The organism is Polaromonas eurypsychrophila (genome assembly GCF_014641715.1).
GTDB classification, from domain to species: Bacteria; Pseudomonadota; Gammaproteobacteria; order Burkholderiales; family Burkholderiaceae_C; genus Polaromonas; species Polaromonas eurypsychrophila.
This window is the reverse complement of the sequence record NZ_BMIG01000011.1, coordinates 1-57201: the sequence shown is the minus strand read 5'-3', so window position 1 is coordinate 57201 and position 57201 is coordinate 1. Positions and strand designations below refer to the sequence as shown.

Below are 57201 nucleotides of genomic sequence, written 5' to 3'. Positions count from 1 at the left end.
GGGCACCGACTGGCCGCACCCCAACCTGAAGGACCACATGCCTGACGACGGCCTGCTGGTGGACTTCATCCCGCACATTGCAAGGACTGCCGAACTGCAACGCAAGCTGCTGGTGGACAACCCCACCAGGCTGTACTGGAACTGAGCCCACTACAAAAGCAGGAGACAAACCATGAACGTGTATGCCCCCCATCTTCGACTGACATGCGCCTCCGTGGCAACGGCCGCGCTGCTCTCTGCCTGCAGCACCACGGGCCCGGCGTTCGCACCGGTGAGCCTGGGGACAGACCCTGCCGCGGCCTGCGCGCGCCTGGGCACCCCCATTCCTGCCAGCCTTATTGGCCTGCCCAGCGGTGCGGCCAGCATTGACTCGACCCGCCTGACGCAGCCGGTGGCCTTGAGCGTGGCCGATCGCGGTCCCACGCCGGCGGCGCGCATCACGCCAGCCACCCCTGCGCATTGCCAGGTGCTGGGCCGCATTGCCCCGCTTGATCCAAAGGCTCCGCCCATCCTGTTTCAGGTCAATCTGCCGCTGCAGTGGAACGGCCGTAGCGTGCAGTACGGTGGTGGCGGTTTCAATGGGACTTTGATCAACGCCCTGGGGCTGATTCCCGCCGCGCGCTTTGACCAACCCACGCCGCTTGCGCAAGGCTTCGTGACCTATGGCACCGACTCCGGCCACCAGAATGCGCCGGGCGTGCCGCCGCAGGCTTTTGCGGCGAATGACGAGGCGCTGGTCAACTTCGCCCATGCTTCCTACAAAAAGGTGCGTGACGTGGCTGTGGCCCTGATGCAGCAGGCCTATGGCCGCAGCCCGGCGAAGCTGTATTTTGTCGGGAGCTCAGAGGGTGGGCGTGAAGGCCTGACCATGGCCCAGCGTTATCCAAATGATTTCGACGGCATCTTCAGCCGCGTACCGGTGATCAACTGGACGGCGCTGCAGTTCGCTGGCACCCGCAACGGCCTGGCGACGATGGACGGGGGCTGGATGCGGCCTGCGCAGGTGCAGCTTGTCCATGACGCCGTGCTGGCTTCGTGCGACGCGGCAGACGGCCTGGCCGACGGTGTTGTTTCCGACTTTGCGGGCTGCCGCACGCGCTTCGACGTGATGAAGCTGCGCTGCGCCGCCGGCCAGGGCGGTGATGTCTGCTTGAGCGACGCCCAAGTGCGCGCTGTGCAGACATTGCATTCGCCCTACCGCATGCCGTTTGCGTTGACCAATGGCGTGACGGAATATCCCGGCTGGGGTGTTTCGGGCGAGGCAACACCCGCTTTCGGCCCCACCGGTGGCTGGAATGCCTGGTGGCTGGGCACAAGCGCACCGGCGCAACCGCCGCAGCCTACCAACGGTATCGCATGGTTTTATGGCAGCGGCGCGGTCCAGCATTTTTACGCCCGTGATCCCGCCTTCGACGTGCGCAACTTCAAGCCCGAGAACTTCGCCGCGCGGATAGGCCAGGTCTCTGCATTGATGGACGCCACCGACCCCGACCTGACCGCTTTCAGCGCGCGCGGCGGGAAACTGATGCTGCTGGAGAACATGGCCGACTATGCACAGAGCCCTTACGTTGGCATCCGTTATTACGAATCTGTGGTGGCACGGATGGGGCAGGGCAGCGTGGACCGCTTCTTCAAGCTCTACACTGCACCGGGTGTGGACCACGTGGGCAGCGGTGCACCGGCCAATGCGGACATCCTGCCTGCGCTGGTCGCCTGGGTCGAGCGCGGCCAGGCGCCGGCCGGGCTGCAACTGTTTGAGCAGCCGGTGGTGCCACCGTTCGCGGCCGCCCGCTCCCGTCCGCTGTGTGAATGGCCGCTGTGGCCGCGCTACCGCGCTGGCGATGCGGCCCAGGCCGCAAGTTTTGAATGCATCAAATGACAGGAGGCAACCATGCCGCTCGATAAACCTTACCTTGATGTTCCGGGTACCACCATTTTTGATGCCGAGCAATCGCGCCTGGGTTATCACCTGAACCAGTTCTGCATGTCGCTGATGAAGGCTGCCAACCGCGAGCGTTTCAAGGCCGATGAACGCGCCTACCTTGACGAATGGGCGATGACCGAAGAGCAGAAACAGGCGGTGCTGGCGCGTGACCTGAACCGATGCATCAAGGCCGGCGGCAACATCTACTTCCTGGCCAAAATAGGCGCCACCGACGGCAAGAGCTTCCAGCAGATGGCAGGCAGCATGACCGGCATGACCGAAGAGGAATACCGCGACATGATGATAGGCGGAGGCCGCTCTGCCGAGGGCAACCGCGTGCTCGGCGAGGACGGCACAGCGCAGGCCCACCGCCAGCCACAGGGCCGAGCCGGCCAGAAAACCACTTCCTGATGACCATGGCAAAAATTACCGCATCCGTCTACACCTCCCACGTGCCTGCCATTGGCGCGGCGCTTGACCTCGGCAAAAGCGGCGAGCCCTACTGGCAGCCCGTGTTCAAGGGTTACGAATTCTCGAAACACTGGATGGCGGAGAACAAGCCTGACGTGATTTTCCTGGTCTACAACGACCATGCCACGGCCTTCAGCCTTGACATGATTCCGACCTTTGCGATTGGCTGCGCCGATTCCTTCACACCGGCCGATGAAGGCTGGGGCCCGCGTCCTGTGCCTGTGGTGCAGGGGCACCCGGAACTGGCGGCGCATATTGCGCAGTCGGTGATCCAGCAGGACTTTGACCTGACCATCGTCAACAAGATGGACGTGGACCACGGCCTGACCGTGCCGCTGTCGCTGATGTGCGGCCAGCCACAGGCCTGGCCTTGTCCGGTGATTCCGTTTGCCGTCAATGTGGTGCAATACCCGGTGCCCTCGGGTCGGCGCTGTTTCGAACTCGGCAAGGCCATCCGCAAGGCGATTGAAAGTTTTGACAAACCCCTGAATGTCCAGATCTGGGGCACGGGCGGCATGAGCCACCAGCTGCAGGGTCCGCGCGCCGGCCTGATCAACAAGGAATTCGACAACGCCTTCCTGGACCAGCTGATTGACGACCCCGAGGGCCTTGCGTCCAAGCCGCACATCGACTATGTGCGCGAGGCCGGTTCGGAGGGCATCGAACTTGTGATGTGGCTGATCGCCCGCGGCGCCATGGCCGATGTGGCCGGTGGACCCGTGCCCACGGTGGCACACCGTTTTTACCATGTGCCCGCCAGCAATACCGCGGTGGGTCATTTGATTCTGGAGAACAAGTAATGCCCCCACGTTCATATCCATTCACTGCCCCACTAGGGGGCGTTCGCCTCCTTGAGGCGGCTCAGCGGAGTCTCCAATGACCAAAACCATTAAAGTCGCGCTCGCCGGCGCCGGTGCCTTCGGCATCAAACACCTGGACGGCATCAAGAACATAGCTGGCGTTGAAGTCGTCTCGCTGATCAGCCGCGACCTGGACAAGACCAAAGAAATTGCCGCCAAGTACGGCATCGCCCATGTCAGCACCGATCTGGCCGACAGCCTGGCGCTCAAGGAAGTCGATGCCGTCATTTTGTGCACGCCGACGCAGATGCACGCGGAGCAGTCGATTGCCTGCATGAAGGCCGGTAAACATGTGCAGGTCGAAATTCCACTGGCCGATACCCTCAAGGGCGCGCAGGAGGTGGTGGCGCTGCAGAAGCAGACCGGGCTGGTCGCCATGTGTGGCCACACCCGCCGCTTCAATCCCAGTCACCAGTATGTGCACAAGGAAATCGAGGCCGGCCGCTTCAACATACAGCAGATGGACGTGCAGACCTATTTCTTCCGCCGCAGCAACATGAACGCACTGGGCCAGCCGCGCAGCTGGACCGATCACCTGCTGTGGCACCACGCGGCGCACACGGTCGATTTGTTTGCCTACCAATGCGGCAGCCCCATCGTGAAGGCCAACGCCATCCAGGGGCCGATTCACCCGGCGTTGGGCATTGCGATGGACATGAGCATCCAGCTCAAGGCGGCCAATGGCGCGATCTGCACGCTGTCGTTGAGCTTCAACAACGACGGACCGCTCGGAACCTTTTTCCGCTACATCGGCGACACGGCCACTTATCTGGCCCGTTATGACGATCTGTTCAATGGGAAAGAGGAAAAGATCGACGTGAGCAAGGTGGATGTGTCGATGAACGGCATCGAGCTGCAGGACCGCGAATTTTTTGCCGCCATCCGCGAAGAGCGTGAACCGAACAGCAGCGTCGCCCAGGTGTTGGCTTGCTACGAAGTGCTGCACGAGCTGGAGCAGCAACTGGCCTGAGCGCGGTCTTGATGGCCTGCTATCAAAGCCGGTCGGCTTCGGCGCGCAACGCGTCGCCGTGCTGGTCCAGCGCTGGCGCGGCCATCGGTGTCGGCCCCGGTGTCCGGCCAAATTTCCATGCTCGGGTGAAACCGCGGTAGCGGCCCGCGACGGGGTGCTCATAGGTCTGGATCATGTCCTCTTCCAGTGCCTGGGGAAAATCAAACATGTCCTCGACGGAGCGCGCCGCGGCGCAGGGCACCTCTTCCCCAAACAGCGCCTCCCACTCCAGCGCGCTGTGTAGCGCCAGCGCAACGTGCAGGAGCGGCACAATTTCTGCATGATGCTGGGCGCGCTTGCGAACCGTGTCGTAACGCTCGTCCAGCAATTCTGGCAGGCCCGTCCTCTCGCACAGTGCCCGCCAGAAATGCGGCGTGTTGGCCGAAATGTACAAATAGCCTTCCTGGGTAGGATGGATGCCGGTGATTCCACCTGAGCGCATGTCCCGGCCAACTTCACGCGGCTCGCTGTCCGCCCACACCAGACGGGCAGACTGCATGGCGAGCGCCGAACGCAAAAGCGAGACACCGACATATTGGCCTTCGCCACTTTTCTCGCGCTCGTACAGAGCCGAAGAAACGCCGCCAGAGACAAGCGCAGCTGCGTAGTAGTCAACGACCGAGCCGTACAGGATTTCGGGCGGCTCGCCGCGTTTACCCTGGAGCGTGCACATGCCCGTCATCGTTTGCAGCACCTGGTCGTAGCCGGCCTTGTCTTTCAGCGGCCCTGTATCGCCATAACCGGTAACTGCGCAATAGACGAGGCGCGGATTGATGTCCTTGAGCTGCTCATAGGCGATCCCCAGGCGAGCCGGTACATTGGGCCGGAAGTTATGTACCAGCACGTCCGCGCTCCGCACCAGCGCCAGCAGGCGATCGTGGTCGCGCGCATCCTTGAGGTCCAGCACCACACCGAGTTTGCCCCGGTTGACTCCCAGGAAAGCGCGGCTCTCAGATTCCAGGGTGGAGGGGTATTTGCGCAGATTGTCTCCGGCCGGCGGCTCGACCTTGATGACCTCGGCGCCCTGGTCGGCTAGCAAAGAGCAACCATAAGGCCCAGCGATGTAAGCGCTGAGGTCGAGGACGCGTACGCCCGCAAGCGGGCCGCTTCTGTTCCCAGTCAAGCTCATGATTGATGGCTTCTGGCGTGTGAAATCAGTCTGCGACGATGTTTTGTTGCCGGGCCAGTTTTTTCCAGCGCTCAACGTCGCTAGCCACCACACTGGCGAACTGTGCCGGAGTGATGGGCCTGGCTTCGGCACCTTCACGCAGGAACTGCGCCTTGACTTCTGGCTTGGCCAGAATCTGATTGATTGCGGCGTTGAGCTTGCTGATCACGGGTGTTGGCGTGCCGGCAGGCGCGAGAAGGCCCCACCACAGCGAGAACTCGTAGCCCGGCACGGCCGTTGAAAAGGGCACCAGGTCGGGCGCGATGGCGCTCGGCGTGGCGCTGGTGATACCAATGGCGCGTACCTTGCCTGCGCGCACCATCGGCAACAGGCTGGGTCCGCTCGCCATCAGGACCTGGGTTTGTCCCCCGGCCAGGTCTGTGACGGCCGGGCCCATGCCGCGATAGGGAATGTGTGTGATGAACAGATTGCCAGCCTGGGCCTTGAGCAACTCGGTGCCGAACTGGTTGACGCTGCCCGTGCCCGAGGAGGCATAGTTGTAGGCGCCCGGCTTGGCGCGGATCGCGGCAATCAATTCCTTGGGAGATTTGGCGGCGAACTCATTGTTCACCGCGACGATGAAGGGACCTTCCGCAAACATCGCCACCGCTGCCAGCCCCTTGACAGGGTCGAACGGCATTTTTGGCTGGATCGCCGCGTTGGTCGTCATGCTGGAAGACACGGCGACCAGCGTATAACCGTCTGCCGTCGCGCGCACGACCGCTGCGGTTCCGGTCGTGCCGCTGGCACCGGGACGGTTGTCCACGATCACCGGCTGCTTCAGCGCATCACCCAATTCCCGGGCGATGACGCGCGCAAACACATCGTTCGAGCCGCCGGGTGGGTAAGGTACGACGATGGTGATGGGTTTGCTCGGATACGCGTCCTGCGCCTGAGCCACAGCGCCCGCAAAGGCGACCAGGGCCAAGGCGACCAAGGCGGCGAGGGAAGGGCGGCGCAGGGCGCGCCGTGTCAATGCTTGCATGATTGTCTCCTGGTGGTTGTTGTGATCATCCTGTGGGCAGCAGGCCCATGCGGCGCGCGCTCTCGACGACAGCTTCTGCACGGCGGACAAATGGCGCATCGACCATCCTGCCTTCGACCATGTAGGCGCCCATGCCGCGGGTGTGTGCATCGGCTGCGGCCTGCATCACCTTCAGCGCATGGGCAATCTGGGCATCACTCGGCCGGAAAGCCTGGTTGGCCAAGGCGATCTGGCTGGGGTGAATGCAACTTTTTCCCGAGAATCCTAAGCGCCGGGCGAGTTGCGCCTCGGCGAGATAAGCCTCGGGATTGCTGACGTCAGCGAATGCGCCATCGAAAGCGTCCACGCCTGCCTCGGCCGCCGCCATGCGGACTGCGAACAGCACCTGCCCAACGCAAGCCATGTCGCAACGGTCTATGCCCAGCGGTTCGAACAGGTCTCCCAGTCCGACCTGTAATCCCATCACCCGCGGATCGGCCGCGGCAAGGTCTGCAGCCTCGCGCAGTGCACGCGGGGCCTCGATATTGAGCAGCAACCGCACCGGGATGGACACACCGTTTGCACGTTCGGCGCGCGCAATGGCGGCCACCGCAGCACGGACCGCATCGACGCTCTCAGGCTTGGGCAGGTTCAGCACGTCCAGGCCGGGTTGAACCACGGCGGTCACGTCGGCGTCGAAGTGCGGCGTATCCATGGCATTCACACGCACGATCACCAGTTTGCGATCTGCTCCCGGGATGCGGGAGCGCAACCACTTTGTCACCGTTGCCCGTGCCTCGGACTTGCGGGTTTCCACCACCGCGTCTTCCAGGTCGATTGAAATGCCATCGGCGTCGCTGGCCAGGGCTTTGGCGAACAGTTCCGGCCTGGAACCCGGCACAAAGAGTTTGCTTCTCATGCCGGGAAGTCTCCGGGTTTTGGGCCTTCCGGTAAACCCGCAGCCGCTTGTTTAAAAAGATAGAAAATCTATTCTTTCAACTTCGCAACCATCTATGGAAACAGCATTCCTGCAGACCTTCGTGCTGGCCGCCGAGACCGGCTCGATGGCCGAAGCAGCACGTCGCCTGGGGCTGACGCCCGCAGCGGTCGCCTTGCAAGTACGCACTCTCGAACGTGATCTGGGCGTGCCCTTGATGGTTCGCTCGGGTCGCACCGTCTTGCCGACGCCTGCCGGTCACCGGCTGCTGGTGCGCGCCGGTGAACTGCTGCGCGACTTTGGCACGCTGCGCGCCGTGGTGCTGGAAGACGTTGTCGCCGGTGAGTTGCGACTTGGCACCATCAACACCGCATTGCATACGGTGCTTCCCGGCATCCTGGGCCGACTTGCCCGCGCGCACCCCGATGTGACCGTGTTCATTCAGTCTGGCCTCTCGCAACAGGTGGTCGAAGCCGTGCGCCGCGACGAGCTGGACGCGGCCGTCTGCCTGCACCCGGAGTTTGCCCTGGACAAGGCCACGGCCTGGGAATTGCTGCGCGATGAGCAGATGGTGGTGCTGGCGCCACCCGAATTTGCCGACCAGGATGCACTCCAGCTGTTGCGCACTCAACCGCTGCTGCGTTATGACCGCAGTCTGGGATTTGGCAAGCGCGCCGACGCTTACCTGCGTGATCACGGTATTGTTCCTCGCGAAAGGTTCGAGCTGAGCTCGCTGCTGGCGATCTCAATGATGGTGAGCGAGGGCTTGGGCGTTTCTCTGGTGCCTGACATTGCCTCACCGCTCACTCGGGGCCTGGACATTGCCCGGATCCAGCTGCCGGATCCTGTCACGCCTCGCCAGTTCGGCGTGTTGTGGCGGCGCGGTACCGCCCGAGCCCGCCTGGTGACGGCGTTTCTTGAGCAGGCGCGCGTGTCGGGCCCGGTCTGAAGCACCGCGGCGAATGCACAGTGCGGACGACGCAAGCCATGCAAACCACGCAAGTGCGACAGCTTCCGGTTTGGCTTAAGCTCACGCCATGCAACAACGAACCATCGCATCTTTCACTGTCTCGGCCATCGGCCTGGGCTGCATGAACCTGAGCCACGCCTACGGCACGCCGCCCTCTGCGGAGCAGAGCGAACGTGTGTTGCTGGCCGCGCTGGACGCCGGCGTCACGCTGTTTGACACAGCGGCGCTGTATGGCTTTGGCGCCAACGAAACCCTGGTCGGCAAGGTGCTGTCCAAACACCGCAGCAGCTTCACGCTGGCCAGCAAGGGCGGCATGTCGGGTGTGCATTTTGATGACGGTGTCAAACGTGTCATCGACGGCCGGCCCGAGGCCATCCGGAAAAATTGCGAAGACAGCCTGCAGCGCCTGCAGACCGACGTGATCGACCTGTATTACCTGCACCGCTGGGACAAGAAGGTGCCGATCGAAGACAGCGTAGGTGCCATGGCCGAGCTGGTGCGCGTGGGCAAAGTGCGGGCAATCGGCCTGTCCGAGGTCTCGGCCACAACGCTGCGCAAGGCTCACGCCGTGCACCCGATTGCCGCCGTGCAGACCGAATATTCGCTGTGGACGCGCAATCCGGAGATCGCGGTGCTGGAGGCTTGCCGTGAGTTGGGCGCGGCCTTTGTGGCCTTCAGCCCGGTGGCGCGCGGTTTTTTGTGCGATGCGCTGCACGATGTCGGCACGCTCGTGCCCAAGGATATTCGCGCTGCGATGCCGCGTTTTTCGCCCGACAACTACGCGGCCAACCTGAAGTTGCTCCCACCTTACAAGGCGCTGGCCGAAGAGGCCGGCTGCACGCCGGCCCAGCTAGCGCTGGCCTGGTTGCTGCACAAGGCGCCGCATATCATCCCGATTCCGGGCACAAGCAGCGTGGCGCATCTGCAGGAGGACCTGGCTGCGATGGATGTACGGCTGGACGCCGGCCTGCTGACCAGACTCGATGCACTGATCAGTCAGGGCACCGTGACCGGCCCGCGTTACAGCGCGCAGAGTGCCAGCGAAGTGGATACTGAGGAGTTTGGCGTCAGTGTTTGATCCTGATCGCTAAAAAAGGGCAGTCGTCGTACTGATGGCAAATCGCGCGTGACCAAGTATCAGGTGCAGATGTTGTCTTGCCTCAGTGCCAAAGCGCCACTGTTTACACTCCTGCGTCTTCCCGGTTAAAGGCAGAACTGAGCGCCATCACATGATCACCGTCCTGGTGGTAACATCATGTAACTACATTTGGGAGAGACTATGAAAACCTTGATTTTTGGGTCCTTGCTTGCGCTAAGTAGCCTGCCAGTACTTGCTCAATCCAATGTCGGTGATTTGCTGGATAAAGGCGCAAGAAAGCTCACGAAGGCGGACTACACCGCGATGGTTCCACTTCGCATCAAGTATGTCTGGCCAATCGGTGGAGGAGAGGGCGATCTTTTGTTTCAAGCCGACGGCACGCTGTCTGGCTCGGAGTATCACTATGGCAGTCGCAGCGAAAGCCCCGCCACGGGGGTCTGGTCGGCCGACGAGGATGGCAAGTGGTGTTCGAAGAAACACATGCCGGTCTGGAATTCACGTACCGACATGTGCTACTACACCTATCAGGTCGGTGAAGAGTTTTACGGCGCATTAAAGGATGAACGCAGCGCCCGGTTCTTCAAAATTAAATCCGTTACAAAGCAGCCATAACCTGCTTTCGTTCGATCGGGCGGCGGCCCCAAACTGACGTCCATCGAAAAAGGCCGGTGCCCGTGAAACGGGGACCGGCCTTTTTGATTTTCCGCGCCTACAGCGTGTCGATAAAGCTGCGCAGCTTGTCCGAACGTGAAGGGTGCTTGAGCTTGCGCAGCGCCTTGGCTTCGATCTGGCGGATGCGTTCACGCGTCACGTCGAACTGCTTGCCGACTTCTTCCAGCGTGTGGTCGGTGCTCATCTCGATGCCGAAACGCATGCGCAGCACCTTGGCTTCGCGCGGTGTCAGGCTGTCGAGGATGTCTTTGACCACATCGCGCAGGCCGGCTTGCATCGCGGCTTCCAGCGGTGCGGTGTTGGCGCTGTCCTCGATGAAGTCGCCAAGGTGCGAATCATCGTCGTCGCCGATCGGTGTTTCCATCGAGATCGGCTCTTTGGCGATCTTCATGATCTTGCGGATCTTGTCTTCCGGAATCTCCATCTTGGCGGCCAGGATGCTGGCGTCCGGCTCGAAGCCGAACTCCTGCAGATGCTGGCGCGACAGGCGGTTCATCTTGTTGATGGTCTCGATCATGTGCACCGGAATGCGGATGGTGCGGGCTTGGTCGGCGATGGAGCGCGTGATCGCCTGGCGAATCCACCAAGTGGCGTAGGTCGAGAACTTGTAGCCGCGGCGGTATTCAAACTTGTCCACGGCTTTCATCAGGCCGATGTTGCCTTCCTGGATTAAGTCCAGGAATTGCAAGCCGCGATTCGTGTACTTTTTAGCGATCGAGATCACCAGGCGCAAGTTGGCCTCGATCATCTCTTTCTTGGCGTCGCGCGAGTTGGTCTCGCCTTCGTTCATGCGCTTGTTGATGTCCTTGAGCTGACCCAAAGGCACGACCACACGCGCCTGCAACTCACCAAGCTTGGTCTGCAATTCCTGGATAGGCGGGATGTTGCGCGCCATGATGATGGACCACGACTTGTTGGCGGCTACCTGTTTTTCGACCCATTTGAGGTTCAGCAGATTCGGCGGAAAGTCCTTGATGAAGACTTCCTGCGGCATGCCGCATTTCTCGACGATGATGCGGCGCAGCTCGCGCTCTTTCTTGCGCACATCCAGCACCTGGCCGCGCAGCAGGTCACAGAGCTTTTCAATCGTCTTGGCGGTAAAACGCACCGTCATGAGCTCGTCGCTGAGGGCTTTCTGCGCTTTCACGTAGGCCGGCGTGCCGTAACCTTCCTTGTCGTAAGTCTTGTGGACTTTCTCGAACAGCGAGGCGATGGTCTCGATACGTACCAGCGCTTCCTTTTTCAGCTCTTCAAGCTTTTTGGTCAGCGCCTTGGAGCCGCCCTTGCCGTCGTCGTCGTCTTCCTCATCGAACTCGTCAAAGTCCTCTTCGGCCACATAGTCGTCGGCTTCGTTGGGGTTGGAAAAGCCATCCACCACGGTGGAAATAACAATCTTGCCTTCGCGGATGTCTTCACCGAGGCGCAGAATTTCAGCAATGGTGGCCGGACTTTCAGAGATGGCTTCCATCATCTTCATCAGGCCGCCCTCGATGCGTTTGGCGATCTCGATTTCGCCTTCGCGCGTCAGCAACTCGACCGTTCCCATCTCACGCATGTACATGCGGACCGGGTCGGTGGTGCGGCCGAATTCACTGTCCACGGTGGACAGGGCGGCTTCGGCGGCTTCTTCAGCCTCTTCTTCGGTGGCGCCGGCCGGTGCGTTGGCAGTGATCAGCAGGGTCTCTGCGTCAGGCGTCTGCTCGTACACGGCAACGCCCAGATCGTTCAAGGTGACGATCACCGCGTCCAGCGTTTCAGCGTCGATCAGCTTATCGGGCAGGTGGTCGGAAATTTCGCCATGCGTCAGGTAACCGCGGGTCTTGCCGAGTTTGATCAGGGCTTTCAGGCGCGCGCGGCGCTTGGCCATGTCTTCTTCAGATAACACGGTTTCGTCCAGGCCAAACTCTTTCATCAAGGCGCGTTCTTTCGCCTTGCTGATTTTCATACGCAGTGGCTTGACCTTTTCGGTGGTCTCGGCCACCGGTTCACCGACGAGGTCGTCTTCGATGTCGGACATGTCCTCATCACCCTCGGCCTTGCCGGCCACCTTGGGTTTGCGGCCGCGCTTGGCACCGCCGGCTTCTACGGCCGCATCCGGGTTTTTCGGCGGGCGGCCAGGTTTCTTCTTGACCGGCACGTCAACGGCGGCTGCGACCGGGGCGGCCTTCAGCGGAGTTTCTTTTTTGGCAAGGGGTTTGGCAAGGGAGACGGGAGACTTGGTCGGCACAGGGAGGGCTTTCTTGACGGACTTTTCGGATTTCGGAGGCGCTTTAGGCGCTGCGGCTTTTTTGCCGGGAACTGGTTTGGATATGGCGGTTTTTGCGGGTTTTTCAAGCTTGCTGGCGGCCTTCTTGACGGGCGGTCGGGCGGCAGTTTTTACGGCGGCTTTGGACTTGGGCACGGCTTTGGCGGACTTGCTGGGCTTTTGAGCAGGCATGGCGAACTCCCGGTATGAAACTTCCTTCAACAGACTGGGTTCCCGGCACCGGCAAGGCCGGGCACAGGCACAAAAAATGCCCGGAGCCGGAGGGCTGGGCATTCAGGGGCTTTGAGAAGCCCCCAGGCAAGTTGTTTGGGCGAACATTTGGTGTGCAGTCCTTGCGGATAAATTGCCCTCAACCAGTGCGGTCCCGTTCTTGCGGGGGGCGGTTGCCGGAGGTGCTGCTGTCGCGCTTGCCGTAGCGGAAAGTCGGATTATACCCGGATGCCTCATTTTTGGGCATTAAAATCAGGCCTAAATCGGCTTTTTTTTAGGACGCAGCGCGGGTTTTTGTCCGGGCCATCAAAAATGCCAGACGCTGCCTTTTGACAGGGTCCAGGAGCGTTTCGGTACCGCCTTCGCTCAATTCCTTCTGCTCCTGATTCAGCTTGGCCGCGAGCAGCCGGTCAAGAATGGCGCGAGCTTCATTCCAATCGCATTCAATGCCTTCCGGAATCTCGGATATCTGGTCAACCGCGTATTTTTCCTGGGGGTGCTCACGCAGACCCTCGCGCAATGCCGCCCAGGGCTGGGGGCCGTGTTCATGCAACTGGCTTTCAAGCCACACAAACAGCGGGCCCTGCGGCGCCGGCAGCTCACACAGCAGCACGTGCTCTTCGCCGCTGAGTTTGTCCCAGCTTTGCGGGTCAGTCAGCATCAAACGAAGCAAGCGATCCTGGGGACTTGCTGACAAGCGTCGTCCTGCAACCCGCCGGCCAGGCCGGTTGCCGCTTGACGACCGGGCGCTGTGGCCGGACGCGCCGGCATTCATGGGCAGTGAGGCAGCGTAGGCGCCGTCGTCGTGCAGGTCGGCAAAATTACCGGCAAACTCCCCTAAATGCGACGCACTGGCCGATATTTCAGATATTTTAGACCGCTGGCCCTTACCGGGCGTGCGTGTGGTGCTATTGTTTTTATAGCCCCCTGAACCCTGGGCCGGCTGCCAGATCTGAAGCAGCTCGCGGCTATCGATCAGCACCTGGTCGGCGATTTCAGCCAGCAACTGGCGTTTCAGCGTGCCGTCGGGCAACAGGCTCCAGAGCGGCCGCGCATTGCTGGCCATGTGGGCCCGGCCTTCGGCGGTGTCAAGTTCGCAGCCCTCGGCAGCGGCTTCGAGCATGAACTTGCTGAGCGGCACGGCCTTGGCCACGGCGGCGGCAAAACCGTCCTGGCCGTTGGCGCGGATGAAGCTGTCGGGGTCGTGTTCTTCGGGCAAGAACAAAAACTTGACGGTGCGCACGTCGGTCGCAAAGGGCAGGGCGGCGTCCAGCGCCTTGCGCGCGGCGCGGCGGCCAGCGCCGTCGCCGTCAAAGCTGAAAACCACAGAATCCGTGAAACGAAAGAGCTTTTGCACATGGTCGGCGGTACAGGCCGTGCCCAGGGTGGCGACGGCATTTGCAAAACCGAGCTGGGCCAGCGCCACCACGTCCATGTAACCCTCTGTGACCAGCGCGTAGCCGTGTTCGCGCAAGGCGGTGCGCGCCTCGAACAGGCCATAGAGCTCACGGCCTTTGCTGAAGACCGGGGTTTCCGGCGAGTTCAGGTACTTGGGTTTTTCGTCGCCCAGCACGCGCCCGCCAAAACCTATGCATTCGCCCTTGACGTTGCGGATCGGAAACATCACGCGGTCGCGGAAGCGGTCGTAGCGTTTGGCCTCACCCTGCGAATTTTCTTCACCGGGCTCGCTGGTGATGACCAGGCCACTTTCGACCAGCAAGGGGTCGTTGTAATCGGGGAACACGCTGGCCAGTGCCCGCCAGCCCTCGGGCGCATACCCGAGGCCGAAAGTCTTGGCGATCTCTCCCGACAGGCCGCGGCCCTTGAAGTAGTCGATGGCGCGTGGCGAGCTGCGCAAATGCTTGATATAGGCGATGCCGGCTTTTTCTAGCACGCTGCTCAAGGTCGCCTGCTGCTCGCGGGCCAGGGCAGCGCGGGCACGCTCCTGCGGCGAGACGTCGTCCTCCGGCACCTGGAGGCCGTATTGCTGAGCCAGATCCTTTACGGCCTCAATAAACGTCATACCGCCGTACTCGGTCATGAACTTGATCGCGTCGCCGCTGACGCCGCAGCCGAAGCAGTGGTAGAACTGCTTGGACGGGCTGACAGAAAAAGAAGGGGATTTTTCTCCATGAAAGGGACACAGCCCCATGAAGTTGGCCCCGCCCTTCTTGAGCTGGACATGGCGGCCAACGATATCGACGATATCGGCACGCGCCAGCAGTTCCTGAATGAATGATGAGGGAATGGCCACGCCTGTATTGTGCCTTCACGACCCCGTGGCCGCGTCGGTCCGGGCGGCAAGTGCCACCTTCTGCGGCTACCATGTGCCATGCAAATCCTCAGCCACCAGGCCGCCCACGTGCTGGCTCACCCCGCCGCTTTTGCCTGGCGCGTGCTCATGGGCTTTCGCGCCAACCAGGGCCTGTTGCTGGCTGGCGCGGTGGCGTATTACGCGCTGTTGTCGATTGTTCCGCTGCTGATCCTGGTGATCATCGCGCTGTCGCATGTGATCGACCAGGCCGAGCTGCTGCAGACCCTGGGCCGCTACCTCGAGTGGCTGATGCCGGTGCAGTCGCGCGCGGTGGTGGCCGAACTCGCGACCTTCCTGGCCCACCGCGACGTGATCGGCTGGGTGCTGCTCGGCACCATGCTGTTTTTCAGCTCGCTGGCCTTCACCGTGCTGGAAAACGCCATGTCGGTGATTTTTCTGCACCGGATTGCGGTGCGGCGCCGGCGCTTTATCGTCTCGGCGCTGCTGCCTTACTGTTACATCATCAGCCTGGGCGCCGGGCTGCTGGTGGTCACGCTGGTATCGGGCGGGCTGCGCGCCATGGGTGAGGAAAGCGTCGATGTGCTGGGCCGAGAATGGTCGCTCAGCGGTGTGTCCGGCCTGCTGCTCTACCTGCTGGGGCTGACCGGGGAGATTTTCCTGCTGACCTCGGTCTACATGGTGATGCCGGTCGGCAAGCTGTCGTGGCGCCATGCGCTGATCGGCGGCGTGACGGCGGCCCTGCTGTGGGAAATCACGCGGCACCTGCTGGTCTGGTACTTCGGCACGCTGTCGCAGGTCAACGTGGTTTACGGCTCGCTCACCACCGCCATCGTGGTGCTGCTGAGCCTGGAGATCGCGGCGACCCTGCTGCTGCTGGGCGCCCAGGTGATCTCCGAGTACGAACGCATCGACAAGCCGCCAGAGCCGCCGCCGGCCAACCCCCTGAAGGTGGAAGGCACTGTTCCCGAAGCCGGGACGCTATCGAAATAATAGCGATCAGCCGTTTCCAGTCATGGGCTGGATGCCTTTTTGATACTAGAGCTGGCGCTCAATCACCCATCACCACACCCTCGCGGCGCGGGTCGGCGCCGCCCAGCCACAACTGCGTGCCGTGTGCCTCCCCGCGGGTGATGGCTTGTAGGCCGCTGGTCATGGTCATCTCGCGCACTTCGGCGCCGCGGGCTTTCAGGGCTTCGATGGTGGCGGGTGCAAAGCGCTTTTCCTCCAGCAGACTGGGGCCGTTGAACGAGGCGAAATTGGGCAGATTAATGGCCTGTTGCGGCATCAGGCCCAGGTTCAGCACGCCATACAGCGTTTTGGTGATGTCGTGAATGATCAGCGCACCGCCCGAGCTGCCGCCGCTCATCACCAGCTGGCCGCTGGCCTTGTCAAACACCAGCGTAGGTGCCATGGACGAACGCGGCCGCTTGCCCGGCTGCAAACGGTTGGCCACCGGCTTGCCGTCGGCATCTGCCGGTGCAAAGCTGAAATCGGTCAGCTCGCTGTTCAGCAAAAAGCCCCTGACCATCTGGCGCGAGCCAAAGGCGCCTTCAATCGTGGTCGTCATGGCGACCGCATTGCCGAAAGCGTCCACGATGCTGATGTGTGAGGTGCCGTATTCCGGTTGGTCGGCCATGGGTGCGTAGGCCATGCGCGCACCGGTGGGCACGCCAGGCGGCGCCACTTTCATGCTCTGGCCGCCGGGCTGCTGCGCGATCAGTTTGGCGCGATCAGCCAAATAGGCGGGGGCGAGCAGGCTCATCCAGCTGCCAGCCGGGGCCTGCACGAAGTCGGGGTCGCCCAGGTACTGAGCGCGGTCGGCAAAGGCCAGGCGCGAGGCCTCGGTGTAAAGGTGCAGCCAGTCGGCCGACGGCGTTGGGGCCACGGTACCGGCGACGCCGCCGATGCCGGTCACCAGCGGCAGCGTCGCTGCGTTGGTGTTGTTCAGGATGCCCAGGATTTGCCCGACTGCAATCCCAGCCGAGCTGGGTGGTGGCATGCCGCAAATGCGGTAGTCCCTGGCCTGGGCGCGGTAATCGTGGCAGATCGGTTCGCGTTTTTTGGCCTGGTAGCCGGCCATGTCGGCCAGGCTCAGTTTGCCGGGGTTGCTTGGGTGTTGCTGCACCTTGCTGACAACGGCCTGGGCGACGTCGCCTTCCAGCAGCCCTTTGGACCCGCCGGCTGCGATCTTTTTCAGCACATCAGCCAGTGGCTGGTTGCGCAGCAGGGCGCCGGCGGCCAGGGCTTCACCGTTGACCGGGTAAAAATAGGCGGCAGCCACCGGATCTTTTTTCAGGTGCTGATCGGCCTTGAGCAGGCTGGCCAGACGTGGGCTGACCTTGAAGCCGTTTTCGGCCAGCGCGATGGCCGGCACAAACAATTGCGCCCAAGGTAGCTTGCCGTGTTGCCTGTGCGCCATTTCCAGCATGCGCACGGTGCCCGGTACCCCGACAGAGCGGCCACCGACCACGCCGTCGTCGAACGCCATGGGCTTGCCGTCGGCGCTGAGAAAAAGCTTTTCGTCGGCTGCGGCTGGCGCAGTTTCGCGGCCATCAAACGCCTCGACCGTGCTGCCGCTGGCATGCAGCAAAAAAGCGCCGCCGCCCAGGCCACTGGACTGGGGCTCCACCAGCGCGAGCACCATCTGCACAGCAACCGCCGCATCAATTGCCGTGCCGCCAGCCTTCAGAACCTGGTAGCCAGCGTCGGCGGCCAGCGGGTTCGCCGCAGCGACGGCAAATTTGGAGCTGGCCCAGCCTGGTTTTTCGGTATAGCCGGAAGCGATCTCTGGCTGCGGCGGCAGGTCATAAGCAAAAGGCGGCGCCGACACACAGCCCGCCAGCAGCAGGCTGGCGACCAGTGCGGCGGCAAGAGCCGGGCAAACAGTGCGCGGGCGCGCGGAGGTGTTGTTTTTCATGGCTTGTCCTGTGGGTGAGCGGCCATGGTAAACCCAAGCCCCCGGAGGCGCAGCTGAAACTTGTCCGTGCCGACGGTTGATTTGTGTCAGCAGCAAAAAAAAGCCGATCCGACTTTGTTTGAGGTCGAATCAGCCTTCAGCCCTTGCGAGATATGCGCAAGCAGCTATCAATCCGATAGCGGATTTGGGCCAGGCAGGTTATCGCGGCGCCAGGCGGATCGCGCCGTCGAGGCGAATCACTTCGCCGTTGAGCATGTCGTTTTCAAAGATGTGCTGCGCCAGTTTGGCGTAGTCCTGCGGCGTGCCCAGGCGGCTCGGGAAGGGCACCGATGCTGCCAGTGAGTCCTGCACTTCCTGGGGCATGCCAAACATCATGGGCGTGCCAAAAATGCCCGGTGCGATCGTCATGTTGCGGATGCCGTTGCGTGCCAGGTCGCGCGCGATCGGCAAGGTCATGCCGACAATGCCGCCCTTGGAAGCGCTGTAGGCGGCCTGGCCGATCTGGCCGTCGTAGGCCGCGACCGAGGCGGTGGAGATCATGACCCCGCGCTCGCCGGTGGCTTCGGGTTCGTTTTTGCACATGGCGTCGGCGGCCAGACGAATCATGTTGAAGCTGCCGACCAGATTGACCATGATGGTTTTGCTGAAGACGCCCAGGTTGTGCGCGCCGTTTTTGCCTACGGTTTTTTCAGCCGGTGCGATACCGGCGCAGTTGACCAGACCCATCAGTTTGCCCATGGACACGGCTTTGGCGACAACCGCCTGGCCGTCGGCCTCCTGGCTGACGTCGCATTTGACAAAGGCGCCGCCTATGTCTTTAGCAATCGCCTCTCCTTTTTCAACCTGCATGTCGGCGATCACGACCTTGCCGCCTTTGGCCGCCAGCATGCGTGCCGTGCCCTCGCCCAGACCGGATGCGCCGCCGGTGACGATGAATACTTTGCCTGCGATGTCCATGAGAATTCCTTGGGAAGATGAAGAGAGGGAAGGTGGGGTTCGGAGTTGACGTGAACGTCAATGTCAGGCGGAATTATCGGGCAAAAAAAAGCCCGGCGGACCGGGCTTTTCATCGTCATGCGTGGCTCTCTTTTCAAGCAGGGGCCGCGGGTCCGGCTCTGCCGGTCCGCAGCTGTAGCGCCCCTTTATTCCGTGCAAGGGGCAGGGAGCCGCCGCAGGCTCGAAGCGAGCGAACGTGGGGGCCTTATTTGTACCCAACCCGGTCCAGCATCTGCTGCACCTTGACCTGGTTTTTGGCGACCACGCCAAGCGGGATGCTCTCAGCCTTGAAGCTGGCGCCGCCCATGGCCACAATTGCCGGGTTGATCACGGTAACGCCCTTCGTGGCCGGGAACTCGTTGTTGCCGTTGGCAAAGTAGTCCTGGGCAAACGCGCTGGACAGGAACTCCATGAACTTGACGGCGTTGGCCTGGTTCTTGGCATGTTTGGCAACCGCCGCACCGGCGATATTCACATGGGTGCCGGAGGTGGCCTGGTTCGGGAACATGACCTTGACCTTTTGCATTACGGCTTTTTCATCGGCCTTGTCGGACTTGATCAGGCGCGCGACGTAATACGTGTTGGTCACGGCCACGCCGCATTCGCCGGAGGCCACGGCCTTGATCTGGTCGGTGTCGCCGCCCTTGGGTGCGCGCGCCATGTTGTCGACCACGCCCTTGAGCCAGGCTTCACCTTTGGCGTCGCCCAGGCGCTCGACCACGGTGCTGAACAGCGACAGGTTGTAGGGGTGTGAGCCCGAGCGGGTGCAGACCAGGCCCTTGAGTTTGGGGTCGGCAAGTTTTTCGTAGCTGTCTACGTCGCTGGCTTGAACACGGGCCGGGTCGTAAACAATGACGCGGGCGCGGGTTGAAAAACCGGTCCAGGTCACGCCATCGGCGGTGGGAGTCGCGCGCAGGTTGGCCGGAATGGCCGCGTCCAGTACCTTGGACTTGATCGGCTGGAACAGGCCTTGTGCATCGGCTGAGGCCAGGCGGGCGGCGTCCACCAGCAGGATCACGTCAGCCGGAGAGGCGGCGCCTTCGGCTTTCAGGCGCGCCAGAATGCCAGCGTCATCGGCGTCCACGCGGTTGATTTTGATGCCCGTGGTGCGGGTAAAGGCCTCGTACATGCCTTCATCGCTTTGGTAGTGGCGTGCAGAATATAGGTTGACGACCTGCTGCTGCGCAAGCGCGGCGCTCGTTGCGCTGAACAGGGTGGCGACTGCCAGGGTGATGGTGGCCAGGGAGGATGCGGTATTAAACATAGGTCAATCGATGAAGTGGGCAGATAAGAAGATGTTAATACAAACAAGAATTAATCTCAATCACAAAGTCAGCCATGTCGCAGGGACATGGGCGCTGGCCGTGGCGGTGTGTCGTCCGGCGGTGGTGGCGCTAGGGTGCGCTGTGACGCTTGTGCTGGCCGGCTGCGCCGTGCCCGGCTTGGTGGCGCCAGGCGTTCAGGTTCCCGCGGGCAAGCCGGTCAGGATCGGCCTGGCGCTGGGCGGTGGCGCAGCACGCGGTTTTGCCCATGTCGGCGTGATTGCCGCTCTGGAAGAGGCTGGCTTCAAGCCCTCGCTGGTGGTCGGCACCTCGGCTGGCAGCCTGGTCGCGGCGCTCTACGCCAGCGGAAAAACCAGCGCCCAGTTGCAGCAGACCGCACTGAGCCTGGAGGAGGTCGCCATCACCGACTGGATGCTGCCGCTGTTCGGGCGCGGCATGTTTCGCGGCGAGGCCTTGGGCCGTTATGTGAACGATCTGGTGTCGGGCCGCTTGATTGAAAACATGGCGATCCCGCTCGGCATCGTGGCGACCGACCTGAACAGCGGCCAGGCCGTGCTGTTTCAGCGTGGCGATACGGGTACGGCGGTGCGGGCATCAAGCGCGGTACCGGCAGTGTTTGTACCGGTCAAGATCAACGGGCGCGAATATGTGGACGGTGGCCTGGTCTCGCCGGTGCCAGTACGTTTTGCACGGCAGATGGGCGCCGATCTGGTAATTGCGGTGGACATTTCCAGCCCACCCGAGGCCAACCCGGCTGAGGGAACGCTGCAGATCCTGCTGCAAACCTTTGCCATCATGGGTAAAAGCATTAATCAATACGAGCTCAAGGACGCCGATGTGCTGGTACAGCCCGCGCAGGCCGGCCTCAAAAGCGCGGACTTTTCGGCGCGCCAGCGCGCCATCGACGCCGGACGCGCTGCGATGCAGGCGGCGTTGCCCGCCTTGCGTGCCAGACTGGCGCTTTTACAGGCCCGATGATGCTCCTGATTTGATAGCGGGCTAAGCTCATTCAATATGGACTGGGGCCGAAACGGGCAAAAAAAAGCCTGATTTTGCAATCAGGCTTTAAGGGGTCCGTGAAACTGGATTTCTGGAAGGACCCGAGGAGACAACTGGTAAGGGGCCCTGCCTTCAGTGAGGCAAACACCTGAATGAATCAACTGGCGTTGCCGCCCGCTAATTCAAGCCCCGGAAAATCAACGCTTTTTCGAAGCAGTCTTGGAAGCGTTCACAGCGGTGTTGGTCGCGGCGGTGAAATTGGCTTCGGCCATGTCGGTGGCTTGTTTGACGGCTTTTTGCATGGATTCGACAGCGTTGTTGGCAGCAGCCACGGCGCTTTTCATCACGGCAACAGCGGTCTCGGAACCGGCCGGTGCATTCTTGGCGGCGCTGTCAACCAGGCCCATGAATTTGGCTTGAGCTTCAGCAGCCTGGCCTTCAAAAGACTTGCCGACTTCCGCGCCGGTGGCGGTAGCGATGTCGTACAGGTGACGGCTGTAGGCAGCGGTCTTTTCAGCCAGCGGCTGGAACAAGCCGGCTTGCAGGGCCAGCAGCTCTTGTGCGTCTTTGACGCCCATGAGGGATTGGGTGTGGTTGGCGGACTCGGCCAGGGCGGCCTTGGAAGCCTGGACATTGAGTTCAACCAGTTTCTCAACGCCTTCGAAAGCCTTGCTGGTCAGACCAAACAGGGTTTCGATGTTTGCTTTGTGGGAAGCCATGATTTGTTCAGCGGTCAACATATTTAAATCTCCAATATAGGTGGTTAACGATTTCAACTAGTTGCGCTGCTGGACAATCTGCTGGTTTGCTTTTGTCGATTGCTGCACTGCAACATAACTCAAGTATAGGGATTGCCCGGTCGATTGCAAGTGGTTTTTGCTGCACTGCAGCATTTTAGGGATGGGGCTCTATCTGGTAATTGTTGACGCTGCCATCAGGCAGTGCCGACTCGCGCTGCCCTGCAGAGAACCCCTGCTTGCGGCCACAATCCCCATGCCATTTCGCCGCGTTTCGAATGCTCTGACCTCATGCAAGCCTTTTATGCCGACCATTTTGTGTTGCCGTTACCGGATGGGCACCGTTTCCCCATGGGCAAGTATGAGCGCCTGCGCAGCCGCGTTGCGCTTGAGCTGGCGCAGGTGCGGCCAGGTGTGGCGCTGCCCGTCAGCGACGGCGAACTGGCGCTGGCGCATGACCCGGCCTATATCCAGGCGGTGGTGGACGGCAGCCTGAGCCCTGCCGCGATGCGCGAAATCGGTTTCCCATGGAGTCCCGCGATGGTGGAGCGCTCGCGCCGCTCGGCCGGCGCCACCGTTGCGGCCGCACGTGTTGCCATGGGCCTGGGCGGACAGCCGGCCGAAGGCATTGCCGCCAATATGGCCGGCGGCACCCACCATGCGTCGGCGGACAAGGGCAGCGGATTTTGCGTGTTCAATGATGCGGCCATTGCGGCGCGGCTGATGCAGGCCGAACATGCGCGCTTGCGGCGCGGCGAGCGCCATCCGCTGCAGGTTGCCATCATCGATCTGGACGTCCATCAGGGCAACGGCACGGCCAATATTTTCAGCCGCGACCCCACCGTCTTCACGCTGTCCATGCATGGCCAGAAAAACTTTCCCTTCCGCAAGGAAACCAGCGACCTGGACGTGGAGTTGCCCGACGGCTGCCGGGACGACGCCTACCTGCATGCGCTGGAACTGGCGCTGGACGAACTGGACCGGCGTTTCTCACCGGGCCTGGTGATTTATCTCGCGGGTGCGGATCCGCACGAGGGCGACCGGCTGGGGCGCTTGAAGCTGAGCTGGGACGGGCTGGAGGCGCGAGACCGCCGGGTCTTTGACTGGGCTTTCAACCGGCGCATTCCGCTGGCACTGGCGATGGCCGGCGGCTATGGCGTGAATATCGAGGACACGGTCCAGGTGCAGATCAATACCTTCCGGGCAGCGCTTGGCTACTGGGAACGCTGGCGGGCGCTGTCCTGAGCCCAGGGCGGGGCGCTGGCAGAATACCTGTATGAATTCCAGTCCTCGACCCCAAGCCGAGCCCCGCAGCGCCTACAAAGTCTTTCGCCCCATCGGCACGCGCTGGATGGACAACGATATATATGGTCATGTCAACAACGTCGTTTATTACAGCTGGTTCGACACCGCCGTCAACGGCTACCTGATCGAATCTGGCGCGATCGACATTCATGGGGGCGCGGTGATCGGCCTGGTGGTTGAAACCCAGTGCAATTATTTTGCGCCGCTGGCCTTTCCCGACCCGGTGCTCGCGGGCATTCGTGTGGCGCAGGTGGGGGCGTCCAGCGTGCGTTATGAGGTGGGCCTGTTCTCCGGTAAACCTGGCGATCCGGCTGCCGAACTGAGCGCCGCCAAGGGGCATTTCATCCATGTCTACGTCGACAAGCAGACACGTCGGCCCGTGCCCTTGCCTCCCCAACTCCTGTCAGTACTGGAAAAACTCAAGTGACCGAAACCCTGAACGCCGTCGATGCCGCCATCGACGGCCGCATGTCCACCCGTGCCTTTTTGCCCACGCCCGTGCCACGGGAAACGCTGGAGCACCTGCTGGCCCTGGCCAGCCGCGCGCCGTCGGGTACCAATACCCAGCCCTGGAAGGTGTATGTACTGCAGGGCGCAAGCCGTGATGGGCTGGTCGCCAAGGTCTGCCGCGCCCATGACGCCATTCGCGCCAACCCCGAGCTGGCGGCGCAGTACCAGGAGGAGTACGCCTACTACCCGGAAAAATGGGTGTCGCCGTATATCGACCGTCGCCGTGAAAACGGCTGGGGCCTGTATGGCCTGCTGGGCATCGGCAAAGGCGACAAGGACAAGATGCATGCGCAGCATCAGCGCAATTTCAAGTTTTTCGACGCGCCGGTCGGGCTGATGTTCACGCTCGACAGGGTGATGGGGCGCGGCAGCCTGGTGGACCATGGCATGTTCATGCAGAACCTCATGGTGGCCGCGCGCGGCCATGGCCTTCACACCTGTCCGCAGGCGGCCTGGAACGGCTTTGCCAGCATCATCCTGCCGCACATAGGTGCTGGTGCCGACGAGATGCTGGTGTGCGGCATGTCGCTGGGTTACGCCGATGAGTCGGCGCTGGTCAACACTTTCCGCACGCCGCGCGTCAGCCCGCAGGATTTCTCCACCTGGCTGGACTGACCGGCTCTGCGCCGCGCTGGCGCTTGCGGGTAAAGTCAGGGGTTGATGCAAGCGCGCTTTTCCATTTTTAAGGATTCTTAATGGCACTCACCACCACTTCCTCCGGCCTTCAGTATGAAGACACGGTGCTCGGCACCGGCGCCATCGCCAAGGCTGGCCAAAACGTCCGCGTGCATTACACCGGCTGGCTTTACAACGACGGCGTGCAGGGTGCCAAGTTCGATTCGAGCAAGGACCGTGGCGATCCGTTCCAGTTTTCACTGGGTGCCGGCCAGGTCATCAAGGGCTGGGACGAAGGCGTTCAGGGCATGTCGGTCGGCGGCACGCGTCGCCTGGTGATCCCCGCCGAACTCGGTTACGGTGCGCGCGGCGCCGGCGGCGTGATTCCACCGAATGCCACCCTGTTGTTCGAAGTAGATTTTCTGGGTTGAATTTGTAAATTGTGTTTGCACGCGGCCCGGGCATTTCCAGAAATTCAGTTTTTTGGGATGAAGTGCAAGGCGCGCGGCGCGCAGGACACCGGAATGCACTTGTGTGCATGAGGATTCCGAGCACCGCGCAACGCCGCAATTCGCCCACAAAATGGATTTATGGGAATGCCCAACGATGATCATTAGCAGTCTGCTGGATACCGACCTCTACAAGTTCACCATGATGCAGGTGGTGCTGCATCAGTTTCCAGGGGCGCAGGTCGAGTACCGTTTCAAGTGCCGCAATGCCGGCGCGGCCGGCATCGGCGATCTGGCGCCATACGTCCGTGAAATCCGCGAAGAGATAGGTCTGCTGTGCAGCCTGCAGTTTCAGGATGCCGAACTCGCCTACCTGCGCGCGATGCGTTTCATCAAAAGCGATTTCGTTGATTTTCTGGGGCTGTTCCGCCTCAATGAAAAATACGTCAGCGTCACGGCGCTGCCCTCTGGCGAAATCGAGGTGGTGATCGAGGGCCCCTGGCTGCACACTATCCTGTTCGAGATCCCGGTGCTGGCGATCATCAACGAGGTGTATTTCCGCAACACGCAAAAACTTGCCGACGTGACGCAGGGACGCAAACGCCTGGATACCAAGATCGGGCAGTTGCAGGCCAATGGCTTGGCTGAGTTGAAAATTGCCGACTACGGCACGCGCCGCCGCTTTGGCAAGACCTGGCACGAGGAAGTGCTGCGGGCCCTCAGTGCACGGCTGGGCACGGGTGTCACCGGCCAATTTGCCGGTACCAGCAATGTGCTGTTTGCGATGAAGCTCGGGCTGACCCCGTTGGGCACCATGGCCCACGAGTATTTGCAGGCCTGCCAGGCCTTGGGTCCACGGCTGCGCGACAGTCAGGTGTTCGGCTTCGAGTCCTGGGCGAAGGAGTACCGGGGCGACCTCGGTATTGCGCTGAGTGACGTTTACGGCATGAGTGCCTTCCTGCGCGACTTCGACATGTATTTTTGCAAGTTGTTCGACGGCGCGCGCCATGACAGCGGCGACCCGTTCGAGTGGGGCGAGCGCATGCTGGCGCATTACGCAAAAAACCGGGTTGATCCCAAAACCAAGACGCTGATCTTCAGCGACGGCCTGACCGTGCCGCGCACCATCGAGCTGTATTCGCAGTTCAAGGGGCGATGCCAACTGGCTTTCGGCATCGGCACCAACCTGACCAACGACCTTGGCTACGAGCCACTGCAAATTGTCATCAAGATGGTGCGCTGCAATGGTCAACCGGTGGCCAAGCTGTCGGACACGCCATCGAAAAACATGTGCGACGACGAAAAATACCTTGCTTACCTGCGTCAGGTTTTTGACATCGCCTCACCGGGATAATTGTGGAGGTGGATGCCTTTCATCCTTCGTCCAACAACTATGGAGACACCATGAAAAGCTCACGATGGGCCGCCGTTGCGGCTTTGTTGTTTGTCTGGCCCGGTTTGGCCCAGGCGGCAGACTTTGACGGCAGCCAGCTATCGCCGCTGTGGGGCGTGCCTTTCGCCGGCTTGTTGCTGTCCATCGCACTGATGCCCTTGCTGGTGCCTGCGTTCTGGCACCACCATTTTGGGAAGGTTTCGGCGGCCTGGATACTGGCGTTTTTTATTCCCTTTGCGGCGATGTTCGGGCCTTCATTGGCAGGCATCAGCCTGGTGCATGCGCTGGTGGCAGAGTACATCCCCTTCATCATCCTGCTGACGGCGCTGTTCACGGTGGCCGGCGGCATTTTCATTCGTGGCAATTTGCACGGCAGTCCCGGGCTTAACGCTGGCCTGTTGCTGATCGGTGCCGTGCTGGCAAGTTTCATGGGTACCACCGGCGCCTCGATGCTGATGATCCGGCCGCTGATCCGCGCCAACGACAACCGTAAACACAGCACACACATCGTGGTGTTTTTCATTTTCATCGTGTCCAATGCCGGCGGCTCGCTGACGCCGCTGGGCGACCCCCCGCTGTTCCTCGGATTTTTGAAGGGGGTGGATTTTTTCTGGACGCTCAAGCACATCTTTCCGGAAACGCTGTTCCTGATCGGCAGCCTGCTGGTGATCTTTTACCTGCTTGACAGCTGGTATTACCGCAAGGAAGGTGTCCAGTCGGTGGACCCGACGCCGGACACCCAGCGGCTGGGCTTTGACGGTGCCTTCAACTTCGGGCTGCTGGTAGCGATTGCCGGCCTGGTGCTGCTCAGCGGTTTCTGGAAGTCGCCGCTGGTGTTTGATCTCTTCGGTACCGACGTCGGCCTGCCTGGCCTGGTGCGCGACGCGGGCCTGATTGCCATCGCGCTGCTCTCGCTCAAGCTCACTGCAGCGAAGGTGCATGAGGACAACCAGTTTTCCTGGGGGCCCATGGCCGAGGTGGCCAAGCTTTTCGCCGGGATTTTTCTGACCATCATCCCGGTGATTGCGATGCTCAAGGCAGGTGTCAGTGGGCCTTTCGGCGCCGTGGTATCTGCCGTGACGCAGTCTGACGGCCAGCCCGATCCGGCGATGTATTTCTGGGCCACCGGTGTCCTGAGTTCGTTCCTCGACAATGCACCGACCTATCTGGTGTTCTTCAATACAGCCGGCGGCGACCCTCAGGTCCTGATGACCACGCTGGCCCCGACATTGGCGGCGATTTCAGCCGGTGCGGTGTTCATGGGCGCCAATACCTATATCGGCAATGCGCCCAATCTGATGGTCAAGGCGATCGCCGAGGACCGGGGTGTCAAGATGCCCAGCTTCTTCGGCTACGTGGTCTGGTCGGGTGCGGTGCTGATCCCGCTGTTCATCCTGATGACCTTCATCTGGTTCCGATAATCCCACCCTCCTTCTTTTCAACCAAGAGACATCTTCATGAGCAAACCCAAAATCCTCGTCGCCCGCGCGATTTTTCCGGAAATTATCAGCCGGCTGGAGCAGCACTTCGAGGTGGAAACCAACCAGTCGGATGCCATCTGGTCCAAGGCCGAGCTGGCCGACAAACTCAAAGACAAGGACGGCGCCTTCACCACTGGAGGTGACCGCATTGATGTCGAGGTGCTGGCGGCCTGCCCGCGCCTGAAGATCTGCGCCAACATGGCCGTGGGTTACAACAACTTTGACCTTGACGCGATGACGGCGGCTGGTGTGTTGGCCACCAACGCGCCAGACGTGCTGACCGAAACTACGGCCGATTTCGGCTTTGCATTGCTCATGGCAACCGCGCGCCGCGTCACCGAGAGCGAGCATTTCCTGCGCGCGGGCAAGTGGAATAAATGGAGTTTCGACATGTTCGCCGGTTCCGACATCCACGGCAGCACGCTGGGCGTGCTGGGTATGGGCCGCATCGGGCAGGGCATTGCCAAGCGCGGCGCGCACGGCTTCGGCATGAAAGTTATTTACCATAATCGCTCCCGTCTGGACGCCGCGATGGAAGTCGAATGCAAGGCCAGCTACGTGAGCAAGGAAGAGCTCTTGAGAACCGCCGACCATGTGGTGCTGGTGCTGCCGTATTCGCCAGCTTCCCACCACACGATCGGTGCGGCCGAACTGGCGATGATGAAACCCACGGCGACGCTGGTGAACATCGCGCGCGGCGGCATTGTGGACGATGCGGCGCTGGCCAAAGCCCTGCGAGATAAAACCATTGCGGCCGCCGGCCTGGACGTGTTCGAAGGCGAGCCCAAGGTACACCCCGACCTGCTGACCGTGCCCAACGTGGTGCTGACGCCGCACATCGCCAGCGCCACCGTGCCCACGCGTATGGCGATGGCGAATCTAGCGGTGGACAACCTGATCGGGTTCTTCAAGGACGGCAAGCCGCTGACACCGCTGAACCCTGCGGTGTTGGCCACCTAAGGACCTGACTTGATCGAACTGTGGATACTCATTGCCCTGGCGCTGACCATCCTGGTCGCCGTCATCGTGCTGCTTGTGCGCAAGCCGGCGGTGCAGGACAGTGGCCGCGCCGAGTTGCTGGCCGCCAGCGAGCGGCTGGAGCGCGAGCTGCGGCGCGAGATCAGCGAATCCTCGCGCGGCGCACGCCAGGAGATGACGCACAGCCTGGCGACCTTCCAGGAGACGTTGATCAAACAGGCGGCCGAAGCGACGCGGACCCAGAACACGCAGATTGACGCCTTTGCCCAGCAGCTCACGCTGTTGCAGAAAACCCTGTCCGACACCCTGAGCACCCAGTTGCAGTCGGTCAGTGAATCGAATGCCAGGCGCATGGTGGAAGTGCGCGAGACGCTGGAGCAGCAACTGGCCCAGTTGCAGCAAACCAACTCGGCCAAGCTCGACGAGATGCGCAAGACGGTGGATGAAAAGTTGCAGACCACGCTGGAGACACGCTTGGGCGAAAGTTTCAAGCAGGTCGCCGACCGGCTCGAACAGGTGCACAAGGGCCTGGGCGAGATGCAGTCGCTGGCGGTCGGCGTGGGCAACCTGCAGCGTGTGCTGACCAACGTGAAGACCCGCGGCATGTTCGGCGAGGTCCAGCTCGAGGCCCTGCTTGAGCAGGTGCTGACCACCGACCAGTACGCCAAGCAGGTCGAGACCAAGCCGCGCAGTGGCCAGCGCGTGGACTTCGCCATTCGTTTTCCGGGCCGAGGTGATGACGGCTCGCCGGTGTGGCTGCCGATCGATGCGAAATTTCCGCGCGATGACTATGAGCGCCTGCTCGACGCGCATGAACGCGTGGACCCGGCCGCAGTAGAGCAGGCCGGCAAGGCGCTGGAGGCGCGCATCCGCAGCGAGGCCAAATCGATTGCCGAGAACTACCTGGCCGCGCCGCACACCACCGACTTCGCCATCCTGTTCCTGCCGGTCGAAAGCCTGTATGCCGAGGTGCTGCGCCGCCCCGGCCTGATGGACGCTATCCAGCGCCAGCACCGCGTGACACTCGCCGGGCCGACCACCTTGCTCGCCATGCTTAACAGCCTGCACATGGGTTTTCGCACATTGGCGCTGGAGCAGCAGGCGTCCGAGGTCTGGAAGGTGCTCGGCGCGGTCAAAACCGAGTTTGAGCGTTATGGCGAATGGGTGGCACGCATCAAGGAACAGGTGGCGAAAGCCTCGGACACGCTGGACAAAGCCGACACTCGCGCCAAGCAAATGCGGCTGGCCCTGCGCAAGGTCGAGGCTTTGCCCGACGCTGAATCCCAGGTGCTGCTGCCACCGGTGGCCGACACCGACGCCCTGGACGATTGACCTCCATTCCGTGATTTGCTACTGATTTGATAGCTACTTACGCAATATGGATATGGGCTAGAGACCGATTGTTTCTTCATGACGCCTGAACTGGCCCGCCTGATCCTCGCGCAGGTCTGCTTGCACGCCTGCATGGCTGGCACCCGCATGGCGGCACCGCTGCTGGCGCTGCGCGAGGGTTACAGCCCGGCGGCCGTCGGTGTGCTGCTCGCTATGTTTGCCCTGACCCAGGTATTTCTGGCGCTGCCGGCCGGCCGTTTTGCCGACCGCCATGGCCTGAAGCGGCCCATCGGTTACAGCGTGATGGCCGCCGTGCTGGGGGCCGGCTTGGCCGTCGCCTTCCCGGTGTTTCCGATGCTGTGCCTGGCGGCGTTGTTGACGGGCGGTGCCACTGGCGTGGCGGTGATTTCGCTGCAGCGCCATGTCGGGCGCGCTGCGGCGGGGGCGCTGCAACTGCGGCGCGTGTTCAGTTGGCTGTCGATAGGGCCGGCCGTCTCCAACTTCATCGGCCCCTTCACGGCGGGCCTGCTGATTGACCATGCGGGCGCCTTGCCCAACAGCACCACCGGATATCGTGCGGCTTTCCTGCTGATGGCGGTGTTGCCGCTGGCCAGCTGGTTGCTGGTACGGCCCACACGCGAACTCCCGCCGGTGGTGGTCGAGCCAGGCAGCACGCCGGCCAGTGCCTGGGACCTGCTGCGCGACCCGGCCTTTCGCCGGCTGATGCTGGTCAACTGGTTTTTGTCGTCCTGCTGGGACGTGCACACCTTTGTGGTGCCGGTGCTAGGTTTTGAAAAAGGCATCAGCGCCTCGGTCATCGGTTCCATCCTGGGCGCCTTTGCCGTGGCCGCCGCCGTCATCCGCATGGTTATGCCGCTGCTGGCCGCGCACCTGCGCGAATGGCGCGTGATGGTGGGCGCGATGCTGATGACCGCGGTGCTGTTCGGCGTCTATCCCTTCATGGGCACGGCGCTGGGCATGGGCGTGTGTTCGGTGCTGCTGGGGTTCGCGCTGGGCACGGTCCAGCCCATGATCATGAGCATGCTGCACCAGATCACGCCCGAGGCCAGGCATGGCGAGGCGCTGGGCCTGCGCCTGATGGCCATCAATGCCTCGAGTGTGCTGATGCCCATGTTGTTCGGAACGATGGGCGCGGTGATCGGTATTGCCGGCGTGTTCTGGGCCACCGGTGCGGTGGTCGGCGCCGGCGCGCGCGCGGCCTGGCTGCTCAAAAACGACTAGAGCTGATAAAAGGTCTTGATCGCGTCCCACGCGACCTGCGGGTCGTCGACATATTCGAAGAGCTTCAAGTCTTCCGGCGAAATTGCACCTTCCTCGATCAGCACATCAAAGTTGAGCAGGCGTTTCCAATAGTCGGAGCCGAACAGGATGATGGGCACCGGCTTGGCCTTGCGGGTTTGCACCAGCGTGATGACTTCGAACAGCTCGTCAAGCGTGCCGAAACCACCGGGAAAGGCCACCAGCGCCTTGGCCCGCATCATGAAATGCATCTTGCGCAGCGCGAAGTAATGGAACTTGAAGCTCAGCGAGGGCGTGACGTAGGGGTTGGAGCTTTGCTCATGCGGCAGGGCGATGTTCAAGCCCACGGTAGGCACACCCATCTCATGCGCGCCGCGGTTGGCCGCTTCCATGATGCCGGGCCCGCCGCCAGTGCAGATGAACAGCTGCTCGGCCGGTGGCCGGTGTTTGCTGTGGGTCGCCACCATACGGCCGAACAGCCGCGCCTGCTCGTAATAAGCTGCATTGCGCACATGGCGCTCTGCCAGCGCCATGGCCTGCGCATCGCCGCTGTCACGAGCCAGCTTCAGGGCTTGTTGGGCCTGTTCAGGGGCCGGGAAACGCGCGCTGCCGAACACCACAATGGTGTTTTCAATGCCCTGGGCCACCTGCTCCATGTCCGGTTTGAGCATCTCGAGCTGGAAACGGATGCCGCGCGTTTCGCGGCGCAGCAAAAACTCTGGATCCGCAAACGCGAGGCGGTAGGCGTCGGCCTGCAGCGGGTTGCCCTGGTCGGCATGCGACTGCAGCTCGGCCCAGGCATCGGCGAGACGGTTTTCGTTCAGGTCTTGTGTGTTTTCCATGATCGCATTGTGTATGAAGGTCGGAAGGCGGCGCTGCGTGCACGGTACCCAAACAAAAAGGCTCCACGGGGGAGCCTTGTTGCAGGGGGCAAAGTCGCTGTTTAAACGCGCTTGCGGTATTCGCCGGTGCGGGTGTCGATCTCGACGACATCGCCCTGGGCCACAAAGATGGGCACGCCGATTTCAAAACCGGTTGCTAACTTGGCGGGCTTGAGCACCTTGCCGGAGGTGTCTCCCTTGACGGCGGGCTCGGTCCAGGTGATCTCGCGCTGAACGCTGGTGGGCACTTCGACCGAAATCGCCTTGCCGTCATAAAAAACGACTTCGAGCTCCATGCCGTCTTGCAGGTAGTTCAGCGCGTCGCCCATGTTTTCGGATTCGACTTCGTACTGGTTGTATTCGGCGTCCATGCAGATGTACATCGGGTCGGCAAAGTAGGAGTAAGTGCAGTCCTTCTTGTCGAGGATGACCTGGTCCACCTTGTCGTCGGCCTTGAAGACCTGCTCGGTGCCGAAGCTGCCGATCAGGCTTTTGAGCTTCATGCGTACGGTGGCAGAGTTGCGCCCGCCGCGGCTGTATTCGGTCTTCAGCACAACCATCGGGTCCTTGCCGTGCATGATCACGTTACCGGCGCGTATTTCTTGAGCGATTTTCATAACAGTTCTTACTTGAGGCTGGGCCGCTGGACGGTGGTGAAGGAGGCTGGTCCTGCGGCAGGTTGTGCGGCCGGCCCGATCGGGACTCTGTCGCAAAGCCCCTGATTTTAGCTTTTTTTTGCCACAAATTCGAGCAGCTGGCTGCCAAGGTCCGCCTGACCCAGCAGACGCTGCCTGACCGCGCTGCTGCATTCAATCCAGCCCGAACGGTCAACGGCGGGTAGATCCCGCCCAGGGCCATTCCAGGCCCGATGGAAGGCGCGTAGCGAGGGCGGCGCGTCCAGCATGCCCAGGAAAGCCTGCAATTTGGCCTGGTGGGCCTGGTCGTCTTGCGGGTAAATCTGCCAGACAAAGGGCTTGCCGGCCCATAACCCTCGCACTACAGAGTCTTCGCCGCGCACGAAGTTGAGGTCGCAGGCCCACAGCAGGTGGTCAAAATCAGTCTGGCTCAAGAGTGGCAGGTATGAAATTGATAGCAGTCCAAGTCCATCCGACATGGGCCGTAGCCATTTTCGATCACTAAACACCGCGTGGACCGCGCTTGCTGCGCGTCCAGCGGCCACCAGAAGTCGCACCGGCTCGCCGGCCAGTCCCGCGTGCGCAAACTCATGCAGCAGGGTTGCCAGGGCAGGGGGTTCGTAGCAGAACAGGCTCACCAGTTTTTCGCCGGCCCAGGCGATGTGCTGCGCGGCCAGCCAGGCGACCCGGTCGAAATCCGCCTGCCGCTGCTGCAGGCCGGGCTCGCGCAGCAGGCCACCTGTGGCCGTCGTGAAACCAGGGTAAAAAAACCACTTGGTCCAGCCCGCTGCAGGGCCGTGCTGCACCGGCGAGGGCAGCGCGTGGCTACGTTCCACATACGACTCGGCGGACAGGTATTCGACGTTGATCCACACAGGTTTTGGTGCTCCAATCTTCTGCTGATCTGCGCACGCCGCTATGAATTCAGGGGCAATCTCGCAGCCGAAAGACTCCATCAGCACTTCGCAAGGCGCGCTGCCCAGGCGCAGGACGTTCAGCCCCAGCGGTTCCAGCCAGGGCAGCACCGTGACGCCAGGGTGTCCAGCGGGTGCCATCCATTCCAGCGCCGAGGCATCATCGACCCACAGCCGCACCTGCTGGCCACGCGCGGCCAGGTCGGCGCTGAGTCGCCAGCAGACACCGATGTCTCCATGGTTGTCGATGACTTTGCAAAATATGTCCCACTGCCGGCTGCGATTCATCTCCGGATTGTCCACAATACGGGTACCTTCACGCTCACCATGACCGCTCCCCACGAATTCGATCCCCAACTGCTCAGCGAAGTTGCGGCCCTGCCGGCGATGCCCGGCGTCTACCGTTATTTCGATGCGGAAGGCGGTGTGCTGTATGTCGGCAAGGCGCGTGACCTGAAAAAACGCGTTTCCACTTATTTCCAGAAAAACCACGGCGGCACGCGCATCGGCCACATGGTGACGAAAATTGCGCGCATGGAGACCACGGTCGTGCGCTCCGAGGCTGAAGCCTTGCTGCTGGAAAACAACCTGATCAAGTCGCTGAACCCGAAGTTCAACATCCTGTTCCGCGACGACAAGAGTTACCCCTACCTGAAGCTGGCGTCCCACAGCTTCCCGCGCGTGGCCTATTACCGCGGCGCAGTGGAGAAAAAACACCGCTATTTCGGGCCCTATCCGAGCGCCTGGGCGGTCAAAGAAACCATTTTGCTGCTGCAAAAGGTGTTCAAGCTGCGTACCTGCGAAGACACGGTGTTCAACAACCGCACCCGGCCCTGCTTGCTGTACCAGATCAAGCGCTGCTCGGCGCCCTGTGTCGGTCATGTGACGCCGGAGCAGTACGCGCTGGATGTCGCCAACGCCGAGCGTTTTTTGCAGGGCCAGGCCGAAGAGATATTGACCGAGCTCGAAAAGCAGATGCGCGGCCATGCGGAAAAACTGGAGTTCGAGCAGGCCGCCGAGCTGCGCAACCAGATGTCGGCGCTATCCAAGGTGTTGCATCAGCAGTCCATGGAAACCGGCGGCGACAAGGATGTGGACATCCTTGCCGTCAAGGTGCACGGCGGCAAGGCCTGCGTGAACCTGGCCATGGTGCGCGGTGGCCGGCACCTCGGCGACCGACCGTACTTCCCGACCCATGTAGAGCACGCCGCCGACCTGGCCGGGCTGGATGGCGACAGTCCGCAGCCCGCTGGGGCCGAAGCGGCGGGCAAGATAAAAAGCCTGGAGGCGCTTGTGCTGGAGGCCTTTGTCGCCCAGCATTACATTGACGTGCCGGTGCCGCCGGTGCTGGTGTGCAGCCAGCCGGTGGACAAGGAATTGATCGCCGCGCTCATCATGCAGACCGGCAACAAGGTCACGGCGATCCACCAGCCGCGCGAACAGCGCCGCATCTGGCTGGAGATGGCGCAAAAAAACGCCGACCTGCAACTGGCCCGCCTGCTGGCCGAGCAGGGCTCGCAGCAGGCCCGAACACGCGCGCTGGCCGAGGCGCTGGAGTTGGCCCTGGACAACCTTGACGCGCTGCGCATCGAATGCTTTGACATTTCACACACGGCCGGCGAATCGACCCAGGCCTCATGCGTGGTGTTTCACGGCCACAAGATGCAAAGCGCCGAATACCGGCGCTACAACATCGACGGCATCACGCCGGGCGATGACTACGCCGCCATGCGCCAGGTGCTGATGCGCCGCTACAGCAAACTTGCCGAAGCGGCGCGCAACAACACCGCCCGCTTGCCGGATCTGGTGCTGATCGACGGCGGCAAGGGCCAGGTCTCGATGGCGCGCCAGGTGTTCGAGGAGCTCGGTCTGGATCTGGGCCTGATCGCCGGCGTGGAGAAGGGCGAGGGCCGCAAGGTCGGGCTCGAGGAACTGGTGTTTGCCGACGGTCGCGAAAAGGTTTACCTAGGACGCGATTCCGCCGCGCTGATGCTGATTGCCCAGATCCGCGACGAGGCGCACCGTTTTGCCATCACCGGCATGCGCGCCAAACGCGCCAAGGTGCGGGTGGGCGCCAGCCGGCTCGAAGACATCGCCGGCATAGGCCCGAAACGGCGCGCCAACCTGCTGCAGCGTTTTGGCGGTATACGCGGCGTGACGTCTGCAAGCGCAGAGGACATTGCAACGGTAGAAGGCATCTCACGCGAACTGGCTGAAGAGATTTACCGCGTCCTGCATTAGCTGCCCATCGGCTTTTGACCACGAAACCAGGTGAAAGGCGCGGTAATTGAGGGGCGCTGCAGACCCCGTCAGCCGACCTTCTCCGGCTCATGCCAAAATCGGGAGATGTTCCTGACCATACCCACGTTGATGACCTGGACCCGCATTGTTGCGATTCCGTTGATTGTGGGGATTTTCTACATCGACATCGCACCGGAAAAGGCCAACCTGATCGCCACCGTGATGTTCGTGGTGTTTGCTGCGACCGACTGGCTGGACGGCTATCTGGCCCGCAAACTCAACCAGACCTCGTCCTTTGGTGCTTTTCTTGATCCGGTGGCAGACAAATTCCTGGTGTGCGCCTCACTGCTGGTACTGGTCCACCTGGACCGCATCGACGTGTTTGTGGCGCTCATCATCATTGGCCGTGAGATCGCGATTTCCGCGCTGCGTGAGTGGATGGCGCTGATAGGCGCGACCAAAAGTGTGGCAGTCCACATGCTCGGCAAAATAAAAACCACGGTGCAGATGGTGGCCATTCCTTTCCTGCTCTACGACGGGGATTTGTTTGAGGTCATCGACACCAACCTCTGGGGCACCTGGCTGATCTGGCTGTCGGCCATCCTGACCGTCTGGTCCATGATTTATTACCTGAAAAAAGCCATCCCGGAAATCCGCGCCCGCGCCAAATGACGAGGCCTGCATCGAATGACGCCCTGATCCGGGCGATGCCTGCCGTCTTTGTGCTGATCTGGAGCACCGGTTTTATCGTCGCCAAATACGGCCTGCCTTATGCGCCGCCGCTCAGCTTCCTGGCGATACGTTATGCGTTGTCGCTGCTGTGTTTCATTGCCTGGATTGTCATCTCGCGTGTTGCCTGGCCCGCCAGCCGTGTGCAGTGGCTGCACCTCGCCGTCACTGGCATCCTGATCCACGCGGGTTATTTGAGCGGGGTCTGGTCGGCCATCAAGGGTGGCATGGGTTCGGGCCTGTCGGCTTTGGTGGTCGGCCTGCAGCCGGTGCTGACGGCGGTCTGGGTCTCGCGGATGGGTGATTCCAGCCAGGCTGAAAGCCGGGTCAGCGCACGCCAGTGGCTGGGCCTGGTGCTGGGCCTGGCCGGTTTGCTGCTGGTGGTCTCGCGCAAATTCGGCGCCGGCAATGAAGCCACGCCTTACACCCTGGGTTTTGCTGTGTTCGCGCTGCTGTGCATCACGGCCGGCACCCTGTACCAGAAGCGTTTTGTCCGGTCTGCCGATGTGCGCAGCGCCAATGCCATCCAGCTCGGCGCAGCCTTGCTGGTGACCCTGCCTTTTGCGCTGCTGGAGACCGAGCCGGTGCAGTGGACCGGCGGCTTTGTCGGTGCGCTGGCCTGGTCGGTACTGGGCTTGACGCTCGGAGGCAGTTCCCTGCTGTACATGCTGATTCAGCGCGGCGCGGCAACGGCCGTGACCAGCCTGCTCTATCTGGTGCCGCCAACCACCGCGCTGATGGCCTGGCTGCTGTTTAGCGAAGCCATCACGGTGGTCACGGTGGCCGGCACGGCGCTCACGGCGCTGGGCGTGAGCCTCGTGGTGCGGCCCGCAAAGACGCCGTCGTAGCCTTCCACGGCGCGCTCTGGAACTGCGCCAGCAGATGGTCGATCAGCAAACGGATGCGCCGCGGTGAGTCTGCGCGGTAGGGTGCCAGCCAGTGGATGTCGGCATCTGGCATCGCATAAGCCGGCAGCACGCGCACCAGCGCGCCGCTGGCCAGTTGTGACGCAATATCCCAGAGGCTGCGCAGCATGATGCCGTGTCCCGCGACACACCAGTCGCGTACCAGTTCGCCTGAATTGCTGGCCAGCGGCCCGTGCACGCGCACCCGCACCGGTATTTTGTCGCGTTCTTTTTGCAGGGGCCAGACATCGAAGCGCTGACCGCTTGCACTGCCGTTTTCGCGAACGATCAGGCAGGCATGGTTTTGCAGGTCTTCCAGACTGACCGGCGCGCCGTGCTGGCGGATGTAACGCGGCGCGGCCACCAGCACACGCTGGTTGCGCGCCAGCCGGCGTGACACCCACTGGGCAGCTTGCCGCCCCTCAACTTGCCATAGCCAGACAGCGCCATCGAAGCCCTCTGCGGCCAGGTCCGGCAACTGTTCAGTCAGCTGCAACTGGATGCTTATGCGCGGGTAACGCTCCTGAAAGCTCGCCAGTGCCGGCCCCAGCCATAGCCTGCCAAAGCCCAGGGTGGCGGCCAGCCGGATCAAACCGGTCGGTTCAGCCTTGCGTTCCTGCAGTTCCGCCTCGAGTTCGATAAAGCCGCGCAGCAGCACCAGCGCGCGTTCGCACACCGTCTCGCCTTCAGCGGTCGGACTGACGCGCCGGGTGGTTCGCTGAAACAGGCGCTGGCCCAGGCGCGCTTCCAGCGCGGCGAGCCGCTTGGTGACGACTGGGGGTGCCACATCCAGGCTGAGGGCAGCCGCGCTCAAGCTGCCATGTTCGCGCACGGCCAGTACCAGTTCCAGATCGCTACGCTCCATTCATGCCTTTATGGAAACAATCAATTGCCTGATTATTGCTTGAATTGACCTCTGCAATTGCGCAGAATCAGTCCACGCATGAAAACTCCAGAGACACGCATCATCGCCACGGGGGCAGCCTGTGTTTAAAGGGTTTGTTTCGCAGGACGTCACGGGCCCGGCCGGCGTGTTGCGTACGCTGCGTAGCGGGCAGGGCGCGCCGCTGCTGCTGATTCATGGTCATCCGCAGACCCATGTGATGTGGCACCGTGTGGCAAACGATCTCGCCAGTCACTTCACGGTCGTGTTGATGGACTTGCGCGGTTACGGTGATTCAGCACGACCCGCCGCGGACCCCGAGCACGCCACTTATTCCAAACGCGCGATGGCGCTCGATGCGCTGGCCGTGATGCGCCATCACGGTTTCGAGCGTTTCCAGGTGCTGGCGCATGACCGCGGCGCGCGGGTGGCACACCGCCTCGCGGCTGACCATCCTGCGGCGGTGCAGCGCATGCTGCTGCTGGACATCGCGCCCACGCTGGCCATGTACAGCAATACCACCGAAGGCTTTGCGCGCGCCTACTGGCACTGGTTTTTCCTGATCCAGCCGCCGCCCCTGCCTGAAGCGCTGATAGGGACAGACCCGGTGCGCTACCTCCACAGCGTGATGGGCAAGCGCCACGCCGGCCTGGCTGCGTTTGCTCCCGAAGCTCTGGCCGAATACGAGCGTTGCGTGCAAATTCCGGGCAGTGCTGAAAGCATCTGCGAGGACTACCGTGCCTCCGCCGGTATCGACCTGGCGCACGACCGTGACGACGTGGCCGCGGGTCGCAAGCTGGCAATGCCGCTGCGTGTGCTCTGGGGCGAACACGGCGCGGTGGGTCAATGTTTTGACGTGCTGGCCTTGTGGCGCGAGCGCGCCCTCGACGTCTCGGGACAGCCGCTGCCTTGCGGTCACTATATTGCGGAAGAAGCGCCGGCCCATCTGCTGGACCAAGCCCTGAATTTTTTCACCACTTGAACCCAAGGAAACACCATGAGCAAGAACACCGGCAAGAAAAGAATAGCGGTCATCGCCGGCGATGGCATCGGCAAGGAAACCATGCCCGAGGGCATTCGTGTGATGGAAGCGGCTGCCTCGAAGTTCAACATCGACCTGCAGTTCGATCACTTCGATTTTTCGAGCTGGGACTACTACGAGAAGCACGGCCAGATGATGCCGGACAACTGGAAGGACCAGATCGGCGGGCACGATGCCATTTATTTCGGCGCCGTGGGATGGCCCGAAAAAATTGCAGACCATGTGTCGCTGTGGGGTTCGCTGCTGCTGTTTCGCCGTGAATTTGACCAGTACATCAACCTGCGGCCCGCGCGCCTGATGCCCGGCATCATCGCGCCAGTGGTGCGCCGCGATGGAAGCGCGCGACTGCCAGGCGAGATCGACATGTACATCGTGCGTGAAAACACCGAAGGCGAATATTCCAGCATAGGCGGGCGCATGTACGCTGGCACCGAACGTGAAATCGTCATGCAGGAAAGCGTCTTTTCACGCATTGGTGTGGACCGCGTGCTCAAGTTCGCGTTCGAGCTGGCGCAATCGCGGCCTAAAAAACACCTGACCAGTGCAACCAAGTCCAACGGCATTGCAATCACCATGCCTTACTGGGATGAACGCGTGGTCGAGATGGCCAAAAACTACCCTGACCTCAAGCTCGACAAGTTTCACATTGACATCCTGACCGCGCACTTTGTGCAGCGACCGGACTTCTTTGATGTAGTGGTGGCCAGCAACCTGTTTGGCGACATTCTCAGTGACCTGGGCCCGGCGTGTACCGGCACCATCGGCATTGCTCCCAGTGCTAATCTGAATCCGGAGCGCAAGTTCCCGTCGCTGTTCGAACCCGTGCATGGATCGGCGCCCGACATTGCGGGTCGCAACATCGCGAACCCGATCGGGCAGATCTGGTGCGGCGCGATGATGCTGGAATTCCTGGGTCACAAGGAGGCGCATGACGCCGTGCTCGCCGCGATTGAAAAAGTGCTCAGTCCCCAGAGCGGTGCGCCGCGCACACCGGACCTCGGTGGCAAGGCGAGCGGCACCGACCTCGGCAAGGCCATCGCGCAGGCGCTTGCCTGAAGCAAAATGGCTTGTCTCGCGACATCCCTGAATACTGGGTGTGCATATGAATATGCGGAGAAAGCGCAAAAAAAAAGACTAGAATCCGCCACCGCACGTTGTAAAAATCTGATGTTGTATTGACACGGTTGGAGTCCATGGCTCTAATTGGAATCAGCAGACGATCTGCACATGCCGCTCCCGCTGGTATCTTTTTACAGGTATTCGGGGGAGATATTCAAGAGACAACCAGATTAACTTCATCAACGAGGGGCTCCTTGTGAACAAGACTGAACTGATCGAGCACATTGCCAAACATGCTGATATTTCCAAAGCGGCTGCGACGCGCGCACTGGAGTCAACCATTGGCGCTGTCAAGTCAACCCTGAAAAAAGGAGGCTCCGTGTCTCTGGTGGGTTTTGGCACTTTTGCAGTGGGCAAACGTGCTGCCCGTACCGGCCGTAACCCGCGTACCGGCGATGCGATTAAAATCAAGGCAGCCAAAGTGCCCAAGTTCCGTCCAGGCAAAGCGCTTAAGGACGCCCTGAACTGATGCAGATGAAGTAAAAGTTGAGGTGGGGTGCTTAGCTCAGTTGGTAGAGCAGCGCCCTTACACGGCGTAGGTCGGCGGTTCGAGCCCGTCAGCACCCACCAGAAACTGAACAAAGGCGAACAGATGGTTCGCCTTTTTTTATGGATGGCTGGCGTAAAAATTTGTTAGCAATGCCGGTTGACGGCCGCACAGGAAATTCGAGATGTTTGATTTCATTCGCAAGCACACCAAGGTCACCATGGGCTTGCTGTTTTTGCTGATTGTTCCGTCCTTTGTGCTGTTTGGCCTGGACGGCTACAACCGGTCGGAGCAAAACACTGCCGTGGTCGCACGCGTTGATGGTCGGGACATATCGCAGACCGATTGGGACCTTGCGCACCGGAACGAGGTCAACCGCCTGCGCGCTTCCATGCCTACCATCGATGCCAAGTTGCTGGATTCTCCGGAAGCCAAATACGGCACGCTGGAGCGCCTGGTACGCGACCGCGTGTTTGCTGCGGCGGCTGCCCAGAGTGGCCTGGTGGTGCCCGACCAGAAGCTGCAGCGCTTGTATGCCGAAGACAAAGCGATTGCCGCTTTCAGGTTGCCCGACGGCAAATTTGATCGCGCCGGTTTCTTGTCGCAGACCGGCATGACGCCCGAGGCCTACGAATCCGGCCTGCGTTCCGAGCTCGCAACTCGGCAGGTGATGCTGGGCGTTGCCGGCAGCGGTTTCGCCGCCAAGGGTGCTGCTGCCGTGTCGCTCAATGCTTTTTTTGAAAAGCGTGAGGTGCAGGTTGCACGGTTCAATACCCTCGAATACGCGGCCAGGGTGAACCCGAGCGAGGCCGAACTTGAGCAGTTCTACAAAAACAACTTGCCCCTGTTCCAGGCGCCGGAGCAGGCAGACATCGAATACGCCGTGCTCAACATGGATGCCGTGACGAAAGGCATCACGCTCAATGAGCAAGACCTGAAGACCTACTACGAGAAAAACACGGCCCAGCTCGCGGCCAATGAAGAGCGCCGTGCCAGCCATATCCTGATCGAGTCGCCGGCTTCTGCGGCGGCAGCGGATCGCCAGAAAGCCAGGGAAAAAGCCGATCAACTGCTGGCCGCCGTGAAAAAAGCACCGGACTCGTTTGCCGATCTGGCCCGTAAAAATTCCAGCGACACCGGCTCCGCTGCCAATGGTGGCGACCTTGATTTCTTTTCGCGCAAGGCCATGGTCAAGCCGTTTGCCGACGCAGCTTTCGCGATGAAAAAAGGCGACGTCAGCGATGTGGTGGAAACCGAGTTCGGCTATCACATCATCAAGCTTACCGACATCAGGATGCCCAAACAAAAGACATTTGAAGAGATGAGGCCTGCGTTAGAAACCGAATTGCGGCAGCAGCAGGCACAGAAAAAATTTGCCGAGTCGGCTGAGGCCTTCAGCAATGCGGTGTACGAACAGTCAGACAGCTTGCGTCCGATTGCCGAACGCCTGAAGCTCGAAATCAGAACCGCCAGCAAGCTGACCCGTACACCGGTCGCCGGCGCCACTGGCGCATTGGCCAACCCCAAGTTTCTCGAAGCGCTGTTCTCACCGGATGCGGTGGAGAGAAAGCGCAACACCGAAGCGCTGGATCTTGGCGGTAGCCAGTTGGTGTCGGGCCGCATCACGCAACACACCCCGGCGCGGGCTTTGCCTTTGGCCGAAGTGAAAGACCGCGTGCGCGAGCGCCTGCAGCAGCAACGCGGTGCCGAGATGGCGCGCAAGGACGGTGCCGAAAAGCTCGCTGTCTGGAAGGCCAACCCTGCCGCCGCCGCCTTTCCCGCTGCCGTGGTGATCTCGCGTGAGCAGGCGCAGCAGTTGCCCATTGCAGCGCTGAAGGCTGCACTCAGCGCCGATACCACGGCCTTGCCGACGCTGACAGGTGTGGACCTGGGTGCCCAGGGTTATGCGGTGGTCAAGGTGCTCAAAGTGTTGCCGCGCGCGGCCCCTGCGCCGGCGCTGGCCCAGCAGGAGCAGACCCAGTACACCCAGTGGTGGACCTCGGCGGAGAGTCTGGCTTACTACAACATCCTGAAAGAACGCTTCAAGGCCGACATCACGGTGCCGCGGCCCGCCGAGCAGAAGCTTGGCGCTTAAAGCCGTACGCGAAGCGGATAAAGCGCACAGTTCTCGTTATAATTTGAGGTTCCGGTGGCTGTAGCTCAGTTGGTAGAGTCCAGGATTGTGATTCCTGTTGTCGTGGGTTCGAGCCCCATCAGCCACCCCAATCACCCCAAGAGTTTTTGTAAGTCGTTGATTTCCTTGTAAATCAATCACTTACGGCCAGATATAAAGTCTGGTTGTTACACGGCCTGTCACACAACTACGTGGAGCAGGACCTTGAAAGCACTCTCAGAAAATCTATACGAACGCGGTAAAAACGGCACCAAATACTGCCGTCTCCGTATCCCAGCTGCGCTATTGGCGGCGTATCCTCCCAAAAAAACGCACATCACTCGCAGTCTGCATACGTCCGACCTGCGTGAGGCCAAAAAGCGCCTCAATGTCGAAATCAACCAGATAGATTCCGAATTCGCCCTGCATCGGAATGCATTGAAGGAAAAGCAGGTCCTCTACGCCAGGAAAAAGCTTGACGCCTTGTCCGAGGAGCAGCTCAAAGCGTTGGCGGAGCACTGGGTTCGCCAAGTACTGCTGAGTGACGAGCGACTGCGTAGCGAGGAACTGGACGACGCAGAGTTCGACGAATTGGGGGAGAAACTGGAGCAGCAGCGCGCTGAACTCGGGCGAATGCTCGCCACGGGTCGTTCCGACAGGATTTTGCCGGCCATGCACGGTTTTATTCACCTTTGCGGACTTGACGTCGAGTTGTCTCCGGAGGAGTCCAGGCGGGCCGGGGCTGCTTTTCTGCGTGCCGTTGTGACCTCATTGGACTATCAACGAGCCCGGCAGAGTGGCCAGGTCGTGAATACCAATGACGTTGCACCTGTCACCCCAACGCCCATGGAGCTCGCCGCCAGTGACGCTGCCAAGTCGTCAGAGCAAGGACCCAGTTGGGATTCAATATTCGCTGTGTGGCGACTATGTTAAAAAGCGGCCCAAAGGCACCACTATTGCGACTCAAACGCCATGGCGTGAACTGCAGAAATTGGCCGCAGAAAATGGTGTGGGCCACCCAGGCGACGTCACTCCCGAACTGATGCGAAAGTTTGTGGATGAGATGGCCGTTCGGGTGTGCTGGTCAAGTTATTTCGCACAAGCCGATAGGTAGTTTGAATGCCGATTGTTGCTCGAACGTATTGGGTGGCAAGTTGCCCAGTTTTGAGTGCAGACGTACGCTGTTGTAAAAGCTGACGATGTAGTTGGCGATGTCACTCGTGGCCTCAGCATGATTGGCATAGTCGCGCTGCCAGACGCGCTCCATCTTTAGGTTCAGGAAGAAGCGCTCCATCACCGCGTTGTCCCAGCAGTTGCCCTTGCGGCTCATGCTACCGACCAGGCCATGCTTGGCCAGCAGCGCTTGGTTTGCGGCGCTTGCGTACTGGCTACCTCGGTCTGAATGCACGATCAAGCCCGCCGCCGGCTGGCGTTGCACGATGGCCTGTTGCAGTGCCCGGCACACCAGAGCCGCCTGCATGCCCGGGGCCATCGCCCAGTGTTTGCTATCGGTCGCGTGCACAAATTTGCGCCTCCACGTCGAGCGTAGACCGTGCTGGCGCATCAAACGGCGCAAGCGGTAGATGCCCATCACAACGCCTCTGGACGCCACTGCCGTGCGCAAGCGCCGACTGCCGTAAGCGCCTTCACTGGCGGCAAACGCCGCCTTCAAATGAACGCTGGCTTTGCACACCGCAGCTTGAGATTGGCTGCGTTTGCGGGCCGCGTAATAGCCAGACCGGCTGACCTCCAGCACGCGACACATCTGCTCCACCGCCACGGCCCTCTGTTGCAACTGGCGCACAAGCTCAAAGCTCATCGCAGTTGCCGGGCAAAGAAGGCCGATGCTTTTTTTAGGATATCGACGTCGCCTCGCAGACGCCGGTTCTCGGCTTCGAGCTGGCGTATACGCTGCTGCTCAGCGGTCAATGGTTTGCCGATACCAAGCTGCCCTAGCTGTTCAGCATCGACCTGTGCCAGCCAGCGTCTCACCGCCGTCTCGCCCAGCTTCATGTCCCCACAAACCTCGCCAATACTCAGTCCTTGGGCACGGATCATCTGCACCACTTGCAACTTGAAGCTCGCGTCAAATACTCTTCGTTTCGTTTTCGTCACTTTTATTATCCAGGTGATTTACACCTATCTATGTGTACGAATTCATTAGACCAGGACACACATCCAAACAGACGTTTGCGCAGAAGGTTTCACTTCTAACTACGGACAACTACCCAGAGAAATACAACTCCATCCCGGCAATCAAGCATCTCAACAGTCTTCGGAACAAGTTCAGTCACAACATCGACTTCAAGATCACTGAAGCGGGCCTTCTTCCTCTCTCCCAATATCTGAAGAAGTGCTGTGACCCATATCCCGAGCTACCGACCGAGCCGAAGGAAATACTGGATCTCTTCACCTCAATGGTGTGCGTATGGTTTGCGTCAGGAATAAGCACGACCGCTCAACAAACGCGGCATAGCAGGGGATAAGCGCCTATGGCGCCGGAGATATAACAGTCAATGCCACTGACTGCTTTCGGCGCGCACCTACCTTCAAAGTTTTCCAGCTTCGCCAAGCTCGCGACCCGCCTGACGCGAACACCGGTCAAAGCGAATCCTCCAGCATCCCCGCATACTCCTCTGCCGTCGCAATCCGCGGATTGGTCTTGTGGCAGTGGTCGGCCATCGCGCCCTTGATGATGTCGGGAAACTGATCGCGGCTCACGCCCATGGCCGCCAGGCCGGTGGGCAGGCCGAGGCGGGCATTCATGTCGCGCACCGCGTCGGCGACATCGCTGCCGGCCGAGAGGCCCATGGCGTGGGCCATGCGCTCCAGGCGTTTTTCTTTTTGAATCGATTCAGCGCCGGCATTGAAACGAATCACCGCCGGCAGGAACATCGCGTTGAGTGAACCGTGGTGCAGGCGCGGATCAACGCCGCCCAGGCTATGACTTAAAGAGTGCACGCAGCCCAGGCCTTTCTGGAAGGCCATCGCGCCCTGCATCGAAGCGCTCATCATGTTGAGGCGCGCCTCGCGGTCGCTGCCGTCGCGGGTGGCGCGTTCGATGTTCGCCCAGCCGCGTTGCAGGCCATCCAGACCAATGCCGTCGGCCGGCGGGTTAAAGGCGGGTGCCATGAAGGTTTCCATGCAGTGCGCAATCGCGTCCATGCCTGTGGCAGCCGTCAGTTTGGCGGGCAGGCCCAGCGTCAGTTCGGGGTCGCAGATCGCGGTTTTGGGGACGATGTGCCAGGAGTGAAAACCCAGCTTGCGGTGGTCGTCCAAGATGATGATGGCGCCACGCGCTACTTCGCTGCCGGTGCCGCTGGTGGTCGGCACCGCGATCAGCGGCACGGCCCGGTCCGTGATTTTGAGCGAGCCCCCTTCGATGGTGGCGTAAGTCTTGAGCGGGCCTTGGTGGGCGGCGGCAATCGCCACGCCTTTGGCGCAGTCAATCGCCGAGCCACCGCCGACGGCGATCAGGCCATCACAGCCGCTGGCGTGGTACACGGCCACGGCGGCACGCACCGCGGCTTCGGTCGGATTGGAAGGGGTCTGGTCAAACACCGCCACCGTTATTCCGGGCAGGGCGTCAAGTGCTTTTTGCAACACACCGGCGGCTTTGACACCGGCATCGGTGACGATCAGCGGTTTGGTGATGCCGACGCGTTCACATTCCTGCTTCAGCAGCTTGACCGCACCGTAGTCGAACTGGATTTGGGTGACGTAATAAATGAAGGCCATGGGGTGTTGTCTCTTTGTGGCGTTGTACGATTCGATGACTTTACTTTAATGGCTGAAGTTGGCTAGACCCACCAGCAAACCCTGATTGCCGTCACCTTGGCGATAGCGCTGCCGCCCCCAGAAACATTGAACGAATGACACAACCCGCCGAGCCCAAAGACCTGCTGACCCCTGCCATGCGCGACGTGCTGGTACGCATGGCGCGCGCGGCGCGTCCGCCGCTGCACACGCTGAACCCGCAAGAGGCGCGCGCAGCGTATGAGGCAGGCGCGGGTGTGCTGGAGATTCCGCCGGCGCCACTGGCGCGTATCGAGGACTTCAGCATCCCGGCGCGCGACGGTTTTGCGTTGTCCTTGCGGCTGTATGCACCTTCGCACGACAAGCTGCCGGTGCTGATGTATTTCCACGGCGGCGGTTTCACGATTGGCAGTGTGGCCTCGCACGACATCCTGTGCCGCCAGCTCAGCCACCTGGCCGGCTGCGCGGTGATTTCGGTGGATTACCGGCTGGCGCCCGAGTACAAGTTTCCGACGGCCGCCAACGATGCGTGGGACGCGCTGGCCTGGCTGTCCTTCCATGCCGATGACAAGGGCCTGGACGGTACCCGTCTCGCGGTCGGTGGTGACAGCGCCGGTGGCACGCTGGCGGCGGCGTGCGCCATCCAGGCACGCGACATGGCCATGCCGCTGGAGTTGCAACTGCTGATTTACCCCGGCTGCGCGCCGCGACAGGATTCTGATTCACACCGCCGCTTCGCCGAAGGTTTTGTGCTGGAGGCCTCGCACATCGACTTCTTTTTCAACCAGTACCTGCGCAGTCCGGCAGACCGGGATGACTGGCGCTTCTCGCCGCTAATCGCACCCGATGTCGATGGCGTGGCGCCCGCCTGGATGGGCCTGGCCGAGTGCGACCCGCTGGTCGACGAGGGCGTGGCTTACGCCGATAAACTGCGCATGGCCGGGGTCACGGTGGACCTCGAAATTTACCGCGGCGTGACCCACGAGTTCATCAAGATGGGCCGCGTCATTGTCGAAGCCAGGCAGGCCCATGCCCATATGGCACATGCCCTGCGCCATGCATTTTCAAAATAAGTGAGAGACATGAAACGACAGGACTTCCGATTTTTCCACCGCCTGCGCGTGCGCTGGGCCGAGGTGGACATGCAGAAAATCGTCTTCAACGCGCATTACCTGATGTATGTCGACACCGCCGTGGCCGACTACTGGCGCGCGCTGGCTTTGCCCTACGAAGAAGCCATGCACGAGTTGGGCGGCGATCTGTATGTCAAAAAGGCCTCGGTCGAATACCACGGCTCGGCGCGTTACGACGACCAGCTCGACATCGGCCTCAAATGCGCGCGCATCGGCAACTCGTCGATGGTTTTCACGGGTACGATCTTCCGCGGCGATGCACTGCTGATCACCTGTGAGCTGATTTATGTGTTTGCCGACCCTGCCACCCAGACCTCGCGGCCTGTGCCCGAAGGCCTGCGCAAAATCCTGACCGGCTTCGAGGCCGGCGAGCCCATGGTCACGGTCAAGACTGGCGCATGGTCAGAGCTGGGCGAACACGCTGGCGCGATCCGCACCGCCGTGTTTGTCGAGGAACAGGGCATTCCGCTGGAGATGGAATGGGACGAGGCTGACAAGACCGCCGTGCACGCAGTGGCTTACAACGGCCTGGGCCAGGCCATAGGCACGGGGCGCCTGCTGCAACATGCGCCGGGCAGCGGAAAAATCGGCCGTATGGCGGTGAACCGCGTCCTGCGCGGTTCCAGCCTGGGGCGCGAACTGCTGAGCGCGCTGGTGGCGCGAGCTGAACAGCGCGGCGACACCGAGGTGCTGCTGCATGCCCAGCGCAGCGCCGAAGGTTTTTACGCCCGCCTGGGGTTTGCGCCGCGCGGCGAGCCGTTTGATGAGGTCGAGATTCCTCACATCGAGATGGTGCGGTCGCTGGGTGGGAAACGCTAGCGGGAATTTTTCTGTCACTGCGGGCTAGTCCCGCAATCCATGTCACGCGTACCAACAGCCTGGATGCCGGGTCAAGCCCGGCATGACAAACAAAGAAGACGACTAGGTCTGCCAGCGCAGCCGTACATTTTGCGCGCCGGGCACATCGCCCGTGCGGTGCGAATGCGTGACTTCCTGCAACGCGATATCCCAGCCCTCTTGACCGGCGGACGCCACCAGCACCGTGCTGCAGCGCGTGCCGTAACCGTGTTCGGGAAAATCCACAAAGGCGCTCGACAGCGCTTCTTCGAGCGCCAGCGGCACACCGGTGCTGGGCAGGTCTTCGCGGTCGGCGCGCCGCCTGTCCCTGAGCGCCGCCATCAACTCTTGCTCGACCGCGTTCTCGCTGGACGCAGTCAGCGCCGAATCCAGTGCCCTTTTCAGGCCCAGGGTTTTCGGCCAAGGCGTATCGAGTGCGCCGTTGGACAAACCATAAACACCGGGCTGCAATGCGCGTGATTCCAGCCCCGGTCCCGGCTTGTTGCTGAGCCAGTGCAAGACGCTGCTGTTGAAGTCACCGAGCACGAGGTTGAAGCCGCCGTAGGCTGCGGGCTCCATCTGCGCCATGAAACTGGCTGCGTCGCCATCGCTGTCAAGCCAGCGTGTGATCAGCTCACCGCGCGATTTCTCGCCGGTCAGCGAGGCCGGGCCGCGCACATTGGTCAACATGGCGATCCGCCCCGCCGCAGTCAGGCCCATCCAGGTGCCGCCTGCGCGCAGGTCGCGGCCCGAGATGATCTCGGTGCCGGCTTCACTCTTCCAGCGGGCCAGGGGCAGGGTGGGGCGGTCCAGGAACTCGTCGCGGTTCGCGGCAATGAGCAGCGGCCAGCGCGCCGAGGCGCCGATGGCGAAAGCGATCAGACACATGTCAGAACAAGCTCAAATATCTTCGAGCAAGGGATAGGGCAAAGGCAGCAAAACCAACGCCGGCCCGGTCACGCTGCCCAGGGTCAGCCGCCCGCCTTCGGCATCGGCCGCCGCCGAGGTCTGCATCGACACGATGGCATCGAAACCGCTGTCGAGCCGCGGCGCGCAGGCGGCGACCAAGCCGCACGGTTGTTCTGCGTCCAGTGCGTGAAACACCTCCTGGCCGACGGCAGGCCCGGCCTCGGTGTGGGCCAGGTAAGCCCGGCGTTTGAGCGTGCCGCGGAACTGGCTGCGCGCCACAATTTCCTGACCGGGGTAACAGCCTTTTTTAAAATTCACGCCGCCTACTGATTCGTAGTTGAGCATCTGCGGCACAAAGGCTTCAAAAATCGGCTGGGTGATCATGGCGATGCCCGACCGAACCTCCAGCCACTGCCATTGTTCGAGCGGCAGCGCGTCACCTGCCGGGACCGGGGTGCCGACCGGCGCGCACCACAAAGCACGGGGTTGTCCGTTGCCGGGATAGAGGAACACAATATTTGCAGAATTAATATCTGCCTTGGCCCATACTGGATGGGCGCCAGCAGCTATGGATTCGATAGCACTTCCGGCCAGCCCGAAGAGTGCATAGTCAGCCGTGGCATCGCTGAGTTTGGCCTTCGCGCGCATCACAAACATCGACAAGCGCTTGAGCGTGGCGACCAGGATGTCCTGGCTGCAAACCATCAGAATCTCGTCATGGCTGCGTTTGAAAACAATAAAGCTGGCCTGCATGCGGCCTTTGGCATTGCAAAAAGCCGCCAGCCGCGCGTCAGACAAGCCGAGCAGCGCCACGTCCTGCGTCAATTGGCCTTGCAGAAACTTGGCGGCCTCTTCGCCGGCCACGCGGATCACGCCCAGATGGCTCAATCCGGCGACCCCGGACAAGGTGGAAACAACAGGCAAATCAGTGGGAGATGTCAACATAAGCTGAATTATCATGGACCCATCGTTTTCAGGAAGGCAACAGGGTTGTGCGTCGTTTTTTAATGAGTGTGCTGGTGTTGATGTTTCTCGCCGGCCTGTTGGTGTTTGGTGCTGTCGGCTGGTGGCTCTACGAGCCCCTGACGTTAAAGCCGCAGCCCGGCAACACGGTTGTTGATCTCGAAATCGAGCCCGGCACACCGGCCCAGCGAGTGGCAAATACCGTGGCCGCCAGCGGCGTCGCCGTCGAGCCGACCTTGCTGTACGCCTGGTTCCGGCTGTCCGGCCAGGCGCGCCAGATCAAGGCCGGCAGTTATGAAATCACCCCCGGGACCACACCGCGCTCGCTGCTGAGCATGCTGGTGCGCGGCGAGGAAAGCCTCAAAAGTGTGGTTTTCGTCGAAGGCTGGAATTTCCGTCAGATGCGTGCGGCGCTGCAAAAGGCCGAGGCGCTCAAACCCGACAGCATGGGCCTGAGCACGGACGCCATCATGGCGCAGCTTGGCAAACCGGGTGTACACCCCGAGGGCCGCTTTTTCCCGGACACCTATACCTATGCCAAAGGCTCCAGCGACATCGCTGTGCTCAAACGCGCGGCGCGGGCCATGGACCGGCGCCTGGAAGCCGCCTGGGCGCTGCGCGATGCGAACACGCCGCTGAAAACGCCGGACCAAGCGCTGGTGCTTGCCAGCATCATCGAAAAGGAAACCGGCAAACCCACGGACCGGCCCGAAATCGGCGGCGTGTTTGTCAACCGCCTGCGCATCGGCATGTTGTTGCAGACCGACCCGACCGTGATCTACGGCCTGGGCGAGCAGTTCGACGGCAACCTGCGCCGGCGCGACCTGCAGACCGACACGCCTTACAACACCTACACCCGCGGCGGCCTGCCGCCCACGCCGATCGCCATGCCCGGCAAAGAGTCGCTGCTGGCCGCCGTCAAGCCGGCCCCCACCAAGGCCCTGTATTTTGTGGCGCGCGGCGACGGCAGCAGCCAGTTCAGCAGCAGCCTGGATGAGCACAACCGGGCGGTCAACAAATACCAGCGCGGACAGTGATGGCCCCCACACTCCGCACTGACGTGTCGTCGCTGCCCCCCGGGGGGGCTAATTTTCCTTGGGGCGGCCCAGCGGAAAATTCAATGGCCCCCACGCTCCGCACTGACGTGTCGTCGCTGCCCCCCGGGGGGGCTAATTTTCCTTGGGGCGGCCCGGCGGAAAATTCAATGGCCCCCACACTCCGCACTGACGTGTCGTCGCTGCCCCCCGAGGTGGCGCTGCGCCTGCGGCCCGGCAAAACCGGTTCCGCGGTCCTGGCTGAAAAAGAAGAGGTGGTCCTGTGAATGTTGCTCCTGGCCTGTTCATCAGCTTCGAAGGCATAGACGGCGCGGGCAAATCCACCCATATCGCTGCGCTGGCCGACGCCTTCAAGGCGCAGGGCAGGGCAGTCACCCTGAGCCGCGAGCCAGGCGGCACACCGCTGGCCGAGAAGCTGCGTACTCTGATTCTCAACGATGTGATGGACCCGCTGACCGAAGCGCTGCTGATTTTTGCGGCGCGGCGCGACCATTTGACGACCGTCATCGCACCGGCGCTGGCGCGCGGCGACGTGGTTTTGTGTGATCGTTTCACCGACGCCACCTTTGCCTACCAGGGCGGCGGGCGCGGCTTCGACCTCGAAGTGTTATCAAAACTGGAGCTGTGGGCGCAGGCGGCGCAAGGGCTGGGGCGCGATTTTGTTCATGAACTGGGCCGCAAGGGCGCGGCGCCGGCGATTGTCCAGCCGGACCTCACGGTCTGGTTCGACCTGGCGCCCGAGGAAGCCGCGCAGCGGCTGGCCGGCGCCCGGGTGCCGGACAAGTTTGAGATCCAGCCGGTCGAATTTTTTCGCCGCGTGGCCCGGGGATATGCCGACCGGATGGCGCAGGACCCGGCGCGTTTTGCCCGCATTGACGCTGCGCGCGCACGTGAGAACGTCTGGCATGCGGTGTACCAGGTCTTCGCCGAAAAGGGCTGGCTGCCATGAGCGAGGAAGCCCTGAACCCGAACCCGCTGCTGGCACCCTGGCTGCAAACCCAGCTGCGCGCCCTGCTGGCGCAACGCGGCCATGCCTGGCTGCTCAGCGGGCCATCCGGCCTGGGTCAGTTCGACCTGGCGCTGGCGCTTGCCCGAGCCTGGCTGTGCGAGCAGCCGACGGCTGACGGAGCTTGCGGCGTCTGCGGCAGTTGCCATGCGGTCGCCGTCCACACCCATGCCGACCTTTGCGTGCTGATGCCCGAGACCCTGTCGCTCGCGCTGGGCTGGCCGCTGGACGAAAAAACCCAAGACGACCTGGACGCCAAAAAACGCAAGCCCAGCAAGGAAATCAAGGTCGATGCCGCGCGCGAGGCAGTCAGTTTCACCCAGTTCACACGTTCACGCGGCACAACCAAGGTGGTGCTGGTCTACCCGGCCGAACGCATGAACACGATCACCGCCAATACCTTGCTCAAAACCCTGGAAGAGCCGCCCGGCGCAGTGCAGTTCATCCTCGCGACCGAAGCCTCTCACCAGTTGCTGCCCACCATACGCAGCCGCTGCCAGGGCCACACCATGCACTGGCCGTCACATGACGCGGCGCTGGCCTGGCTGGCGGAACAGGCGCCCGGCGAGGGCAAGGCCGCAGCCCGACCCACGCCCGCTGACCTGCTCACCCTGCTGGCTGCTGCTGGCGGCCGTCCCGCCGACGCACTCGAACGCCTGCGCGACGGACCCAGCAGCGCCAGCGCCCAGCACTGGCAGGCCCTGCCCAAAGCCATGGCGCGCGGCGATGTCACTGCGCTTTCCGACATGGCGCCGGCACAGGCGGTCGATGCGCTGCAAAAGCTCTGTCACGACGTGCTGGCGGTCAGAGCCGGTGCCCAACCCCGGTTTTTTAAGGCGTCGGACCTGCCGGGCGGCAAAGCCGGAGGCTCGGGCTTTATGGCACTGGGTGCCTGGTCCAAAGAGCTGGCTACCACCGCGCGCACCGTCGAACACCCCTACAACCCCGGCCTGATGCTGGAAACCCTGGCGAGCCGGGCGCGCCAAGCGCTGGCTGCCAAATAAGCGCGGTTTCTTGCTGGCAGCGCGACACCCAAGCCTATAAACTAGCCTCATGAGTACCTTGCCACCCGCCAGTACCCCCGGCGCCAGCGCGCGGCCAAGCGTCATCCAGTTGGCCATCCGCGAAAAGGCGGCACTGTACGCAGCTTACATCCCGCTGTTCACCGAAGGCGGCCTGTTCATCCCCTCGGCCCGCGACTACAAACTCGGCGACGACATTTATGTGCTGCTAACCCTGCCGGACGATATCCAGCGCTACCCGGTGGCGGGCAAGGTGGCTTGGGTGACGCCGGCGCGTGCGTCCGGCAACCGCACCCAGGGCGTGGGTGTGCGGTTCCCGAACGACGAAAAATCGCGCCTGCTCAAGATCAAGATCGAGGAAATCCTCGGCGCGCACCTGGCGTCTGACCGCCCGACCCAAACCATCTAGGCTCCTGCCAGGTCGGGTCGCTATTTTTTTGATAGCAGCTTGCACCCACCGGATATGGGCTGGAGCCCGATTTCAATCATAAATACTGGCTTTTTTGATGTTCACCGATTCCCATTGCCATCTGAGTTTTCCCGAGCTCCAGGCCCAGTTGCCACAGATACGCGAAGCCATGGTCCAGGCGCAGGTCGACCGCGCCCTGTGCATCTGCACCACGCTCGAGGAGTTCGAGACGGTTCACGCGCTGGCCACGGGCTATGACAATTTCTGGTGCAGCGTCGGCGTGCATCCGGACAACGAAGGCGTGACCGAGCCCAGCCTGGACGATTTGGTGAAGCGCGCGGCGCTGCCCAAAGTGGTGGCCATCGGCGAGACCGGGCTGGACTACTATCGGCTCGGCGAGCGCACGGTGGCCGACATGGAGTGGCAGCGCGAGCGCTACCGGACCCACATCCGCGCTGCCCGCCAGACCGGCAAGCCGCTGGTGATCCATACCCGCAGCGCATCAAACGACACCCTGGCGATATTGAAGGAGGAGGGTGAAAACGCCGATGGAGCAGGGCGAGCCGGCGGGGTGTTTCACTGCTTCACTGAAACCGCGGAGGTAGCACGTGCCGCACTTGATCTCGGTTTTTACATCTCGTTTTCTGGCATCCTGACCTTCAAGAATGCCGCTGACCTGCGTGAAGTCGCCCGTTTTGTGCCGCTGGACCGGACCCTGATCGAGACCGACAGCCCCTACCTGGCGCCCATGCCTTACCGCGGTAAAACCAACAATCCGTCTTACGTGCCTTATGTGGCCAAACAGGTGGCCGAGCTCAAGCAGCTGCCGGTGGAAACCATCGCCGAGGCCACCAGCCGCAACTTCGAGCGCCTGTTTTCAGGGGTCATGGCATGAAAAATTACTTCACAAATTACATTAAAAATGCGGTTTATCTAATTGTTTTTTCTGCATATATTTCCGCCTTTGCAGGATCTTACGAAGACTTCTTCGTGGCCATCAAGCGGGACGATGCCGCACAAGTCCGACAACTGTTGGGGCGTGGCTTCGACCCCAACACCATCGACTCCAAAGGTCAGAACGGCCTCTACCTGGCTTTGCAGGAACCGTCACCCAAAGTGGCCCAGGTTCTAGCGGAATGGCCAAAAACCAATGTCAACATGCTCAACGCCCAAGGCGAAAGCGTGCTGATGATCGCAGCGCTCAAGGACAACATCGGTGCGGCCACCAGCCTGATCAAACGCGATGCCGACGTCAACAAGACCGGTTGGGCGCCACTGCATTACGCCGCCACCAGTGGTAGCCTGGCTATCTTGAGCCTGTTGCTGGACAACCATGCCTATATTGACGCCGAGTCGCCAAACGGATCGACGCCGTTGATGATGGCAGCAATGTATGGCACGCCGCAGGCCGTCAAGCTGCTGGTTGACGCCGGGGCCGACCCATTACTGAAAAACCAGCAAGGCCTGACCGCCATCGACTTTGCCCGCCGCATCAGCCGTACGGAATCCGTCGATCTGCTGACGGCGGCCATCCGGAGCAAGCAAGCCACGGGCAAGTGGTAGCCGTTTTCGACCCGGTTGGCTTTCTTTGCGTGGCATTGGTCGAGGGTCCTGGATCGCCGACCTGAATTCATTATAAAAGTTCTACGATGTATAGCCGCGTAAGGTGTTGATTTCATTGGAAATTCTTTCAATCTGTAGTAAATTTTTTGAGCCGGTGGGGAAGATGCGTTCCTGCGGAGCCGCTCAACGCGGGGAGGCCGTTTCCTTGAAACGTCCAGGAAGCGGGGTCAGGCTTTTCATGGCGCGCAGCATCCGCCCGTGGTCGGTTTGAGCCAGCATCCCGCGAGTTGGGCCAGCCCTGCGGGACTGGCTGAGGTGTGCCAGCAGCTCCATGCGGGGTCAGCTTCGCTTCGCTTATATGGGGTTTCACCCCATGCCCCGGGGCCGTCATGCCAGCCTCCGCGCATAAACCGAACCGAGCCAGCAGGCCAGCCGCAGCGGCACCCCGCGCAGCACCTGAGGCATCCAGCCCGGCCCGTGGTTGGCCAGCTTGACCGACCATCGGGCGGCAGCAGGAAACCAGCGCGGCAGGGCGGCCAGCAGTTCCCGGACCTCAGCAGGCGAAACCTGGCGACTCACGGCCGCACCCCCTGATTCCCACCATATGAAATATTGGTCTTGTAACTTAGCAGGACGTTGTTTGCCAGTTTCTCCAATGGCAGACCGCCTTTCTCCCAGTGCTTTTTCCCAAAGTGTTCTAGTAATAAATTAGGGCGGGGCGCCTCCGGCGCCCGCCCGACTGCGTCGGACGGGACGGCCCGGACGCTCCCGCTCTGTGGACGCTCACGCATCCACGGCGCGGGCGCGTCAGACCTCCCACCCGCCAAGAGGAGCTTTTCGAGTTTGCGGTTCCTGTCGTATAGCTCAGAGAACATGGCCGCTTTTCGCACCAGCAGACCCCACCAGTTCGAGTCATGCGGGTCAAATCCGTGACCCTCCGGGCTCCAGAGCCTGCCGCTGTGCATATGCCAGCCAGCCCAAGCCGCGCCAGGCAGCTCGTATCGGGCCAAGATGCGCAGCAGCTTGTTCGATGCGTACGGCACAGCAGTTTTGCCGGCAAACCAGTAGCGGACTGTGCGCGGCGTGACGTGAAGAAGTTTCCCCACCGCCTCGACGTTCAGGCCAGCATCCATGCACAGCACTTTGAACCGAGCGTTAAGCTGGGCGCGGGTTTTCGGGGTGTTGCGGTCCTGCTTCACCCCTCCAGTGTATGTTCCACGATGTATATTATGTTAAATATAGTCAGCATCTTCTCCCCAACGACCCCAAGCATCTGTCGGAACAAGTTGAACCTGCTAACCAACCTCGTTGAGCCTGCTAACCTTTCCAAGCTAAGTTTGCTAACCGGAACGGTCTGGAAATTGAAGTTGCAGCTGAGCTGAGCTTACTCGGTCGCTCAACAGCTATCTGATTGGGATTCCAGCCAAAGCGTCGTCCATGACGACACAGACTGATCTTGCCCCCGAAAAACGTACTCCATAGCTGATGTGAAAATTCAGTAATTGGAGATGAGAAATGA

53 protein-coding genes, 2 tRNA genes and 1 pseudogene (1 of these 56 only partly in view) are annotated in these 57201 nt (G+C 61.6%); 37 read left to right on the top strand and 19 right to left on the bottom strand.

The features are described from left to right. The 5 genes from IEX16_RS14520 to IEX16_RS14500 all read left to right on the top strand — a co-directional run. Positions 1-145, top strand: the final stretch of a protein-coding gene (locus tag IEX16_RS14520) for an amidohydrolase family protein (RefSeq protein WP_188709203.1). The gene continues 761 nt to the left of window position 1, outside the view; 145 of the gene's 906 nt are visible here — the last part of the coding sequence; its start codon lies beyond the left edge, outside the window; its stop codon occupies positions 143-145. Positions 146-172: 27 nt separating this feature from the next. Then, positions 173-1879, top strand: a complete 1707-nt coding sequence (locus IEX16_RS14515; RefSeq protein ID WP_188709202.1) for a tannase/feruloyl esterase family alpha/beta hydrolase — start codon at positions 173-175, stop codon at positions 1877-1879. 12 nt (positions 1880-1891) lie between these two features. Then, on the top strand, positions 1892-2335 hold the full coding sequence (gene ligA / locus IEX16_RS14510) for a protocatechuate 4,5-dioxygenase subunit alpha (protein ID WP_188709201.1): 444 nt from the start codon (positions 1892-1894) through the stop codon (positions 2333-2335). Positions 2336-2340: 5 nt separating this feature from the next. Then, entirely contained in the window at positions 2341-3195 is an 855-nt protein-coding gene (locus IEX16_RS14505) for a class III extradiol dioxygenase subunit beta (protein WP_188709200.1), read from the top strand. Positions 3196-3271: 76 nt separating this feature from the next. Then, positions 3272-4225 carry a Gfo/Idh/MocA family oxidoreductase gene (locus IEX16_RS14500; protein ID WP_188709199.1) on the top strand — a complete coding sequence of 318 codons (954 nt, stop codon included), beginning with the start codon at positions 3272-3274 and terminating at the stop codon, positions 4223-4225. A gap of 22 nt (positions 4226-4247) precedes the next feature. Here IEX16_RS14500 and IEX16_RS14495 read toward each other — a convergent pair whose 3' ends face one another. The 3 genes from IEX16_RS14495 to IEX16_RS14485 are packed head-to-tail and all read right to left on the bottom strand — an operon-like array spanning position 4248 to position 7315. Next, positions 4248-5393, bottom strand: coding sequence for a CaiB/BaiF CoA transferase family protein (locus tag IEX16_RS14495; RefSeq protein WP_188709198.1), 1146 nt, complete (start codon positions 5391-5393; stop codon positions 4248-4250). A 25-nt stretch (positions 5394-5418) separates the two neighbouring features. Next, positions 5419-6417: a tripartite tricarboxylate transporter substrate binding protein gene (locus tag IEX16_RS14490; protein ID WP_188709197.1), complete on the bottom strand. Its 999-nt coding sequence runs from the start codon at positions 6415-6417 to the stop codon at positions 5419-5421. 25 nt (positions 6418-6442) lie between these two features. After that, positions 6443-7315: an HpcH/HpaI aldolase/citrate lyase family protein gene (locus IEX16_RS14485; protein WP_188709196.1), complete on the bottom strand. Its 873-nt coding sequence runs from the start codon at positions 7313-7315 to the stop codon at positions 6443-6445. Positions 7316-7409: 94 nt separating this feature from the next. On the opposite strand from IEX16_RS14485, the gene IEX16_RS14480 reads away from it, so the two are divergent. From IEX16_RS14480 to IEX16_RS14470, 3 genes are all read left to right on the top strand, one after another. Beyond that, on the top strand, positions 7410-8282 hold the full coding sequence (locus tag IEX16_RS14480) for a LysR family transcriptional regulator (protein ID WP_188709195.1): 873 nt from the start codon (positions 7410-7412) through the stop codon (positions 8280-8282). 88 nt (positions 8283-8370) lie between these two features. Beyond that, positions 8371-9381, top strand: a complete 1011-nt coding sequence (locus IEX16_RS14475; protein ID WP_188709194.1) for an aldo/keto reductase — start codon at positions 8371-8373, stop codon at positions 9379-9381. Between the two features lie 201 nt (positions 9382-9582). Next, positions 9583-10014 (top strand): hypothetical protein, encoded by a 432-nt coding sequence (locus IEX16_RS14470; RefSeq protein WP_188709193.1) that lies wholly within the window; start codon positions 9583-9585, stop codon positions 10012-10014. Positions 10015-10111: 97 nt separating this feature from the next. Here the strand turns inward: IEX16_RS14470 and rpoD are convergent, their stop codons facing one another. Both rpoD and dnaG read right to left on the bottom strand, forming a co-directional pair. Then, complete coding sequence (rpoD, locus tag IEX16_RS14465; RefSeq protein ID WP_188709192.1) at positions 10112-12511, bottom strand: RNA polymerase sigma factor RpoD; 2400 nt, start codon at positions 12509-12511, stop codon at positions 10112-10114. Positions 12512-12824: 313 nt separating this feature from the next. Further along, complete coding sequence (dnaG, locus tag IEX16_RS14460; protein WP_188709191.1) at positions 12825-14804, bottom strand: DNA primase; 1980 nt, start codon at positions 14802-14804, stop codon at positions 12825-12827. A 78-nt stretch (positions 14805-14882) separates the two neighbouring features. On the opposite strand from dnaG, the gene IEX16_RS14455 reads away from it, so the two are divergent. Then, on the top strand, positions 14883-15815 hold the full coding sequence (locus IEX16_RS14455) for a YihY/virulence factor BrkB family protein (RefSeq protein ID WP_188709190.1): 933 nt from the start codon (positions 14883-14885) through the stop codon (positions 15813-15815). A gap of 58 nt (positions 15816-15873) precedes the next feature. On the opposite strand, the gene IEX16_RS14450 is transcribed toward IEX16_RS14455, so the two are convergent. The 3 genes from IEX16_RS14450 to IEX16_RS14440 form a co-directional block, all read right to left on the bottom strand. Next, positions 15874-17742, bottom strand: a complete 1869-nt coding sequence (locus tag IEX16_RS14450) for a gamma-glutamyltransferase family protein (RefSeq protein WP_188709189.1) — start codon at positions 17740-17742, stop codon at positions 15874-15876. A gap of 198 nt (positions 17743-17940) precedes the next feature. Continuing rightward, on the bottom strand, positions 17941-18699 hold the full coding sequence (locus tag IEX16_RS14445) for a 3-hydroxyacyl-CoA dehydrogenase (protein WP_188709188.1): 759 nt from the start codon (positions 18697-18699) through the stop codon (positions 17941-17943). Between the two features lie 244 nt (positions 18700-18943). After that, positions 18944-20002, bottom strand: coding sequence for an extracellular solute-binding protein (locus tag IEX16_RS14440; protein WP_188709187.1), 1059 nt, complete (start codon positions 20000-20002; stop codon positions 18944-18946). A 31-nt stretch (positions 20003-20033) separates the two neighbouring features. On the opposite strand from IEX16_RS14440, the gene IEX16_RS14435 reads away from it, so the two are divergent. Continuing rightward, positions 20034-20999, top strand: coding sequence for a patatin-like phospholipase family protein (locus tag IEX16_RS14435; protein WP_188709186.1), 966 nt, complete (start codon positions 20034-20036; stop codon positions 20997-20999). 218 nt (positions 21000-21217) lie between these two features. On the opposite strand, the gene phaP is transcribed toward IEX16_RS14435, so the two are convergent. Then, complete coding sequence (phaP, locus tag IEX16_RS14430) at positions 21218-21760, bottom strand: phasin family protein (RefSeq protein ID WP_188709185.1); 543 nt, start codon at positions 21758-21760, stop codon at positions 21218-21220. A gap of 288 nt (positions 21761-22048) precedes the next feature. Here phaP and IEX16_RS14425 point away from each other — a divergent pair, with 288 nt between their 5' ends. The 9 genes from IEX16_RS14425 to IEX16_RS14385 all read left to right on the top strand — a co-directional run bounded on the left by IEX16_RS14425 (position 22049) and on the right by IEX16_RS14385 (position 31062). Beyond that, a complete protein-coding gene (locus IEX16_RS14425) occupies positions 22049-23002 on the top strand; it encodes a histone deacetylase family protein (RefSeq protein WP_188709184.1) in 954 nt (317 codons plus the stop codon). A 31-nt stretch (positions 23003-23033) separates the two neighbouring features. Further along, complete coding sequence (locus IEX16_RS14420; protein ID WP_188709183.1) at positions 23034-23489, top strand: acyl-CoA thioesterase; 456 nt, start codon at positions 23034-23036, stop codon at positions 23487-23489. A 41-nt stretch (positions 23490-23530) separates the two neighbouring features. Beyond that, positions 23531-24187, top strand: coding sequence for a nitroreductase (locus tag IEX16_RS14415; RefSeq protein ID WP_188709267.1), 657 nt, complete (start codon positions 23531-23533; stop codon positions 24185-24187). Positions 24188-24267: 80 nt separating this feature from the next. Continuing rightward, a complete protein-coding gene (locus IEX16_RS14410; protein WP_188709182.1) occupies positions 24268-24618 on the top strand; it encodes an FKBP-type peptidyl-prolyl cis-trans isomerase in 351 nt (116 codons plus the stop codon). Positions 24619-24793: 175 nt separating this feature from the next. Further along, a complete protein-coding gene (gene pncB / locus IEX16_RS14405) occupies positions 24794-25990 on the top strand; it encodes a nicotinate phosphoribosyltransferase (RefSeq protein ID WP_188709181.1) in 1197 nt (398 codons plus the stop codon). A gap of 50 nt (positions 25991-26040) precedes the next feature. Beyond that, positions 26041-27450 (top strand): sodium:proton antiporter, encoded by a 1410-nt coding sequence (locus IEX16_RS14400; RefSeq protein ID WP_188709180.1) that lies wholly within the window; start codon positions 26041-26043, stop codon positions 27448-27450. A gap of 36 nt (positions 27451-27486) precedes the next feature. Next, positions 27487-28470, top strand: a complete 984-nt coding sequence (locus IEX16_RS14395; RefSeq protein ID WP_188709179.1) for a 2-hydroxyacid dehydrogenase — start codon at positions 27487-27489, stop codon at positions 28468-28470. 12 nt (positions 28471-28482) lie between these two features. Then, entirely contained in the window at positions 28483-29820 is a 1338-nt protein-coding gene (locus IEX16_RS14390) for a DNA recombination protein RmuC (RefSeq protein WP_188709266.1), read from the top strand. Positions 29821-29898: 78 nt separating this feature from the next. Continuing rightward, positions 29899-31062 (top strand): MFS transporter, encoded by a 1164-nt coding sequence (locus IEX16_RS14385; protein ID WP_188709178.1) that lies wholly within the window; start codon positions 29899-29901, stop codon positions 31060-31062. On the opposite strand, the gene IEX16_RS14380 is transcribed toward IEX16_RS14385, so the two are convergent. From IEX16_RS14380 to earP, 3 genes are all read right to left on the bottom strand, one after another. Continuing rightward, entirely contained in the window at positions 31059-31922 is an 864-nt protein-coding gene (locus IEX16_RS14380; protein WP_188709177.1) for an LOG family protein, read from the bottom strand. The genes IEX16_RS14385 and IEX16_RS14380 overlap by 4 nt on opposite strands. A gap of 101 nt (positions 31923-32023) precedes the next feature. Then, the gene (gene efp / locus IEX16_RS14375) at positions 32024-32578 is read right to left on the bottom strand and encodes an elongation factor P (protein ID WP_188709176.1); all 555 of its coding nucleotides are present in this window, start codon (positions 32576-32578) and stop codon (positions 32024-32026) included. A gap of 107 nt (positions 32579-32685) precedes the next feature. Then, positions 32686-33798, bottom strand: coding sequence for an elongation factor P maturation arginine rhamnosyltransferase EarP (earP, locus tag IEX16_RS14370; RefSeq protein ID WP_188709175.1), 1113 nt, complete (start codon positions 33796-33798; stop codon positions 32686-32688). A 39-nt stretch (positions 33799-33837) separates the two neighbouring features. Between earP and uvrC the strand changes: the two genes are divergently transcribed. The 3 genes from uvrC to IEX16_RS14355 all read left to right on the top strand — a co-directional run bounded on the left by uvrC (position 33838) and on the right by IEX16_RS14355 (position 37328). After that, positions 33838-35751 (top strand): excinuclease ABC subunit UvrC, encoded by a 1914-nt coding sequence (gene uvrC / locus IEX16_RS14365; RefSeq protein WP_188709174.1) that lies wholly within the window; start codon positions 33838-33840, stop codon positions 35749-35751. A gap of 105 nt (positions 35752-35856) precedes the next feature. Further along, complete coding sequence (gene pgsA / locus IEX16_RS14360) at positions 35857-36423, top strand: CDP-diacylglycerol--glycerol-3-phosphate 3-phosphatidyltransferase (protein WP_188709173.1); 567 nt, start codon at positions 35857-35859, stop codon at positions 36421-36423. Further along, positions 36420-37328: a DMT family transporter gene (locus IEX16_RS14355; RefSeq protein WP_505811289.1), complete on the top strand. Its 909-nt coding sequence runs from the start codon at positions 36420-36422 to the stop codon at positions 37326-37328. Before pgsA ends, IEX16_RS14355 begins: the two co-directional genes overlap by 4 nt. Here IEX16_RS14355 and IEX16_RS14350 read toward each other — a convergent pair. Continuing rightward, positions 37276-38250 (bottom strand): LysR family transcriptional regulator, encoded by a 975-nt coding sequence (locus IEX16_RS14350; RefSeq protein ID WP_188709171.1) that lies wholly within the window; start codon positions 38248-38250, stop codon positions 37276-37278. The two genes, IEX16_RS14355 and IEX16_RS14350, sit on opposite strands and share 53 nt — an antisense overlap. A gap of 166 nt (positions 38251-38416) precedes the next feature. Here IEX16_RS14350 and IEX16_RS14345 point away from each other — a divergent pair, with 166 nt between their 5' ends. The 7 genes from IEX16_RS14345 to IEX16_RS14315 all read left to right on the top strand — a co-directional run bounded on the left by IEX16_RS14345 (position 38417) and on the right by IEX16_RS14315 (position 43962). Then, positions 38417-39250 carry an alpha/beta fold hydrolase gene (locus IEX16_RS14345; protein WP_229676364.1) on the top strand — a complete coding sequence of 278 codons (834 nt, stop codon included), beginning with the start codon at positions 38417-38419 and terminating at the stop codon, positions 39248-39250. Positions 39251-39265: 15 nt separating this feature from the next. Next, positions 39266-40366 (top strand): tartrate dehydrogenase, encoded by a 1101-nt coding sequence (locus IEX16_RS14340; protein WP_188709169.1) that lies wholly within the window; start codon positions 39266-39268, stop codon positions 40364-40366. A 259-nt stretch (positions 40367-40625) separates the two neighbouring features. Continuing rightward, positions 40626-40898 (top strand): HU family DNA-binding protein, encoded by a 273-nt coding sequence (locus tag IEX16_RS14335; RefSeq protein WP_188709168.1) that lies wholly within the window; start codon positions 40626-40628, stop codon positions 40896-40898. A gap of 25 nt (positions 40899-40923) precedes the next feature. Next, positions 40924-40999: transfer RNA gene (locus IEX16_RS14330), tRNA-Val, on the top strand. Between the two features lie 101 nt (positions 41000-41100). Next, positions 41101-43011 (top strand): SurA N-terminal domain-containing protein, encoded by a 1911-nt coding sequence (locus tag IEX16_RS14325; protein WP_188709167.1) that lies wholly within the window; start codon positions 41101-41103, stop codon positions 43009-43011. A gap of 54 nt (positions 43012-43065) precedes the next feature. After that, a tRNA-His gene (locus tag IEX16_RS14320) sits at positions 43066-43141 on the top strand. Positions 43142-43254: 113 nt separating this feature from the next. Beyond that, positions 43255-43962 carry a DUF6538 domain-containing protein gene (locus tag IEX16_RS14315; RefSeq protein ID WP_188709166.1) on the top strand — a complete coding sequence of 236 codons (708 nt, stop codon included), beginning with the start codon at positions 43255-43257 and terminating at the stop codon, positions 43960-43962. 151 nt (positions 43963-44113) lie between these two features. On the opposite strand, the pseudogene IEX16_RS14310 reads toward IEX16_RS14315, so the two are convergent. Together IEX16_RS14310 and gbd are read right to left on the bottom strand one after the other, a co-directional pair. After that, a pseudogene (locus IEX16_RS14310) lies at positions 44114-45087 on the bottom strand (IS3 family transposase). Between the two features lie 543 nt (positions 45088-45630). After that, positions 45631-46767 (bottom strand): 4-hydroxybutyrate dehydrogenase, encoded by a 1137-nt coding sequence (gene gbd / locus IEX16_RS14305; RefSeq protein ID WP_188709165.1) that lies wholly within the window; start codon positions 46765-46767, stop codon positions 45631-45633. Between the two features lie 134 nt (positions 46768-46901). Between gbd and IEX16_RS14300 the strand changes: the two genes are divergently transcribed. After that, positions 46902-47858, top strand: a complete 957-nt coding sequence (locus tag IEX16_RS14300) for an alpha/beta hydrolase (protein WP_229676356.1) — start codon at positions 46902-46904, stop codon at positions 47856-47858. A gap of 9 nt (positions 47859-47867) precedes the next feature. Then, on the top strand, positions 47868-48737 hold the full coding sequence (locus IEX16_RS14295; RefSeq protein ID WP_188709164.1) for a YbgC/FadM family acyl-CoA thioesterase: 870 nt from the start codon (positions 47868-47870) through the stop codon (positions 48735-48737). A 102-nt stretch (positions 48738-48839) separates the two neighbouring features. On the opposite strand, the gene IEX16_RS14290 is transcribed toward IEX16_RS14295, so the two are convergent. Next, positions 48840-49643: an NRDE family protein gene (locus tag IEX16_RS14290; protein WP_188709163.1), complete on the bottom strand. Its 804-nt coding sequence runs from the start codon at positions 49641-49643 to the stop codon at positions 48840-48842. Positions 49644-49655: 12 nt separating this feature from the next. Next, a complete protein-coding gene (gene ygfZ / locus IEX16_RS14285) occupies positions 49656-50609 on the bottom strand; it encodes a CAF17-like 4Fe-4S cluster assembly/insertion protein YgfZ (RefSeq protein ID WP_188709162.1) in 954 nt (317 codons plus the stop codon). Between the two features lie 47 nt (positions 50610-50656). Here ygfZ and mltG point away from each other — a divergent pair, with 47 nt between their 5' ends. From mltG to IEX16_RS14255, 6 genes are all read left to right on the top strand, one after another. Beyond that, on the top strand, positions 50657-51664 hold the full coding sequence (mltG, locus tag IEX16_RS14280) for an endolytic transglycosylase MltG (RefSeq protein WP_188709161.1): 1008 nt from the start codon (positions 50657-50659) through the stop codon (positions 51662-51664). A gap of 280 nt (positions 51665-51944) precedes the next feature. Further along, entirely contained in the window at positions 51945-52631 is a 687-nt protein-coding gene (gene tmk, locus IEX16_RS14275; RefSeq protein WP_188709160.1) for a dTMP kinase, read from the top strand. Beyond that, a complete protein-coding gene (locus IEX16_RS14270; protein WP_188709159.1) occupies positions 52628-53692 on the top strand; it encodes a DNA polymerase III delta subunit-related protein in 1065 nt (354 codons plus the stop codon). The genes tmk and IEX16_RS14270 overlap by 4 nt, the downstream gene beginning before the upstream one ends. A 49-nt stretch (positions 53693-53741) precedes the next feature. Then, the gene (locus IEX16_RS14265) at positions 53742-54119 is read left to right on the top strand and encodes a PilZ domain-containing protein (protein WP_188709158.1); all 378 of its coding nucleotides are present in this window, start codon (positions 53742-53744) and stop codon (positions 54117-54119) included. A 97-nt stretch (positions 54120-54216) separates the two neighbouring features. Further along, positions 54217-55014, top strand: a complete 798-nt coding sequence (locus IEX16_RS14260) for a TatD family hydrolase (RefSeq protein ID WP_188709157.1) — start codon at positions 54217-54219, stop codon at positions 55012-55014. Continuing rightward, on the top strand, positions 55011-55682 hold the full coding sequence (locus tag IEX16_RS14255; protein WP_188709156.1) for an ankyrin repeat domain-containing protein: 672 nt from the start codon (positions 55011-55013) through the stop codon (positions 55680-55682). Before IEX16_RS14260 ends, IEX16_RS14255 begins: the two co-directional genes overlap by 4 nt. Before the next feature lie 387 nt (positions 55683-56069). On the opposite strand, the gene IEX16_RS14250 is transcribed toward IEX16_RS14255, so the two are convergent. Together IEX16_RS14250 and IEX16_RS14245 are read right to left on the bottom strand one after the other, a co-directional pair. After that, positions 56070-56261, bottom strand: a complete 192-nt coding sequence (locus tag IEX16_RS14250; RefSeq protein ID WP_188709155.1) for a hypothetical protein — start codon at positions 56259-56261, stop codon at positions 56070-56072. Further along, a complete protein-coding gene (locus IEX16_RS14245) occupies positions 56258-56881 on the bottom strand; it encodes a VC1465 family Xer recombination activation factor (protein ID WP_188709154.1) in 624 nt (207 codons plus the stop codon). Before IEX16_RS14245 ends, IEX16_RS14250 begins: the two co-directional genes overlap by 4 nt. Positions 56882-57201 lie beyond the last annotated feature (320 nt).

Coding starts and splice junctions, on each gene's coding strand:
- IEX16_RS14485 (WP_188709196.1), bottom strand. CDS start 7,315: ATGAGAAGCAAACTCTTTGTGCCGGGTTCCAGGCCGGAACTGTTCGCC.
- IEX16_RS14440 (WP_188709187.1), bottom strand. CDS start 20,002: ATGTTTAATACCGCATCCTCCCTGGCCACCATCACCCTGGCAGTCGCC.
- IEX16_RS14435 (WP_188709186.1), top strand. CDS start 20,034: ATGTTAATACAAACAAGAATTAATCTCAATCACAAAGTCAGCCATGTC.
- ligA (WP_188709201.1), top strand. CDS start 1,892: ATGCCGCTCGATAAACCTTACCTTGATGTTCCGGGTACCACCATTTTT.
- IEX16_RS14355 (WP_505811289.1), top strand. CDS start 36,420: ATGACGAGGCCTGCATCGAATGACGCCCTGATCCGGGCGATGCCTGCC.
- efp (WP_188709176.1), bottom strand. CDS start 32,578: ATGAAAATCGCTCAAGAAATACGCGCCGGTAACGTGATCATGCACGGC.
- IEX16_RS14350 (WP_188709171.1), bottom strand. CDS start 38,250: ATGGAGCGTAGCGATCTGGAACTGGTACTGGCCGTGCGCGAACATGGC.
- rpoD (WP_188709192.1), bottom strand. CDS start 12,511: ATGCCTGCTCAAAAGCCCAGCAAGTCCGCCAAAGCCGTGCCCAAGTCC.
- IEX16_RS14265 (WP_188709158.1), top strand. CDS start 53,742: ATGAGTACCTTGCCACCCGCCAGTACCCCCGGCGCCAGCGCGCGGCCA.
- IEX16_RS14415 (WP_188709267.1), top strand. CDS start 23,531: ATGTCCACCCGTGCCTTTTTGCCCACGCCCGTGCCACGGGAAACGCTG.
- IEX16_RS14470 (WP_188709193.1), top strand. CDS start 9,583: ATGAAAACCTTGATTTTTGGGTCCTTGCTTGCGCTAAGTAGCCTGCCA.
- pgsA (WP_188709173.1), top strand. CDS start 35,857: ATGTTCCTGACCATACCCACGTTGATGACCTGGACCCGCATTGTTGCG.
- IEX16_RS14290 (WP_188709163.1), bottom strand. CDS start 49,643: ATGTGTCTGATCGCTTTCGCCATCGGCGCCTCGGCGCGCTGGCCGCTG.
- pncB (WP_188709181.1), top strand. CDS start 24,794: ATGATCATTAGCAGTCTGCTGGATACCGACCTCTACAAGTTCACCATG.
- IEX16_RS14410 (WP_188709182.1), top strand. CDS start 24,268: ATGGCACTCACCACCACTTCCTCCGGCCTTCAGTATGAAGACACGGTG.
- IEX16_RS14455 (WP_188709190.1), top strand. CDS start 14,883: ATGCAAATCCTCAGCCACCAGGCCGCCCACGTGCTGGCTCACCCCGCC.
- IEX16_RS14490 (WP_188709197.1), bottom strand. CDS start 6,417: ATGCAAGCATTGACACGGCGCGCCCTGCGCCGCCCTTCCCTCGCCGCC.
- IEX16_RS14500 (WP_188709199.1), top strand. CDS start 3,272: ATGACCAAAACCATTAAAGTCGCGCTCGCCGGCGCCGGTGCCTTCGGC.
- IEX16_RS14270 (WP_188709159.1), top strand. CDS start 52,628: ATGAGCGAGGAAGCCCTGAACCCGAACCCGCTGCTGGCACCCTGGCTG.
- IEX16_RS14445 (WP_188709188.1), bottom strand. CDS start 18,699: ATGGACATCGCAGGCAAAGTATTCATCGTCACCGGCGGCGCATCCGGT.
- IEX16_RS14340 (WP_188709169.1), top strand. CDS start 39,266: ATGAGCAAGAACACCGGCAAGAAAAGAATAGCGGTCATCGCCGGCGAT.
- IEX16_RS14495 (WP_188709198.1), bottom strand. CDS start 5,393: ATGAGCTTGACTGGGAACAGAAGCGGCCCGCTTGCGGGCGTACGCGTC.
- IEX16_RS14260 (WP_188709157.1), top strand. CDS start 54,217: ATGTTCACCGATTCCCATTGCCATCTGAGTTTTCCCGAGCTCCAGGCC.
- IEX16_RS14400 (WP_188709180.1), top strand. CDS start 26,041: ATGAAAAGCTCACGATGGGCCGCCGTTGCGGCTTTGTTGTTTGTCTGG.
- IEX16_RS14480 (WP_188709195.1), top strand. CDS start 7,410: ATGGAAACAGCATTCCTGCAGACCTTCGTGCTGGCCGCCGAGACCGGC.
- IEX16_RS14420 (WP_188709183.1), top strand. CDS start 23,034: ATGAATTCCAGTCCTCGACCCCAAGCCGAGCCCCGCAGCGCCTACAAA.
- IEX16_RS14395 (WP_188709179.1), top strand. CDS start 27,487: ATGAGCAAACCCAAAATCCTCGTCGCCCGCGCGATTTTTCCGGAAATT.
- IEX16_RS14325 (WP_188709167.1), top strand. CDS start 41,101: ATGTTTGATTTCATTCGCAAGCACACCAAGGTCACCATGGGCTTGCTG.
- uvrC (WP_188709174.1), top strand. CDS start 33,838: ATGACCGCTCCCCACGAATTCGATCCCCAACTGCTCAGCGAAGTTGCG.
- IEX16_RS14515 (WP_188709202.1), top strand. CDS start 173: ATGAACGTGTATGCCCCCCATCTTCGACTGACATGCGCCTCCGTGGCA.
- IEX16_RS14450 (WP_188709189.1), bottom strand. CDS start 17,742: ATGAAAAACAACACCTCCGCGCGCCCGCGCACTGTTTGCCCGGCTCTT.
- IEX16_RS14385 (WP_188709178.1), top strand. CDS start 29,899: ATGACGCCTGAACTGGCCCGCCTGATCCTCGCGCAGGTCTGCTTGCAC.
- IEX16_RS14380 (WP_188709177.1), bottom strand. CDS start 31,922: ATGGAAAACACACAAGACCTGAACGAAAACCGTCTCGCCGATGCCTGG.
- phaP (WP_188709185.1), bottom strand. CDS start 21,760: ATGTTGACCGCTGAACAAATCATGGCTTCCCACAAAGCAAACATCGAA.
- IEX16_RS14425 (WP_188709184.1), top strand. CDS start 22,049: ATGCAAGCCTTTTATGCCGACCATTTTGTGTTGCCGTTACCGGATGGG.
- ygfZ (WP_188709162.1), bottom strand. CDS start 50,609: ATGTTGACATCTCCCACTGATTTGCCTGTTGTTTCCACCTTGTCCGGG.
- IEX16_RS14475 (WP_188709194.1), top strand. CDS start 8,371: ATGCAACAACGAACCATCGCATCTTTCACTGTCTCGGCCATCGGCCTG.
- earP (WP_188709175.1), bottom strand. CDS start 33,798: ATGAATCGCAGCCGGCAGTGGGACATATTTTGCAAAGTCATCGACAAC.
- IEX16_RS14505 (WP_188709200.1), top strand. CDS start 2,341: ATGGCAAAAATTACCGCATCCGTCTACACCTCCCACGTGCCTGCCATT.
- IEX16_RS14255 (WP_188709156.1), top strand. CDS start 55,011: ATGAAAAATTACTTCACAAATTACATTAAAAATGCGGTTTATCTAATT.
- gbd (WP_188709165.1), bottom strand. CDS start 46,767: ATGGCCTTCATTTATTACGTCACCCAAATCCAGTTCGACTACGGTGCG.
- IEX16_RS14295 (WP_188709164.1), top strand. CDS start 47,868: ATGAAACGACAGGACTTCCGATTTTTCCACCGCCTGCGCGTGCGCTGG.
- IEX16_RS14300 (WP_229676356.1), top strand. CDS start 46,902: ATGACACAACCCGCCGAGCCCAAAGACCTGCTGACCCCTGCCATGCGC.